Annotated in this window: 48 protein-coding genes and 2 pseudogenes; 31 read left to right on the top strand and 19 right to left on the bottom strand. The window is 62.8% G+C overall.

Features of this window, described 5'->3' with window-relative positions; genetic code table 11:
- Nucleotides 1-103: 103 nt before the first annotated feature.
- Both AC3WLT_RS32375 and AC3WLT_RS32370 read right to left on the bottom strand, forming a co-directional pair.
- On the bottom strand, nucleotides 104-751 hold the full coding sequence (locus AC3WLT_RS32375) for a response regulator (RefSeq protein WP_492595697.1): 648 nt from the start codon (nucleotides 749-751) through the stop codon (nucleotides 104-106).
- Entirely contained in the window at nucleotides 748-2904 is a 2157-nt protein-coding gene (locus AC3WLT_RS32370) for a sensor histidine kinase (RefSeq protein WP_492595696.1), read from the bottom strand. Before AC3WLT_RS32370 ends, AC3WLT_RS32375 begins: the two co-directional genes overlap by 4 nt.
- Nucleotides 2905-3227: 323 nt before the next feature.
- On the opposite strand from AC3WLT_RS32370, the gene AC3WLT_RS32365 reads away from it, so the two are divergent.
- Nucleotides 3228-3704 carry a universal stress protein gene (locus tag AC3WLT_RS32365; RefSeq protein ID WP_492595695.1) on the top strand — a complete coding sequence of 159 codons (477 nt, stop codon included), beginning with the start codon at nucleotides 3228-3230 and terminating at the stop codon, nucleotides 3702-3704.
- 112 nt (nucleotides 3705-3816) lie between these two features.
- On the opposite strand, the gene AC3WLT_RS32360 is transcribed toward AC3WLT_RS32365, so the two are convergent.
- The 5 genes and pseudogenes from AC3WLT_RS32360 to AC3WLT_RS32340 all read right to left on the bottom strand — a co-directional run.
- Nucleotides 3817-4653, bottom strand: coding sequence for a universal stress protein (locus AC3WLT_RS32360; protein WP_492595694.1), 837 nt, complete (start codon nucleotides 4651-4653; stop codon nucleotides 3817-3819).
- 218 nt (nucleotides 4654-4871) lie between these two features.
- Nucleotides 4872-6065, bottom strand: coding sequence for an acetate/propionate family kinase (locus AC3WLT_RS32355; protein WP_492595693.1), 1194 nt, complete (start codon nucleotides 6063-6065; stop codon nucleotides 4872-4874).
- Entirely contained in the window at nucleotides 6062-7465 is a 1404-nt protein-coding gene (locus tag AC3WLT_RS32350; protein WP_492595692.1) for a bifunctional enoyl-CoA hydratase/phosphate acetyltransferase, read from the bottom strand. Before AC3WLT_RS32350 ends, AC3WLT_RS32355 begins: the two co-directional genes overlap by 4 nt.
- 9 nt (nucleotides 7466-7474) lie before the next feature.
- Nucleotides 7475-9265: a PHA/PHB synthase family protein gene (locus tag AC3WLT_RS32345; RefSeq protein ID WP_492595691.1), complete on the bottom strand. Its 1791-nt coding sequence runs from the start codon at nucleotides 9263-9265 to the stop codon at nucleotides 7475-7477.
- Between the two features lie 276 nt (nucleotides 9266-9541).
- Nucleotides 9542-9693: pseudogene (locus AC3WLT_RS32340) on the bottom strand (carbamate kinase); the annotation flags it as partial.
- A 117-nt stretch (nucleotides 9694-9810) separates the two neighbouring features.
- Between AC3WLT_RS32340 and AC3WLT_RS32335 the strand changes: the two are divergent.
- From AC3WLT_RS32335 to AC3WLT_RS32290, 10 genes are all read left to right on the top strand, one after another.
- A complete protein-coding gene (locus AC3WLT_RS32335; RefSeq protein WP_492595690.1) occupies nucleotides 9811-10251 on the top strand; it encodes a hypothetical protein in 441 nt (146 codons plus the stop codon).
- A gap of 136 nt (nucleotides 10252-10387) precedes the next feature.
- Nucleotides 10388-11863: a F0F1 ATP synthase subunit beta gene (gene atpD / locus AC3WLT_RS32330; protein ID WP_492595689.1), complete on the top strand. Its 1476-nt coding sequence runs from the start codon at nucleotides 10388-10390 to the stop codon at nucleotides 11861-11863.
- Nucleotides 11860-12318: a F0F1 ATP synthase subunit epsilon gene (locus tag AC3WLT_RS32325; RefSeq protein ID WP_492595688.1), complete on the top strand. Its 459-nt coding sequence runs from the start codon at nucleotides 11860-11862 to the stop codon at nucleotides 12316-12318. Before atpD ends, AC3WLT_RS32325 begins: the two co-directional genes overlap by 4 nt.
- Nucleotides 12315-12632, top strand: coding sequence for an AtpZ/AtpI family protein (locus AC3WLT_RS32320; protein ID WP_492595687.1), 318 nt, complete (start codon nucleotides 12315-12317; stop codon nucleotides 12630-12632). Before AC3WLT_RS32325 ends, AC3WLT_RS32320 begins: the two co-directional genes overlap by 4 nt.
- On the top strand, nucleotides 12625-12906 hold the full coding sequence (locus tag AC3WLT_RS32315; protein WP_492595686.1) for an N-ATPase subunit AtpR: 282 nt from the start codon (nucleotides 12625-12627) through the stop codon (nucleotides 12904-12906). Before AC3WLT_RS32320 ends, AC3WLT_RS32315 begins: the two co-directional genes overlap by 8 nt.
- Nucleotides 12903-13601 carry a F0F1 ATP synthase subunit A gene (locus AC3WLT_RS32310; protein ID WP_492595685.1) on the top strand — a complete coding sequence of 233 codons (699 nt, stop codon included), beginning with the start codon at nucleotides 12903-12905 and terminating at the stop codon, nucleotides 13599-13601. The genes AC3WLT_RS32315 and AC3WLT_RS32310 overlap by 4 nt, the downstream gene beginning before the upstream one ends.
- The gene (locus AC3WLT_RS32305) at nucleotides 13598-13846 is read left to right on the top strand and encodes a F0F1 ATP synthase subunit C (protein ID WP_492595684.1); all 249 of its coding nucleotides are present in this window, start codon (nucleotides 13598-13600) and stop codon (nucleotides 13844-13846) included. The genes AC3WLT_RS32310 and AC3WLT_RS32305 overlap by 4 nt, the downstream gene beginning before the upstream one ends.
- 9 nt (nucleotides 13847-13855) lie before the next feature.
- Nucleotides 13856-14605, top strand: a complete 750-nt coding sequence (locus tag AC3WLT_RS32300; RefSeq protein WP_492595683.1) for a F0F1 ATP synthase subunit delta — start codon at nucleotides 13856-13858, stop codon at nucleotides 14603-14605.
- Nucleotides 14592-16304 (top strand): F0F1 ATP synthase subunit alpha, encoded by a 1713-nt coding sequence (locus AC3WLT_RS32295; RefSeq protein WP_492595682.1) that lies wholly within the window; start codon nucleotides 14592-14594, stop codon nucleotides 16302-16304. Before AC3WLT_RS32300 ends, AC3WLT_RS32295 begins: the two co-directional genes overlap by 14 nt.
- On the top strand, nucleotides 16301-17146 hold the full coding sequence (locus AC3WLT_RS32290; RefSeq protein ID WP_492595681.1) for a F0F1 ATP synthase subunit gamma: 846 nt from the start codon (nucleotides 16301-16303) through the stop codon (nucleotides 17144-17146). Before AC3WLT_RS32295 ends, AC3WLT_RS32290 begins: the two co-directional genes overlap by 4 nt.
- A gap of 61 nt (nucleotides 17147-17207) precedes the next feature.
- On the opposite strand, the gene AC3WLT_RS32285 is transcribed toward AC3WLT_RS32290, so the two are convergent.
- The gene (locus AC3WLT_RS32285; RefSeq protein WP_492595680.1) at nucleotides 17208-18857 is read right to left on the bottom strand and encodes an oleate hydratase; all 1650 of its coding nucleotides are present in this window, start codon (nucleotides 18855-18857) and stop codon (nucleotides 17208-17210) included.
- A gap of 504 nt (nucleotides 18858-19361) precedes the next feature.
- Here AC3WLT_RS32285 and AC3WLT_RS32280 point away from each other — a divergent pair.
- The 7 genes from AC3WLT_RS32280 to AC3WLT_RS32250 all read left to right on the top strand — a co-directional run bounded on the left by AC3WLT_RS32280 (nucleotide 19362) and on the right by AC3WLT_RS32250 (nucleotide 23802).
- Nucleotides 19362-19715 (top strand): hypothetical protein, encoded by a 354-nt coding sequence (locus AC3WLT_RS32280; RefSeq protein WP_492595679.1) that lies wholly within the window; start codon nucleotides 19362-19364, stop codon nucleotides 19713-19715.
- Nucleotides 19716-19788: 73 nt separating this feature from the next.
- Nucleotides 19789-20247, top strand: coding sequence for a universal stress protein (locus tag AC3WLT_RS32275; RefSeq protein ID WP_492595678.1), 459 nt, complete (start codon nucleotides 19789-19791; stop codon nucleotides 20245-20247).
- A gap of 269 nt (nucleotides 20248-20516) precedes the next feature.
- Nucleotides 20517-21263, top strand: a complete 747-nt coding sequence (locus AC3WLT_RS32270; protein WP_492595677.1) for a beta-ketoacyl-ACP reductase — start codon at nucleotides 20517-20519, stop codon at nucleotides 21261-21263.
- 183 nt (nucleotides 21264-21446) lie between these two features.
- On the top strand, nucleotides 21447-21875 hold the full coding sequence (locus AC3WLT_RS32265; RefSeq protein WP_492595676.1) for an Hsp20/alpha crystallin family protein: 429 nt from the start codon (nucleotides 21447-21449) through the stop codon (nucleotides 21873-21875).
- 73 nt (nucleotides 21876-21948) lie between these two features.
- Nucleotides 21949-22599: a BON domain-containing protein gene (locus AC3WLT_RS32260; RefSeq protein ID WP_492595675.1), complete on the top strand. Its 651-nt coding sequence runs from the start codon at nucleotides 21949-21951 to the stop codon at nucleotides 22597-22599.
- 75 nt (nucleotides 22600-22674) lie between these two features.
- The gene (locus AC3WLT_RS32255) at nucleotides 22675-22911 is read left to right on the top strand and encodes a UDP-glucose 4-epimerase (RefSeq protein WP_492595674.1); all 237 of its coding nucleotides are present in this window, start codon (nucleotides 22675-22677) and stop codon (nucleotides 22909-22911) included.
- Nucleotides 22912-23112: 201 nt separating this feature from the next.
- Nucleotides 23113-23802 carry a CBS domain-containing protein gene (locus AC3WLT_RS32250; protein WP_492595673.1) on the top strand — a complete coding sequence of 230 codons (690 nt, stop codon included), beginning with the start codon at nucleotides 23113-23115 and terminating at the stop codon, nucleotides 23800-23802.
- Between the two features lie 122 nt (nucleotides 23803-23924).
- Here AC3WLT_RS32250 and AC3WLT_RS32245 read toward each other — a convergent pair whose 3' ends face one another.
- Nucleotides 23925-24257, bottom strand: coding sequence for a hypothetical protein (locus AC3WLT_RS32245; RefSeq protein WP_492595700.1), 333 nt, complete (start codon nucleotides 24255-24257; stop codon nucleotides 23925-23927).
- A gap of 186 nt (nucleotides 24258-24443) precedes the next feature.
- Between AC3WLT_RS32245 and AC3WLT_RS32240 the strand changes: the two genes are divergently transcribed.
- Nucleotides 24444-24992 (top strand): universal stress protein, encoded by a 549-nt coding sequence (locus AC3WLT_RS32240; RefSeq protein WP_492595672.1) that lies wholly within the window; start codon nucleotides 24444-24446, stop codon nucleotides 24990-24992.
- Here the strand turns inward: AC3WLT_RS32240 and AC3WLT_RS32235 are convergent.
- Genes AC3WLT_RS32235 through hyfB form a run of 6 tightly spaced genes read right to left on the bottom strand, consistent with a single transcriptional unit; the run spans nucleotide 24977 to nucleotide 32151 of the window.
- Nucleotides 24977-25522, bottom strand: coding sequence for an NADH-quinone oxidoreductase subunit B family protein (locus AC3WLT_RS32235; protein WP_492595671.1), 546 nt, complete (start codon nucleotides 25520-25522; stop codon nucleotides 24977-24979). The genes AC3WLT_RS32240 and AC3WLT_RS32235 overlap by 16 nt on opposite strands.
- Entirely contained in the window at nucleotides 25522-27078 is a 1557-nt protein-coding gene (locus tag AC3WLT_RS32230) for a hydrogenase large subunit (protein ID WP_492595670.1), read from the bottom strand. The genes AC3WLT_RS32235 and AC3WLT_RS32230 overlap by 1 nt, the downstream gene beginning before the upstream one ends.
- Nucleotides 27079-27081: 3 nt before the next feature.
- Nucleotides 27082-28542, bottom strand: coding sequence for a hydrogenase 4 subunit F (locus AC3WLT_RS32225; protein ID WP_492595669.1), 1461 nt, complete (start codon nucleotides 28540-28542; stop codon nucleotides 27082-27084).
- Nucleotides 28535-29194 (bottom strand): formate hydrogenlyase, encoded by a 660-nt coding sequence (locus tag AC3WLT_RS32220; protein ID WP_492595668.1) that lies wholly within the window; start codon nucleotides 29192-29194, stop codon nucleotides 28535-28537. Before AC3WLT_RS32220 ends, AC3WLT_RS32225 begins: the two co-directional genes overlap by 8 nt.
- Nucleotides 29195-30145 carry a respiratory chain complex I subunit 1 family protein gene (locus AC3WLT_RS32215; protein WP_492595667.1) on the bottom strand — a complete coding sequence of 317 codons (951 nt, stop codon included), beginning with the start codon at nucleotides 30143-30145 and terminating at the stop codon, nucleotides 29195-29197. It abuts the gene before it with no gap.
- Entirely contained in the window at nucleotides 30142-32151 is a 2010-nt protein-coding gene (gene hyfB, locus AC3WLT_RS32210; RefSeq protein ID WP_492595666.1) for a hydrogenase 4 subunit B, read from the bottom strand. Before hyfB ends, AC3WLT_RS32215 begins: the two co-directional genes overlap by 4 nt.
- A gap of 365 nt (nucleotides 32152-32516) precedes the next feature.
- On the opposite strand from hyfB, the gene AC3WLT_RS32205 reads away from it, so the two are divergent.
- The 6 genes from AC3WLT_RS32205 (at nucleotide 32517) to AC3WLT_RS32180 (ending at nucleotide 35739) form a co-directional block, all read left to right on the top strand.
- The gene (locus AC3WLT_RS32205) at nucleotides 32517-33278 is read left to right on the top strand and encodes a YoaK family protein (protein ID WP_492595665.1); all 762 of its coding nucleotides are present in this window, start codon (nucleotides 32517-32519) and stop codon (nucleotides 33276-33278) included.
- Between the two features lie 192 nt (nucleotides 33279-33470).
- Nucleotides 33471-33917 carry a hypothetical protein gene (locus tag AC3WLT_RS32200; RefSeq protein WP_492595699.1) on the top strand — a complete coding sequence of 149 codons (447 nt, stop codon included), beginning with the start codon at nucleotides 33471-33473 and terminating at the stop codon, nucleotides 33915-33917.
- A 54-nt stretch (nucleotides 33918-33971) separates the two neighbouring features.
- On the top strand, nucleotides 33972-34298 hold the full coding sequence (locus tag AC3WLT_RS32195; RefSeq protein ID WP_492595664.1) for an HPr family phosphocarrier protein: 327 nt from the start codon (nucleotides 33972-33974) through the stop codon (nucleotides 34296-34298).
- Nucleotides 34295-35062, top strand: a complete 768-nt coding sequence (locus AC3WLT_RS32190; RefSeq protein ID WP_492595663.1) for a fused MFS/spermidine synthase — start codon at nucleotides 34295-34297, stop codon at nucleotides 35060-35062. Before AC3WLT_RS32195 ends, AC3WLT_RS32190 begins: the two co-directional genes overlap by 4 nt.
- Before the next feature lie 81 nt (nucleotides 35063-35143).
- Nucleotides 35144-35371 carry a hypothetical protein gene (locus tag AC3WLT_RS32185; RefSeq protein ID WP_492595662.1) on the top strand — a complete coding sequence of 76 codons (228 nt, stop codon included), beginning with the start codon at nucleotides 35144-35146 and terminating at the stop codon, nucleotides 35369-35371.
- Nucleotides 35372-35541: 170 nt separating this feature from the next.
- Nucleotides 35542-35739, top strand: a complete 198-nt coding sequence (locus AC3WLT_RS32180) for a ribbon-helix-helix protein, CopG family (RefSeq protein WP_492577797.1) — start codon at nucleotides 35542-35544, stop codon at nucleotides 35737-35739.
- A 250-nt stretch (nucleotides 35740-35989) separates the two neighbouring features.
- Here the strand turns inward: AC3WLT_RS32180 and AC3WLT_RS32175 are convergent, their stop codons facing one another.
- On the bottom strand, nucleotides 35990-36805 hold the full coding sequence (locus AC3WLT_RS32175) for a fused MFS/spermidine synthase (RefSeq protein WP_492595661.1): 816 nt from the start codon (nucleotides 36803-36805) through the stop codon (nucleotides 35990-35992).
- A 345-nt stretch (nucleotides 36806-37150) separates the two neighbouring features.
- Between AC3WLT_RS32175 and rpoD the strand changes: the two genes are divergently transcribed.
- Both rpoD and fabZ read left to right on the top strand, forming a co-directional pair.
- Nucleotides 37151-39157, top strand: a complete 2007-nt coding sequence (gene rpoD / locus AC3WLT_RS32170) for an RNA polymerase sigma factor RpoD (RefSeq protein ID WP_492595698.1) — start codon at nucleotides 37151-37153, stop codon at nucleotides 39155-39157.
- Nucleotides 39158-39429: 272 nt separating this feature from the next.
- Nucleotides 39430-39930 carry a 3-hydroxyacyl-ACP dehydratase FabZ gene (gene fabZ, locus AC3WLT_RS32165; RefSeq protein ID WP_492595660.1) on the top strand — a complete coding sequence of 167 codons (501 nt, stop codon included), beginning with the start codon at nucleotides 39430-39432 and terminating at the stop codon, nucleotides 39928-39930.
- Between the two features lie 75 nt (nucleotides 39931-40005).
- Here the strand turns inward: fabZ and AC3WLT_RS32160 are convergent, their stop codons facing one another.
- The 3 genes from AC3WLT_RS32160 to acs all read right to left on the bottom strand — a co-directional run bounded on the left by AC3WLT_RS32160 (nucleotide 40006) and on the right by acs (nucleotide 44805).
- Nucleotides 40006-40275 (bottom strand): YbdD/YjiX family protein, encoded by a 270-nt coding sequence (locus AC3WLT_RS32160; RefSeq protein ID WP_492595659.1) that lies wholly within the window; start codon nucleotides 40273-40275, stop codon nucleotides 40006-40008.
- A gap of 12 nt (nucleotides 40276-40287) precedes the next feature.
- Complete coding sequence (locus tag AC3WLT_RS32155; protein ID WP_492595658.1) at nucleotides 40288-42342, bottom strand: carbon starvation CstA family protein; 2055 nt, start codon at nucleotides 42340-42342, stop codon at nucleotides 40288-40290.
- A gap of 405 nt (nucleotides 42343-42747) precedes the next feature.
- A complete protein-coding gene (gene acs, locus AC3WLT_RS32150) occupies nucleotides 42748-44805 on the bottom strand; it encodes an acetate--CoA ligase (protein WP_492595657.1) in 2058 nt (685 codons plus the stop codon).
- Between the two features lie 374 nt (nucleotides 44806-45179).
- On the opposite strand from acs, the gene AC3WLT_RS32145 reads away from it, so the two are divergent.
- The 4 genes and pseudogenes from AC3WLT_RS32145 to AC3WLT_RS32130 all read left to right on the top strand — a co-directional run.
- On the top strand, nucleotides 45180-45602 hold the full coding sequence (locus AC3WLT_RS32145; RefSeq protein ID WP_492595656.1) for an ACT domain-containing protein: 423 nt from the start codon (nucleotides 45180-45182) through the stop codon (nucleotides 45600-45602).
- A gap of 603 nt (nucleotides 45603-46205) precedes the next feature.
- Nucleotides 46206-47939, top strand: a complete 1734-nt coding sequence (locus AC3WLT_RS32140) for a methyl-accepting chemotaxis protein (RefSeq protein ID WP_492595655.1) — start codon at nucleotides 46206-46208, stop codon at nucleotides 47937-47939.
- Between the two features lie 12 nt (nucleotides 47940-47951).
- On the top strand, nucleotides 47952-48248 hold the full coding sequence (locus AC3WLT_RS32135; protein ID WP_492595654.1) for a hypothetical protein: 297 nt from the start codon (nucleotides 47952-47954) through the stop codon (nucleotides 48246-48248).
- A 182-nt stretch (nucleotides 48249-48430) separates the two neighbouring features.
- Nucleotides 48431-48639: pseudogene (locus AC3WLT_RS32130) on the top strand (hypothetical protein); the annotation flags it as partial.

The raw sequence follows: 48639 nt of genomic DNA, 5'->3' as shown, positions 1-48639 counted from the left end.
GGAGGCGGAGGAGGCGGAGGAAGCAGCGGATAAGGAGGCTGCGCTGCCAGCGAATTGATGTGAGGATTGACGCTGCCGAGGCGGCCGTCGCGCCGCCTTGGAGTCAGATTTCATCGTCTTCGCCGAGCAGCTTGTGGCGCAGCGCGTAACGCACCAGCGCGGCTTCGTGCGGCATCTGCATTTTTTCGAGGATGCGCGTTTTATAGGTGCTCACCGTTTTGCTGCTGACGCACAGTTCCGCGGCGATTTCGGTGATGGTTTGCCCCGCGGCGATGCGGCGGAACACATCGAACTCACGGTCGGACAGGCGTTGATGGGGCAGTGTGTCGGCCGGCTCGTTCAGGCTCTGCGCAAAACGCTCGGCCATCGCGAGACTCACGTAGACGCCCCCGGATGCGACTTTGGTGAGCGCCGCGACCAGTTCCGCACTGGCGCTTTCCTTGGTGAGATACCCTGAGGCGCCCGCTTTGAAAGCGCGTACCGCATACTGCTGCTCCGCATGCATGGTGAGCACGAGAATCCGCAGTGCCGGCTTCTCGTCCTTGATCTGTTTGATCAGCTCAACGCCGTTTCGTCCCGGCATCGACAGATCCAGCACGAGCACGTCGGCCGCGTTCGCGCGGATCAGCGCAATCGTGCTGGCGCCGTCATTGGCCTCGCCGACCACCTCGAAGCCGCTCGCACCTTGCAGGATATGCCGCAGGCCATCACGCACCAATGCGTGATCGTCGGCTATCAGCACTCGCATCATGTTTGCATCTCCTGCTGTTGCACTGCCGAGACTGGAAAGTTAACGGTCAGCGCAAAGCCCTTACCACTGGAAGTGTGGATCTCGACCGTGCCGCCCAGCATGTGCGCACGCTCGCGGATACCGAGCAAACCAAACGATTTCTCGGCGGCGGGGGCGGTGTGGCTCGCGCCCTGGCCGTTGTCCGCAATTCGCACCACGCACACGCCGCCCTCGACCTGCACCGTCAGCGTGACGAGCGTAGCATCCGCATGCCGGGCAACATTGGTCAGCGCTTCCTGCACGATGCGAAATAGCGTCGTCGCGCCCGCCGGCGTAAAGCTGGTGTCGCCGACTTCGATCCGGTGCTCCACATCGATCCCGTAGCGGTTGGTAAAGTCGCTGGCGAGCCATTCGATCGCGGGAATCAGGCCGAGATCGTCGAGCATGACCGGACGCAGGTCGGCAGCGATACGGCGCACGGAGGCGACCGTCGCATCGATCAGCCGGCGCATCCCCCGCAGTTGCTGAAGCAGGCGCGGTTCGGCGGTGGTTTCAAGCTCCTGCTCGACCGAAGAAATGTCCATCTTGAGGGCGGTCAATTGCTGCCCGAGGTCGTCGTGGAGTTCGCGGGCAATGCGGGTTTTTTCTTCCTCACGAACGTTTTGCAGATTCGCAGAAAGTTCGCGCAACTCCTCGCGCGATTGCCGCAGCGCATTTTCCGCTTTGACCCGCTCGGTAATGTCGCGCAGCATGACCGTGTACAGCCTGCCGTCGCCGTCGCGGATCTGCGAGATCGACGCCTCCATAGGAAACTCTTCGCCGTTGCTCCGCAAGCCGAACAGCACACGCTGCTTGCCCATTTGCCGGTCGGAAACGCCGGTCACGCCGAACTGTTCGACATGCCGTTCGTGCCCCGCGCGAAAGCGCTCGGGAATGAAGCGCGAGAGCGGGGTGCCGACCGCTTCCATCGCGGTGCATCCAAAAACCTGTTCAGCCATTGGATTGAAGATGACGATGTTCTGCCGTTCGTCGACGGTGATGATGGCTTCCATCGATGACCGGATGATCCCCATCATGCGTGCCTCGTTCAGGTTCAACTGGCTGCGCGCCTCGCTCGTCGCGGCGGATCCCCCGCCGCGTCCGCCTGCGATCAGGAAGGCAATGGCGCCGAACAGGCACGCCGTCGCGACGCCGGCGATCAGCACCGCGGTTTCTGCAAATGCGTCCTCGGCTCGCAGAGCGCGGCCGCTCGCCGTATAGGACAGCGTGAGAGGCTCACCGCCGACGCGCAGGGTAGCGGTTTTGCGCATGACAGGCGAGGCGGGGCCGTCGTCCCCGGCGCTGGACGAATAAAGCAGCGTAGCGGGGGTTCCGCTCAATACCTGCAGGTCGATGCTGCGTCGCCGGGCGAGGGCGTTATCGAATACACGGCTGGTGTCCAGCGCCGCCACCAGCAGTCGCTTGATGTCCGCGCGCCGCGCCTGTGGCGTAGGCGGCAATCCGGCGTTCGCGGCGTTCGCGGCGTTCGAATACACAGGAAAATAGACGTAAAGACGTGGGCGGGTGTTCGAACCAACGTCGCCGAATGGCGCGGCGCCGGCGTTGAGCGCGCTTGCTCCTGTGTCGATGGCGCGCAGCAACGCCTTACGGCTCGCGGGGGCGCCAGCCAGGTCGTAGCCGACCGGCATCGCATCCGCGGTGCCCGGCGCCATCAGCGTCACCGGCGCGACCGGTTGCGGCGTGGCGGCCTGTCCGGCCACGCTACCGGTGTCGTCCGTCAGGCGGGCGATGCCGGCGGCGTCCACGTCGGCGTAGCCAAGCGCGCGCACGACGGACGGCGTTTCATTCAGATCGAGCTGCGCGACATATCGGTACCAGGCATCGGCATTGACCGCCGGCGCGACGGAGAGCAAGCCGCGCGCGCCGAGCAGCAGTGATTCGCTGGTGGCGAACTCGCGCTGCAGATCAGCGGTGATCTGCGCAGTACGCTGATCGAAGCGGCTGTTGGCGGCGTGCAATGACTGCTCGCTCACCCAGCGCCACGCGGCGAGCGCTGCCACCAGGACGAGAGCAAATGTGACCGCCGCAATAAGCTTGGGGCGGCGCTCAGGGGGCACGACCCGCCCGTGCGAAGGCGATTTTCTAGCGAAGGGCGTCTTACCGCGAAAGGGCATGTGCGCCTCATTGGATGGTGGGCAATCCGCAACGCTGGCTGATGGCGCAGTCGCGACGCGGATCGGGAGAAGTCACCGTGATTTTCTTTGAATGCAATCGGAACAACGGGTGCGCCGCCTATTGTGCGCGGTTCGCACGGATCGTGCCAGTATGCCCGGATTCACCATGTGAGCCGCACCGCGCGAGAATGCAGGCGGAACGCAAGCCATCAGCGCTTGATCCTTGTCAAGCGTATTCCGAGCTGCGAACCGCAGACTGAAAGCGCGTCGCCGCCCAAATAGCCGTGGCCGTTCAGGACGGCGGCGAACTCAAGGAGAAGGTCATGTACAAACGGATTCTCGTAGCAATCGACGGCAGCCAGGCCGCGCAGCGCGCGCTCGAAGAAGCGCTAAAAATCGCCGAGGCCGCGCAGGCGATGGTGACGGCCGTATTTGTCGCCGAACATGTTGCACAAATGGTCGATATCGGAACCGGGTTGATCGACGAACAGACGCGCGATGCAGCGGTGACTGAAGCCGCGATGGCGACGCTCGAAGATGCCCGCGCGCTGTTCGAACAGCGCAACGTGTGCGGATTGACCCGGACGATTGACGCTTACGGCGAAGACGTCGTCACCGTCCTCTGCCGTGTGGCGCAAGAGTGCGAAGCCGATCTCGTGGTAATGGGCACGCATGGTCGGCATGGCATCGGCCGGCTGTTGCTCGGCAGTATCGCCGAGGCGTTTGTGCGGCGCGCCGAGATGCCCGTTCTGCTGGTTCGGCGCGAACGGGACATGGACGAGATCCCGTCGAGCCTGTAATAGCGCGGTGGCGAACCGGCGGAACCGGCGGAACCCAAAAAAGAAGCGCCTCGAAAACCGGGCGCTTTAATTTGCGCGAGGGCTTTTTTCGCGCAATGGCTGAATTGTTCGGTCAATGCGACATCAGTACCGGTACGGTCATCGATTGGAGGATCGTGCGGGTCGCTCCGCCCATCACCAGTTCCTGCCATCGGGCATGACCATAGGCGCCCATCACGAGCAGATCCGCGCCGCTCGCGCACGCCTGCGACAGCAGCGTGTCGCCGATCGACGCGCCGGCGTCAACGTCGATGTCTTTGACCTCGACGTTGACGCCGTGCCGGGCGATGAGCGTCGCGATGTCCGCGCCCGGAATGCGTGGGCGCGGTTCCGCCCTTGCGCCGCTGACGGTGACGACTGTGGTGGTTTGCGCCGCGCGCATGAACGGCAGCGCATCGTGGACCGCGCGGGTGGCTTCGCGGCTGCCGTCCCAGCAGACCATCACGTGTGCGCCGGGTGACGTGACAGTGCTGGCGTAAGGCATCAGCAACACCGGACGGCCCGAGGACATGATCAGGTTTTCAGGAAAATAGTCGCCGACATACGACTCCGGATCGCGCGGGTCGTGCTGGCCGGCGACGATCAGATCGGCGCACCGGCCGCGATGCGGCACGGCGAGGTTTGCCGGGGCGTCGACGGCGATCCACTCGCCGGCCACCTCCGCGCGGCTCAACTCCGCGTGAAAGAGCCGCTCGAGCGCGCCGCGGCGTTCCGCGCGCAGATGTTCGTGCGTGCCGTAGTATTCGGCCGTTCCGGCCAGCACGTAGAGCGAACGCGGATCGGGCGAGAACACCGCAAACACGCCGGTCAGATGGGCGCCGAACTGCCTGGCGAGGCGCAGCGCGAGTTCGAGCCGGGGATGCGCGCGCTGGCTCGTATCCAGATGAACGACGATGGTCTTGTAGGTCATTGCAACGCTCCTGAAGTGGATGGTTGGCGCATGAACGCGTGATCTGAGTCTATGAGCCGGGTGGTCGCCGGCGTTGATCAAGATCAACGGTGCGGTAGCGCGCGACGCCGGATCGGCGGTGTGCCGACCGCGTTCCGCTGTCAGGCGGTGATATGAAAGCCGCTCGTTGGCGATGCCGACAACGAGTCCGCGCTGGCCCGAAAGATCGATGACTGGCTTTATGACTTGATCTCCGCGCGGTAGTGCACGGCGACAGCCTCGTCGGCGATGATCTGCTCCTCGTCGGTGGGCAGCACCAGAACGGTGACCCGGCTGCGCCCGCTGCTGATGACGCGGGCGTTGACGCCGTTGGCGTGCGGATCGAGCTCGACGCCGAGCCATGCGAGCCGTGCGCATATAGCGGCGCGCACTTCAGGCTGGTGTTCGCCGATGCCGGCCGTGAACACGAAACTGTCCAGACCGCCCAGCGTGGCGGCAAGCCGCGCCGTCTCGCCGGCAATGCGGAACGCAAAGAGATCAAGTGCTTCGCGAGCCTCGGGATGCTCGCTTGCCAGCAGTTCACGACTGTCCGCACTGATGCCGGAAACGCCGAGCAGGCCGGAATGCTCGTACAGCATCGTCTCGACTTCCTTGACATCGAGGGCCTTCTGGTCGAGCAGATGGAGCACGACGCCGGCATCGAGCGCGCCGCAGCGGGTCGACATCGGAATGCCGTCGAGTGTCGAAAAGCCCATGCTGGAGTCGCGACTCATGCCCGCCTCCAACGCACACAGACTTGCGCCGCTGCCCAGGTGCGCGGCGATGACCTTGCCGCGCGCGCGGCACGGGAACTGACGCGCGAACTGGCCAATGACGAACTGATAGGAGAGGCCGTGAAAGCCGTAACGCTTGATGCCCTCGTCGAAGAGCTGGCGCGGAATCGCAAAGCGCCGCACGAGATCGGTCTGGGTGCGGTGAAATGCCGTGTCGAACGATGCCGTCTGCAGGAGATGCGGCCGCAGATGCCGGATGGCCCGGATGAGCCGCACGCTCTGCGGTTGGTGCAAGGGCGCTAGCGGCACGAGCGCGGTGATGGCCGCGAGCGTTGCGTCGTCGATCGCCACGGGCCCGCCGAAACGATCGCCGCCATGCACCACGCGGTGGCCGACGCAAACCAGATCGTCGAGGGGAAAGTGCGCGGCGAACCATCCGAGCGTCTCGTCGAGGATTTCGTGAAGCTCGTCGGTGACGGCCGCTTTGAGCGGAATATCGTTCGTTCCGCCGCCGTGGACGAGATGAAGGCGCAACGGCTGATGCCGTACATCGATTAAGCCATGGCCGATTCTCGACGCCTCGTTATCCAGCACGCTGTATAAGCCGATCTTGATGGTCGAGGAGCCGGGATTGAACGTCAGCAGGAGTGGAGCGCTCATGATCGGATCGGGCCCCCCGGCGTGCGTTCGGCTGCCAGCTTGGCGAGCGCCGCGGAAGCGAGGCGCACGCGCGCGCTGTCGGCGCGGCTCGTCACGATGACCGGCAGGCGCGCACCGAGCACAAGGCCCGCCGCATCGGCGCCGGCGAAGTACACGAGCTGTTTGGCAAGCATGTTGCCGGCCTCCAGGTCCGGGACCAGCAGAATGTCCGCCTGACCCGCGACGGGCGAATTGATTTGCTTGGTTTTCGCGGCGGCGAAGCTGATGGCGTTGTCGAACGCGAGCGGGCCGTCGACCAGCGCCCCTGTGATCTGGCCACGTGCGGCCATCACGGTGAGCGCAGCCGCGTCGAGCGTGGTCGGCATTCTGGGGTTGACCGTTTCCACTGCGGCGAGCACTGCGACCCGCGGCAGTTCGACGCCCATGACATGCAGCAGGTCGATCGCGTTCTGGCAGATGTCACGCTTGTGCTCGAGCGACGGCGTGATATTGACCGCCGCATCGGTGACAACCAGCGGCTTCGGATAGGCCGGCACGTCCATCGCATAGACATGGCTGATGCGCCGCGCGGTGCGCAGGCCGGATGCCGGCGCAACGACCGCGGCGAGCAACTCGTCCGTATGAAGGCTGCCTTTCATTAACGCGGCAACTTGACCGGCCGCCCCCAGTTCGACTGCACGGGCCGCCGCCGCGTGACTGTGCTCGACCGCCTCGATCGGCATGCCGTCGAGACTCACGCCGGCCGCCTCCGCAGCGGCGCGGATTTTTGCCTCCGGGCCGATCAGCAGGGGCTCGAGCAAACCCTCGTCGCGGGCCTCGAGCGCCGCCATGATGGCTTCCACGGAGCACGGATGGACGATCGCGGTACGCAACGCGGGACGGGCGCGCGCCTCGCGGATGAACGCCTCGTAGCGGTCGTGCCGCCGGACAGTGACGTCGGGGCGCGGCGCGGATGGCCACGCGACCGGTGTTGCAGGGGCGATCACGGTCGCAGTGCCCCGCAGCACCACATCGCCCGCCTGGTTCGTGCAACAGGTGTCGAGCCGGACAATGCGCTTGTCCGGGCGTTTTTCCTTCACCGTCACGGTCGCGGTAACGGTGTCGCCCGGCGCGACCGGATGGCGGAACTGCAAGGTCTGGTCGAGATAGATGGTGCCCGGGCCGGGCAGCCTCGTGCCGAGCAGGGCGGAGATCAGCGCGGCGGTCCACATGCCGTGGACCACCACGTGCCCGAACAGGTCGCCCGATGCGAAAGCCGCGTCCACATGCGCGGGGTTGATATCGCCGGACACGGCGGCGAACAGGTCGATGTCGTTCTGCACGGCTACCCGCACGAGCGACGCCGATTCGCCGATGGCAAGTTCGTCGAAAGTCCGGTTGCGCAACAGGTTGTCGTTCACCAGCGCCTCCTAAGCCTGAAACACGTAAGTGCCGGGCGCGTCCGCCAGCGGATGACCGTTCGCGCCGGCCGGCATTGACGGCGGCGCCACGCGCTGCGGACTCGAATGTGCTTTGAGCCACTCGCTCCACGCGGGCCACCATGAGCCGTCCTGTGCCGTGACGGCGGCCATCCATTCATCGGGCCCGATACGCAGGTCGTTGGCCGCGCTGAGTTTCATCCTGAAGTGCCGGTGCGGATGACCGGGCTCACTGACAATGCCCGCGTTGTGACCGCCGCTCGTCAGCACGAATGTGATATCGGTATCGGAGAGGTTGTGGATCTTGTAGACGGATTGCCACGGCGCGATGTGATCGCCCTCAGTCGCCACCGCGAACATCGGCGCGCGGATGTTGCGAATCGAGACAGGCCGCGCGTCGACCACGTATCGGCCAGAAGCCAGCTCGTTATCGAGAAAGAGGCGCCGCAGATATTCCGAATGCATCCGGTACGGCATGCGGGTCGCGTCGGCATTCCAGGCCATCAGGTCGTTCGCCGGTGCGCGCTCGCCGAGCAGATAGTCGTGTATCACGCGCGACCAGATCAGATCGTTCGACTGGAGCAATTGAAACGCGCCGGACATCTGACTGGCGGCAAGATAGCCTTGCGACCACATCATGCTTTCGAGGAAATAGACTTCGCTGTCGTCGATGAAAAGTTGCAGCTCGCCGGGCTCGGTGAAGTCCGTCTGCGCGGCAAACAGCGTGACGGAGGCGAGCCGTTCATCGCCGGCCTCGGCCATCGCCGCGGCGGCGATCGACAGCAGCGTGCCGCCGAGGCAATAGCCGGTTGCATGAATGCGCCGGTCCGGCACGATCCGCGAGACGGCGCCGAGTGCTGCCATCACGCCTGATTGCCGGTAATCGTCGAGACCGAGATTGCGGTCTTCGGTATCTACGTTGCGCCACGAAACGCAGAACACCGTGTGGCCTTGCTCGACCAGGTAGCGAATCAGCGAGTGATGCGGCGACAGATCCATGATGTAGTACTTCATGATCCACGCCGTCACGATCAGGACAGGTTCGGCGAGAACCGCGTCGCTTGCGGGGCTGTACTGGATGAGCTCGATCAGGTGGTTGCGGAACACGACCTTGCCTGGCGTGGCCGCGAGGGTCACGCCGACCTTGAACTGCTCCATCCCGGCTGCGGGCTTGCCGGAGGCGGCGCGGCTCGCGTCTTCGAACGCATTGCGGGCGCCTTGGGCGAGGCTCAGGCCAAGGGTTGCCGCTGCTCGTTGGAGGACTTCGGGGTTAGTGACAGGACAATTTGCCGGCGCCAGCACATCGAGCAACTGGCGCGCAACGAACGCCGCGACGTCCTCGTGATGACGCGTGGTGCCCGGCACGTCGCGGGTGGCCGTATTCCACCACTGCTCGGCGAGCAGGAAACTCTGCTGCCACAGGCGGTATGGTTCGATCTGCCACGCGTCGGCGCGAAACCGGTGGTCGGCGGGCGACGGCTCTGTCAAAAGAGCCGCTTGCTGTCCGAGTGCAAGTTGCACGAGATAGTCGGATAGCCGTCTCGCATTCGACGCGCACAGCGACGCCAGTTCGAGCTGCTTGCCCGGCGCCACCGCGAGATGGATGAGCCAGTCGGACAGCGCCGCGCCCAGCGCCGCAGGCGAGAGACCGAAGGTCATGCGGGCGATTAGCGCCTCCTTGGCGTGGTCCAGGTCGCGAAACGTTTTGCTATCAAGGCAGGCCGCAGCGCTGCCCGCTGCGGCGGGGAATTCGGCGCTCACTGCTCGGGTGCGGGTGTCCATTGAGATTCCTTTGCGTTCGACTGCGCTTTGTTCGACGGCATCGCTGGTTCAATGCGAAGCCGCTGGGAGACGACGGTCACGCCGGGAACGGTGTTCCGGACGCGGGACATGTCTGGAAACAAATGCACTGCGCTGACACAGCAATCGGCGCGCTCATGTTGTGCGACGCACCAATTGCGGATGTTTGGACTTTAGTCGCCCGCAGGCCCTGGCTTTTGATCTCGGTCAATGGAAGTGGGAGCGGGGAAGACTGGGTAACCGATCGCTGAATGCTGCCTACGCGCGCGTGACGCGCGTGCCCGCCGTACCGCTTGTCATCTCCTCGATGCGGTCGAGCGAGCCGATGACTGCCGGCCGGTGCGCGAGACGAACTCGCACGCTGCCTCGACCTTCGGCCCCATTGAGCCGGCCGGAAACGACATCGACCGGTGATGACGGGCAAGTCCGCCGCTTGACATGGATCATAAGAACGCTCTGATGCGCACCTATGCTCGTGGCATGCGCTGCGAATTGGATGTGCTGATGTGTCGAAGGATCGAGCGGACATGAACAACAGGCTGTTTCTCGTGCTTGCCGTCGCGGGGCTTGCGGCATGCACCACCCAGGCACGCGATGCTGCGCTTCGCGATACCGAGGTCCAGCTCGAGGAGGCGCGTGCCCACGCATGGGTAGATTGTTCCGTGCGCGCGGACTGCGATCGTCTATGGAGCTTGACGAAGACGTACGTCGCGCAACACTCGATAACGCCGATCCGCCGCGCAGACGAAACGTCAATCGAAACGGCCGAGCCGCATACTTACGGCACCGTCTATGTATGGGCGACAAGGACAACCGACGATCACGGCGCCTCGACGATCAGACTGAAAGCGATGTGCCGGGGCATGTATCGCGCCGACGGCAATCCGGGCTGGCTATACAGGACTTGCGCCGAACAGATTCGCGCGGTCGAGATGAACTTCCGGCCATTCGTCGGCGCTTCATCGTGACGGACGACCGAGCTGTCGATCTCCCGCTCACGCCTGATTCAGCGTCATTTCCCACAGGTTTGACGAAGATCAGTTTTTCGACTGGCCGCGGCGGTATCTTGCGACTGTTCTACAGCGGCCGCATGGAGGCCCAACAATGTCGGCGCATCTGGCAACACCACCCTCGACAATTCCGTCGGCCGCTAGCGACGGGTATGTGGTCGCCGTGCGTGGCGCAGTTGTCGACGTCACGTTTGCCGACGACACACTTCCCGCCGTCAACGACGCGCTCCTCATCCTGTCTGACGACCTCGCACCGGTTCTCGCCGAGGTGCAAGCCCATCTGAGCGAAACAACGGTGCGGGCGCTAGCGCTGCAATCGACGGCGGGATTGCGGCGCGGCGCCCGCGTGAGCGTCGGCGGCGGCCCCATCGAAGCGCCTGTCGGCGAAACTGTTCTGGGCAGGCTGCTCGATGTGACTGGAGCGGCACGCGACGGCGGCGAAGCCTTATCCGCGCAGATCGAGCGTCGCCCGATTCATCGCGCAGCGCCGCCGCTCGCATCGCAGAAAGGCACCACCACGCTTTTCGCCACGGGCATCAAGGTGATCGATCTGCTCGCGCCGCTTGCCCAGGGCGGCAAGGCGGCAATGTTCGGCGGGGCAGGGGTCGGCAAGACTGTGCTGGTCATGGAATTGATCCATGCAATGGTGGAGCGTTATCAAGGGATCTCCGTATTCGCGGGGGTCGGCGAACGCTCACGTGAAGGTCACGAAATGCTGCTCGACATGCGCACGTCCGGCGTGCTGGCGCGCACCGCACTGGTTTATGGACAGATGAACGAGCCGCCCGGAGCCCGCTGGCGCGTGCCCTTTACGGCTCTGACGATCGCTGAGTATTTCCGCGACGAACACCGGCAAAACGTACTGCTGCTGATGGATAACGTGTTCCGTTTCGTGCAGGCGGGTGCGGAGGTGTCCGGCTTGCTGGGGCGTATGCCGTCCAGAGTCGGCTATCAGCCCACGCTCGCGAGCGAAGTCGCAAGCCTGCAGGAGCGCATCGTATCGGTCGGCGATGTTTCGGTCACAGCGATCGAAGCGGTGTACGTGCCGGCCGACGATTTCACCGACCCCGCGGTGACCGCGATCGCCGCGCACATCGACAGCATGGTCGTGCTGTCGCGGGCGATGGCCGCCGAAGGCATGTATCCAGCGATCGATCCGATCGCCTCGTCGTCGATCCTGCTCGATCCGCTCGTGGTCGGCGAGGAGCACGCGGCGGTCGCCACCGAGGTGCGCCGGATCATCGAGCATTACCGTGAGCTGCAGGACGTCATCTCATTGCTCGGTATCGAGGAACTGGGTGCCGAGGATCGCGCCCTCGTGGGGCGTGCCAGGCGCTTGCAGCGCTTCCTGACCCAGCCGTTCGCCGTGACCGAAGCCTTTACGGGCGAAGCGGGCCGTTCGGTGGCGCTCGCCGATACGATCGCCGGCTGCAAGGCGATTCTGGCCGGCGAGTGCGATGCGTGGCAGGAAAGCTCGCTTTACATGATCGGCACCCTTGACGAAGGCCGCCTTAAAGAGCAAACCGCCGCGCAAGACGGCGTGGCCCGCGTCACGGAGAACGCGAAATGAGCGGCGCACACCTGGCGCTGACGTTGGCGACGCCGTCGCATGTGTGGTTCGACGCTGTCGAGATCGTCTCCCTGCGCGCGGAAGATGAAAGCGGCTCGTTCGGCATCCGGGCTGGCCACGCCGATTTCGTTACGCTGCTGACGCCCTCGGTGGTCCGCTGGACGTGTGCGGATGGCTCGATCCACTTCTGTGCGATAGATCGCGGCGTGCTGCTGGTATCGCACGGAACGATGGTATCCATTGCTTGCCGCGAAGCCGTCCCCGGCGACTCCCTGGAAGGCCTCGAAGCCGGCGTTCGCAGCCGCCACGTCAGTGAGGCCGACGCGGCGCGGCGCGCCCGCGTCGATCAGTTGCGGCTGCATGCTCGCGCGGTGCGCCAGATGCTGCGCTATCTGCGGCCACGCGTAGGCGCCGACGGCGCGGGCGCTGAGCGCATGGGAGGCACCCTGCGATGAACGGGCGCCACAAAGACGAGCGCAAGCTGCGGGACGAGCGGATCGCCGACGCTGCCCGGCAGGCCGCCGAGCGCGATTCGCGCGGGCGCGAGGAGCCGGAGCCGTCGCTCGGCAGCCGGCTTGGCCAGATCGGCATCCTCGGCTGGGCCATCGTCCTGCCGACGTTAATGGGCCTCGCGCTGGGACATTGGCTGGACCGGACCTTCGGCACGCGCGTGTTCTTCTCGGCGCCGCTGCTGATGATCGGCGCGGCGGTGGGCTTCTGGTCGGCATGGAAATGGATGCACCGCCAGCAACGGAACCATCATGAATAATCCACTACCATCGATAGCGACCCAATTCGCGCTGGGACTTGCAGTCGGAACCCTGGCCGGCGCATGGCACTTCATGTCGCTGCGCTGGAACTGGCCGTTGTTCGCAGCGGGCAAAGCGATGGCGGCATTAGCGCTGCAGCTTGCCAGGTTCGCGCTTACCGGCGCACTGCTGCTGATGCTCGCGCGTTACGGCGCTCTGGCGCTGCTCGCGGGCATGATGGGGTTTCTGCTTGCGCGTGCTGTCGCGGTGCGCCGCCACGGAGGTGCCCGATGACCACCTCACCGCTGGCGACCGCGCCGCTGCTGCATATCGGTCCGCTATCCATTACGGAGCCGGTACTCGTCACCTGGGCGATCATGATTCTGGTGACCGCGGGGGCGGCCTTGCTGAGCCGAAGGTTGTCGATCGCGCCGAGCCGGCTGCAAACCGCTCTTGAACTGCTGGTCGTCACGATCGACCAGCAGATTCGCGACACCATGCAAACCGGGCCCGCCACTTACCGCGCGTTGATCGGCACGCTCTTCATCTTCGTGCTGATCGCCAACTGGTCCGCACTCGTACCCGGCGTGACGCCGCCGACCGCGCATATCGAGACCGATGCCGCGCTGGCGCTGATCGTGCTGGGCGCCACGGTTTTCTACGGCATCCGCACGCGCGGCACGGCCGGCTACCTTGCGGCGTTCGCCGAGCCGAGCTGGATCATGATTCCGCTGAACGTCGTCGAGCAGATCACGCGGACGTTTTCACTCGTCGTGCGCCTGTTCGGCAATGTGATGAGCGGCGTGTTCGTGATCGGCATCATCCTGTCGCTCGCAGGTCTGCTCGTCCCCATTCCGCTGATGGCGCTGGACCTGCTCACCGGCGCCGTGCAAGCCTATATTTTTTCCGTGCTGGCGATGGTTTTCATCGGTGCGGCGATCAGCGATACCCATCACCCGGTCAGCATAAAAAAGGGCGAAATCTCATGAATAACCTTATCGAAGTTGTCAGCATCGCCGCCGCGGCGCTTGCTGTGTCGTTCGGCGCGATCGGGCCGGCCCTTGCCGAAGGCCGCGCAGTCGCCGCCGCGATGGATGCGATCGCGAGGCAGCCGGACTCGTCAGGAACCGTGTCGCGCACGCTCTTCGTCGGGCTTGCAATGATCGAAACGATGGCGATCTATTGCCTGGTGGTCGCCTTGTTGCTCCTCTTCGCCAACCCGTTCGTCAAATAGGCGGCGGCCATGCGAATCGACTGGTCCACGCTCGCGCTGCAGACGATCAATGCGCTGGTGCTCATATGGCTGCTGGCGCGCTTCCTGTTCCGTCCGGTCGCGGACATCATCGCCAAGCGTCAGAAGGCGGCGCGGGCGCTGATCGCGGACGCCGACGCAGCGAAACTCGCAGCGGTCCTCGAGCGCGATGCGGCGGTGCGCGAGACGCAGCGCCTTGTCGCGGCTCGCGCTGACGCCATGAAAACGATCGCTGTGGAAGCTGAGGGCGAGAAGGCCGCACTGCTGGCCGCGGCGCATGCGGACGCGGACCGGCTGCGTGCGACAGCCGCCGCCGAAGCCGAGGCCGCGCGCCTTGAACAGGAAAAACTTCTCGCAGCCCGGGCGACGCAGCTCGCCGTCGATATCGCGGCAAAGCTGCTTGACCGGCTGCCTGAAAGTGCGCGGGTGAGCGGTTTTGTCGACGGTCTCGTCGACGGGATCGCGCAACTGCCCGCCGAGGTTCGCACAGAATTCGGCGCAACTGGCGTGGCGCTTTCGCTCGCCGCGCCACGCGCTCTGAGCCTGCAGGAGCAGGAGCGTTGCCGCGCCGCGCTCGCGGCCTGTCTGGGCGTGCCGGTTTCCCTTCAGATAGAAGTCGATCCTTCGCTGATCGCCGGATTGGAATTGACGGCAGCTCACGCGATAGTGCGCAACAGTTTCAAGGCAGATCTTGCGCAGATCAAAGCGGCGCTACTGAGTGGCGATCATGGGCTCCGCTGACATGACCGGCGATTCCCGGGATCCCTGGCTCACGGACCAGCGCGACGCACTCGCTCGAACCGTCATGAAGCCGCACGCGCAGACGCTCGGCCGCGTTGAACGTTTTGGCGACGGCATCGCATTTGTCTCAGGACTCCCGGATGCGGCCCTCAACGAACTGCTCCGCTTCGAAAGCGGCGCGACCGGCTTCGCGCACACGCTGGATGCGGATGTCATCAGTGTCGTGTTGCTCGACGACGGCACCGCCGTCGAAGCGGGCTCTTGCGTGACCCGTACCGGCGCCGTGCTGGAAGTGCCGGTCGGAGAAGGGCTGCTGGGGCGGGTGATCGACCCGCTCGGACGGCCGCTCGACCGCGACGACCCCATCGTCGCCGAATTGCGCATGCCGGTCGAACGGCCGGCGCCGGCGATCATCGAACGGGATCTGGTCAGCGAGCCGGTCGAAACGGGGGTGCTTCTCGTCGATGCACTGTTCGCGATCGGCCGCGGGCAGCGCGAGCTCATCATCGGCGACCGTGCCACGGGCAAGACCGCTTTGGCCGTCGACACGATCGTCAACCAGAAGCATTCGGACATGATCTGCGTCTATGTCGCGATTGGCCAGCGCACGACGGCTGTGCAGCGTGTGATCGAATCGGTGCGCCAGTACGGTGCGCCCGAGCGCTGCATCTTCGTGGTCGCGCCCGCGGCTTCAGCGCCGGGGCTGCAATGGATCGCGCCGTTCGCGGGCTTCACGATCGCCGAGTATTTTCGCGATCGTCGACAGCACGTGCTGGTCGTGGTCGACGACCTGACAAAACACGCCGCGACGCATCGCGAGCTGGCGCTGCTGACGCGCGAGCCGCCGGGGCGCGAGGCCTATCCCGGCGACATCTTCTATGTCCACGCCCGCCTGCTCGAGCGCGCGGCGAAGCTGTCGGCAGCACTGGGCGGCGGCTCGCTGACCGCATTGCCGATCGCGGAAACCGATATGGGCAACCTGTCCGCCTATATCCCGACCAACCTCATTTCGATTACGGATGGTCAGATCGTGCTCGATGCGGCGCTGTTCGCGGCGAACCAGCGCCCGGCGGTCGATGTGGGCTTAAGCGTGAGCCGTGTCGGCGGCAAGGCGCAGCATCCGGCTTTGCGAGGTGTGTCGGGACGCTTGCGCCTCGATTACGCGCAGTTCCTGGAACTGGAGATGTTCAGCCGGTTCGGGGGCCTGACGGATGCGCATGTCGCCGGCAAGATCGCCCGTGGGGAACGCATCCGCGCGCTGATCGCGCAGCCGCGTTTCAGCGCTTTGCGCACGCTCGACGAGATCGCGCTGCTGTCAGCACTGGCGGAGGGCGTGTTCGATTCGGCGCCGACTGGGATCGTCGCGCAGGTGCGCACGCAGCTGGCTGCGCATCTGGAGACCCAGCGCCTGCAAACCCAAATTGCGCAAGGCTTCTCGCGGTCGTCGCCCGCACCGTTGAGCGCCGACGTTCAAGCGGTGCTCGTCGGCGCGGTTCGTGAACTGGTGCAGCAGGTCGCGCCAACGGCCGGCAGCGGCACGGCGAGCAGCGGTACGGCAAGCAGCGGCACGGCAAGCAGCGGCACGGCAAGCAGCGGCACGGCAAGCAGCGGCACGGCAAGCAGCGGCACGGCAAGCAGTGGTATGGCAAGCAGTGGCGCGGCCGGCAGCGGCACGGCGAGCAGCGGGAACGAATCATGAGCGGAAAACTCGCCGAAATCGAATCGCGCAGCGCTACCGCCCGGCAACTGGACGCTGTGATCGGGGCGATGCGCGGCATTGCGGCCGCCCGTTCGCGCGAAGCGCAACGGCGGCTGCCCGGTATCCGTTCCTCGGCCTCGACCGTTGGCGCGGCGATCGGCGCCGCGCTGGCCCACGCTTCGGGTGAACCTGCGCGCGTGCTGGAACGCGGCGCGCGGATCGTCATCGCGCTTTGCGCGGAGCAGGGTTTCGTCGGCTCGTTCAACGAGCAGATCCTTGACCGCGCGCGGCCTCGTCTGGCGTCGGCGCAGTGCGAACTCCTGCTCGTGGGTACGCGCGGCGAAATGGTGGCAAACGAACGCCGGCTGCCGTTTGCATGGCGTTCCCCCGCGCCGTCCCATGCCGACGACGTGCCGGCGCTCGCCAGCCGGATCACCGATGCGCTTTATACCCGTCTTGGCGATCGAAGCGTGACCCATGTCTCGGTCGTTCACGCCATCCCGGGCATCGCCGCGCATAGCGAGATCGTCGAACACAGCCTGATTCCGTTCGATTTTTCTCGGTTTTCCGTTGTGCGGGGCGCCCAACCGCCGTTACTCACGTTACCCGTCGACCATCTGCTTGCCGGATTGGTCGAAGCCTATGTGTATGTCGAGTTGTGCGAGGCGTTGATGCTGTCGTTCGCCGCCGAGAACGAAGCGCGAATGCGCGCGATGCTGGCCGCGCGCGCCAATGTGAAGGAAACGCTTGCCGAACTCACGCAAACCTACCGGCAGGTCCGTCAGGAAGAGATCACAGCCGATATCGTGGAACTCGCGGCGGGGGCCTCGGCCGGCGTCTGAACGGTGCAACCGTGCCGCGCGGTTCCATCACGACGCGGCACAGTCAGAGCCACAGTGAGCGCTAGCGATCCCCGAACGTCGAAAACGCCTTGTACACGATCCGCGGATCATGCTGGCCTTTGTAGACCTCGGGTGCTGCAAGATCGAGTCCAAGCAGTGCGTACACCGCACTCTGCGCCGAGCGTACCGAGTATTCGACGGTGAAGACGACATCGTTGGGCAACTCGCAGAACTGTCCCGTGAATGCCAGATTTTGCCAGCCGTCCGGCACCACGTCCGGCCGGTCGCCTTTGCTGCGCCGCAGGAACTGGCTCGTGATGAACGGCATCATGCACGGAATGCAGTTGGCGCGCTCGAGAATGCGGGATGCTTCTGATTCGATCCGCAGATGGCCGAGGATTTCGGTCAGAATTTCGCGGCCGGTGCAGGCCGACATCGGCTTCCTGACGAAATCGCCGGGCTGGTCGACCCGCAAGCCGTAGCCCCACAACACCTGCACGTCCGCGGGTTGGCCGATGAAATGCGGCTGATGCGGCACCACGATGGAGGCAAGCCAGCTCGACTCCGCAAAGGTAATCAGCCCGCCTTCACCTGGCGTATTTCCCGTCATGTCGCGGATCAGCCGGAACAGCGTCGGGTCGCGCAACGTCACCGTGAACGACAGCCACTTCGACTCGTCGATATGATCCGCGAAAACGGCAGGGTGGCCAAATTCGGACCGGCCCGCGGCGATCGTCTTCCAAAGGGCCCAGGCGCCCGTGCTGTCGACGGTATTCAAAGGCGCAGGGTGATCCATGCCGCCCAGGCTGGAACCGGCTGTCATCGATCCGAGCGTGACGATGACCTTGTCTGCCGCTCCAACCGGTATCTCCAGGCGCTGATGGGCGGTTTCGCAGACGATGCCGCGAACCCGGTTCTCCAGGCAGGTTTCGTCGAACAACAGGTCGATCACCCGGGTGTTCGGCTGGAACGCAACGCCGTGGTCGTCCAGCCAGCGGCGCAGCGGCCGGACCATCGAGTCGTATTGGTTATAGACCGTGCGCATGATGCCGTGCAACTGGTTGAATCCGGAGGACATATGCGCGAAGCGCAGCAGATAGCGGCGGAATTCGACCACGCTATGCCAGGGCTGGAACGCGAACGTCGTGCACCACATCACCCAGAAATTGGTCTCGAAGAAAGACGAATCGAAGTGATCGGAAATCCGGCTGTTGCCGAGCATGATTTCGGGCTCGATCGACAGGCGGCCCAGCGTCAGCAGGTGCTGTTCATCCAGTCCGTAAGCGGGTGAATCTTCGCGTTTGCCATTCCTGACGAGCCGCGACCTCGACGAGGTTCTGATGGTTTCGTTCCAGTCGAATATTTCCTGTGTCACGCTTTTGCGGCCGTCCAGCGCCGGTATCGACGAGAACAGGTCATAGGTGCACAGATACTTGCTTTCGAGCATGCGGCCGCCGCGCACGACGTAGCCGCTTTCCGCCGAACCCGAGCCGTCGAGGCTGCCGCCTGGCTTGCCGAGCGCTTCCAGAATGGTGATGTCGCAACCGCGCACGTGCCCGTCGCGGATCAGGAAGGCCGCTGCCGCCAGCGAAGCGATGCCGCCGCCGACGAGGTAGAACCTGGCGTCCTCTGCGCGGTAGCTGTCGACTTCAGCGGTAGGGGCTCGTTCGGGAATCTGATCAGAGTTTTGCACGTCGATATTCCTTTTCATGTTCGTCGCCGTCCGGATGCAGGCGGGGCGCCCGGAGGCGCGCGGCGGATGTTAGTCCAACATACCCGCGGCGCCGGCGGTCCGATTGAGTTGGATCAAGCACCGATCACGAACGCGCGCTTGATTGCCCCGCGCTTGATTGCCCCGATATCGCGCGTATAGAAAATCTAAAAAATGGCAGCCGACGCTTTCATCGGCGGAATACCCCTTGATTTTCCGTGTGTATCAGGCCAGCGCGCAGCTAGCCAATGCGTTGACACAAGTCAATTGCCCCGCGCCGTTCGCGCCGATTATTCAATCATGCCGCCAGTCATACGTCGCTACCGCGACGGCCTGACTGCGCAGGGAGGCACGCCCGACCGCTCACGCACACCCGGCGAATGAATCTGAAGTTCCGCAAAAAAGCGATGGAATCGGCAGCGTCGTCGGACCCTGCCGGCAACGATGTACCGCCGATCTTCCTGGAGTCGCGAAAGAAGCCGGCCTCACCAGAGAAATCGCGGCATGTCTGGGAGAACAGTGATGGGTGTCGGCATGCAAATCGTCTATCTCGGCTTTGCCGGGACCTCGCAGATCGAAGGCGAGGCGGCTACGCAACTGATGCGCCTCGAACGGTTCAGCAAGTCTATCGCGGGCTGTCACCTGGCAATCGAAGCTATTCGTGAACGGCCGGGAGGTGCCGGAACAGGCGCGCCTGCCACCGACATCCGCTGTCCGGTTTTCGACGCGCGGCTCGACCTGATCATGCGCAACGGGGAGTTCGTGCCGATCGAGCATTGCCTGAACGCCGATCCGAACATAGCGGTACGGGCCGCATTCGATGTCGCCGAGCGCAAACTCGACCGACGCCCGGGTTGAACGCGATGCCGGACAAGCTTGCCTCCGCTGCGGCGCCGTGGCCGTTTTTCCAACGCTCCTTGAGGAGGGCGTCATGTACGCAAATATTCTGGTGGCAGTGGACGGCAGTGAAGCGTCGAAGCGCGCGGTGGACGAGGGCATCCGGATGGCCAAACTGTCGGGCGGCAAGCTGACGGCGGTCTATGTGCTGGACCAGTCTGGGGCGTTCACGTATGCGGGTGCCTGCGATCCGCATCTGCTGACCGACACGGAGCGCCAGGTCGGGCGCGGCTTCCTCGACGAGGCTTGCGCGAAGATGCAGGCGCTCGGCGTGGCGGGTGATTCGGAGATCGTCGAAACGCAAGGCATCGCCGAGGACATCGCCGGTTGCCTCGCTCGCTGCGCCGAGCGGCGCGGCGCGGAGCTTGTCGTGATGGGCACGCACGGGCGGCGCGGCATGCGGCGCATGGTGATCGGCAGTGTCGCGGAGCATTTCGTGCGGCACGCCCCATGTCCCGTGTTGTTGATTCGGGAAACGCCTGCCGAGGCTTGAGTGTTCTTCAGCGGCGCGGCCGATCACATTTTGCCGCGGCGCGCTGCACGCTTGATACACATCAATCGGCCTCTGACGGCGGCGCCTACATTGAACGGACTGCTGCCGCGAACTCGACCGCGAGATGAGCGCGGTACGAGTGCGGTACCTAGGCAAATCATCTGGCCACGACCGGAGGAGCACCATGGCATCTGAATTCACCACGCCGCTTGATGCGTATCGAGCGAACCTGGAGTTCGCACTCAACGGTTCAGCGCAAGGAGAACACCATGTCGGCTAAGCGAGTTGCTTTCATCACCGGCGGCATGGGCGGGCTCGGCGCCGCCATCAGCCGGCGTCTGCACGACGCCGGCATGGTCGTCGCCATGTCGCATTCCGAGCGCAACGACCATGTCGCCACCTGGCTCATGCACGAACGCGATGCCGGCCGCCGTTTTCATGCGTACGAGGCGGACGTGACCAGCTTCGAATCGTGCGCGCATTGCGCAGAACGCGTGCTTAAGGAGTTTGGCTCAGTCGACGTGCTCGTCAACAATGCGGGCATCACGCGCGATTCGACCTTGGCCAGGATGAACAAAGACGATTGGGATGCGGTGCTGCGCACCGATCTCGATTCACTGTTCAATATGACCAAACCGTTGCTGAAAGGGATGGTCGAGCAACGGTTCGGGCGCATCGTCAACATCGGCTCGGTGAACGGCGCTCGCGGCGCGTTCGGTCAGACCAACTATGCGGCGGCCAAGGCCGGCATTCACGGCTTCACGATGTCGCTGGCGCTGGAGGTCGCGAAACATGGCGTGACGGTCAACACGGTGTCGCCCGGTTATCTGGCGACAGCGCTGACCGCCGCGATTCCCAAGGACGTGATGGACGCCAGAATCCTGCCGCAAATACCGGTCGGCCGGCTCGGTCAACCTGACGAGGTCGCGGCGCTCGTCGCGTTTCTCTGTTCGGACGACGCGGGTTTCGTCACTGGCGCGGACTTCGCCATCAACGGCGGCATGCATATGCGATGACGGCCGTGCGGCCGAGACGCATGCGCTAAAGGTCATCATCGAGGTCGCGTAGACAGCGCCGCTTGCGCGGAGAGATTCGACGGGCTGTTCAGGAGAGCGGCGAGGCCGGGCGAGCAATGCGGCCGAGCCACTCAATGCAGTCCAATGTCCATGACGTTCATGGATGAATCAAGGAGGTACACGATGAGCAACTTGACCCGTTTTGACCCGTTTCAGCTTGAACCCATGTCGGAACTCTTTCAGGGCTTGTTCCGCCCGCTGCGTGGCGCGGGCGGCGATGCACCGCTGGCCGACATCAAGGTCGACGTGACGGAAAGCGATACCGCATACGCAGTGAAGGCCGAACTGCCGGGTGTCGAAAAGGACGATATCGACGTGAAAATCGACGGCAACCTCGTATCGATCAGCGCCAAGGTGGAACGCAATCAGGAACTGAAGGAGGGCGAGCGCGTGATTCGGCGCGAGCGGTATTCGGGCGCGGTCAGCCGGTCGTTTTCGCTCGCGAGCGAGATCGACGAAGCCACGGCGGCTGCGGAGTACAAGGACGGCGTCCTCTCGTTGACGCTGCCCAAGAAGGCGGCTTCCGAGCGCAAGCGTCTGCCGATCGCGTGATTGACGCCGCGCCGGGCTGGTAGCTGCACGTCCCGGCGCGGTTGCATCTTTACAGGCCATCAAGGAGCGGACAATGAAATCGGACATGGAACTGAAAGGGCAGGTCGAGGACGAGCTGGCGTGGGATCCGGCGGTCGACATCACGGACATCGGTGTCGAAGTGCGCGACCGTGTGGTGACGCTGTCCGGACACCCAACCAGCTACGCGGAGAAACTCGCGGCTGAAAAGGCCGCGCAGCGGGTGGCCGGCGTGAAGGCGGTCGTCGTGGAAATGGACGTTCGCCTCCTGCACACAGACGTACGGACCGATGAAGATATCGCCAACGCCGTTCGCACGATCCTGCGATGGACCGTCGGTCTGTCCGAGGAGACCGTCAAGGTGCAGGTCGAGAAAGGCTGGGTGACGTTGAGCGGCGAGGTGGATTGGGCTTATCGGAGCCATGTTGCAATGCGCACCGTCGCGCACATGCGGGGCGTCACGGGTGTGTCGAACCTGATCCGGATAGGCGGCGACGCCGCCGCCCAGGATATCGGCGATCAGATTAGCCAGGCATTGCAACGGCACGCCGAGCGTGAAGCGAAACACATCGAGATCAAGGTGCACGAAGGCACCGTCACGTTGACCGGCAAGGTCGACTCCGCCGCCGAGCGATCGGCCGTACGCGGAGCGGCATGGTCGGCGCCGGGCGTGCACACGGTCGTCGACTATCTGACGATAGGCTAACTTGCGGCGCGGGGCCGGGCGCGCTTCTTTGGGGCGGCATCGGCTTTGCGCGGCCGAAAAAATCAGGAGTCACTCATGGCACTTTCGGGGAGCGTCTGCGACAACGACTGGTCGGTGTCGGTGGTGACGCATCAGACGGCTGACGGCTTCTGTTGCTCGATCCAGCTCAACCACAATGCGCCGGAAGGCGTTTTCCATCACGAGTTCACACACAGCGGTATTTTCCCCACCGAACGCGAAGCGGTGCTCGCCGGTTTGCGCGAAGGCATGGTATGGGTGCAGCTCAAGATGGCGAAGACGCTCTCGCTTTAGGCGCGTGAAAGGGCGTGCGGGGCGCGCGGCAACTGGCGCGGGTAGGGGCGTCGAGCGTGGAAGCGGTTCGCCCGATGGCCTCATCTCGCTGTACGCAACCGGCTTATATCGGTGTCAGCGCTGATCCACATCAAAAAATACCGGCCGTTATGGACGTAGTGTGAACAAAGACACCAACCGAAACAGCGAAGGAGTCTCGCCATGCGTGCATCAGATGTAATGACCAGTAACGTCGTATCCGCCAAACCTGACATGACCGTGAGCGAGGTTGCCAGGATGCTGGTGGACAAGGGAATCAGCGGCGCGCCGGTAATCGACGCGGCAGAACATGTCGTAGGCATGATCAGCGAAGGCGATCTGCTGCGCCGGGAAGAGCTCGGCACCGATCAACGCCGGCGCTCCTGGTGGCTCGATCTTTTTTCGTCAAGCAATGACGCCAGGGATTACATCAAGACGCATGCACTAAAAGTTCAAGACGTGATGACCACCCCGGTCATCTCTGTAGACGAAGACACGCCGCTGAGCGAAGTAGCCAACATCCTGGAGAGGCGGCGTATCAAACGTGTTCCTGTGACAAGGGCGGGTCATCTTGTGGGCATCGTCAGCCGCGCGAATCTTGTGCAGGCATTGGCCAGCATTCCCGAAGAGCGGGCGCCGGAGGTGGCCCTCTCGGATCGGGAGATTCGTGCGACGCTGATGGGTGAAATGACTGGCCACAATTGGGCATTTGCCGGGCGCAACATCGTCGTGATCGATGGTGTTGTCCACCTATGGGGCATCTTTCATTCGATGGAGGCGGTCCAGGCCGTTCGCGTGGCGGCAGAAAGCATTCCCGGAGTGAAGCGGGTGGAAGACCATACTGAACCTTACCCAGTGTTGCCGGGCATATAAAAGGTCAAGCGCGAAACTCCTGGGCCGGGGAGTCTCGTGATCGAGGCGTTCGATCTTCGGGGGGGCGGGCCGCAATGCTGACCTCGGCGCGCTTATCCCGGAACCTCGGTGAGCCGCACGGCTCAGAGTCGGTCTGCCCTGACGAGTGCGGTCAGCTTTTCCCGTTCGGTAGCAACGTCTTCCTTATCGGCCGACGGCCAGTCGAGAACAACGCCGTCGTCGAGCGATTCCCGTACCAGCGACGAGTAATCCCACTTGCTCAGCTTCCCCGATTGCAGCGCTTGCCCGATATCACGCCGGAGATCCACCGGGAAGCTGGCATAGGCGCCTGATAGTGCCGCGTACTGTCGGGCGTCGATTTCGGCGGACGAGTGAAGTGAGGCCCAGGATACGACGGCGACAATTGCCATGAACGGCACTGCCGTGTAGCGGAGAATGAACTTGATGGGTGTCATTGCACGTTTTCGGGAAGATTCGATAAGGTCGGCACGCGGCACTTTGTCATAGAAATAGCCGGCCCGCCACGCTTCATAAAGCTGACTATACTGAAAGAAGTTGTCTTGATTCCGGTGTGATTGGCTCAAGCGGCGGGCGCTGGTCAGGACATCAAGACGAACAGGTCTGGCCGCAGGGAGAAACGTATGTTCAAGCATCTGCTGGTGCCGACTGACGGGTCGGCCCTCTCCGAAGCCGCGATCCAGATGGCGGTGACGCTCGCGAGAGAAAATGAAGCCAAACTCACGGGGCTCCACGTCATCCCGGAATTCCATGTCCTGGCGTATGGCACCGAAATGATCGCGGACACCGAGGAACGGTTCATTGAGGTTACCCGACAGCATGCGGATGACTACCTCATGGTCGTCACAAAAGCGGCCACCCAGGCTGGCGTCGAGTGCGATACGGAGACCAGGAACCACGCTCACCCTTACGAGGCGATTATCAGCGTTGCAGCGCAACGAAACTGTGATCTCATCGTCATGGCGTCCCACGGCCGAGGCGGTATGCGCGCCTTGTTGCTCGGCAGCGAGACCCTGAAGGTGCTGACGCACTGCCAGATCCCGGTTCTCGTCGTCCGGGAGCCGACGCAGACCGGTGCGGGCCGTGTTGCGGAAGCCAGCACGCCATCGACTGAATCAAAGCCTTCTCCGCCCCAGACGTACATCGTCGCGCGCGCTCATCCCGGGTCGTGATCATCGCGCGGAGAGGTTGCGTGTTTCGCACGAAGCGCGACAAGAATACCCCTCAGGATATCGATGGGGGGCGGCGGACAACCCGGGATCGTGACGTCGACAGGCAGCAGACTCGACAGTGGCCCGCACACGGCGTAACTCTCCTTGAAGATACCGCCCGTGCAGGCGCACTCGCCGACCGCGACCACCAGCTTCGGATGCGGCGTTGCCTCGTAGGCCCGCCATACCGCTTCCTTCATGTTCAGTGTGAGCGGGCCCGTGACCAGCAGCATGTCGGCATGGCGAGGGCTCGCGACGAACCGGATACCCAGACCCTCGACGTTGTAGTACGGATTGTTGAGCGCATGGATTTCCAGCTCGCAGCCATTGCAGGAGCCCGCATCGATCTCGCGAATGCACAGCGCCCGGCCGAGCACGTCGAGTATGTCCTGCTGGATCCGGTGGCTTTCGGTCCGCCATGCGTCATCGCCTTCGGGCACGCGCTGAACCGGCGTGCCGGTTGTCGCGATCTGTTTGAGAAGTTGCCACATTACAGGTCGTGTCCCGCGTAGTTCAGATTGAACGACTTATTGATCAGCGGGAAATCGGGAACGATATTGCCGATGATCGCGTGTTCCAGGGCCGGCCAGTTCTGCCACGACGGGTCATGACAGTGGCAGCGCGCAAGGGTCCCGTCGGCTCCCGTCTCGATGGCGACCAGCACATCGCCCCGCCAGCTCTCGATCCAGCCCACGCCACAGGATGACGGGCTCCCGTGTTCAATCCCGGAGACAATCGCTCCGCCCGGCAGATCCGTAAGCAGGGTGCGGATCAGCCGGATGGACTCATAGATCTCGCCGAAACGGACCGCGACGCGGGCCGCCACGTCGCCGCGCTCGTCGCTGACCATCTGCACCTGAACCTCATGATAGGGTGCGTAAGGATGATCGACACGTACGTCGATTTTCCGCCCGCTGGCACGCCCGGCCAGTCCGCATACATCGAAGTGCTCTGCCACGCTGGCGGAGAGTACCCCTGAGCCCGCGAAGCGATCCTGCAGTCCCGATTGATCGTCGTAGATGCGTTGCATCACGCGGACCTGCGCATCGATCTGATCGCACTGCGTCTCTATTGCAGTGATGAAACGCGGATCGATCTCCGTTGCCACGCCACCAGGAACGATCTGATCCATCAGACAGCGGTGTCCGAAGACCCGGTCGTTCAGGCGCAGCCAGTCTTCCTTCAGGCGAGAAAACGCGGCCAGCCCGTACGTGAAGCCGGCATCGTTGCCGAGCGCACCCAGATCGCCGAGGTGGTTGGCAATGCGCTCACGCTCGAGCAACAGCGCACGTAGCCACTGCGCGCGTGGCGGAATCTGGACCTCGAGTGCCCGTTCGGCCGCCATGCAGTACGCCCACGAGAACGCGACAGTAGAATCCCCGGCGATTCTTCCCGCCAGACGATGCCCGAGCAACAGAGGCGTTTGCTCGAACAGCTTTTCGATGCCCCGGTGCGCGTAACCGAGCCGCTCCTCGAGCCGCAGCACTTTTTCACCGACGACCGAGAAGCGGAAGTGTCCCGGCTCGATCACGCCTGCGTGGATCGGGCCCACCGCGATCTCGTGGACGCCGTCCCCGGCGACCGGCACGAACGGATAGTCCGCCTCCTGCGATTCGAACCGTTCGGCCCTGGAAGACAGCTTCTGCAGCGGATGGTAGTCGGCAGGCCAGTTACCATGGTTCAGCCATGGCCTCGTATCTTCGGCGCCGATCGCGCGCAGTCCCAGCAGATCGTAGACGGCGCGTTGCATACGGGCCGCACAGGCAAAGACGGTCGACAGATCCGGGTATCCGTTCTCATGCGCATCGCCTGCAGGCGACTGAAGCCACAGGATGCCGTCTTCCAGCGCATAAGCCGCCGAGATGACGAATGTGCCTGCCGTTTCGTCGGCCCCCCACAGGGAGATCAGACGGCCACCCGCCTCGCGCACGGTGCCGGCGGTGCGGGTCCACGTATCATGATCGACCCGTGCGAGAAAAGCCGAGGACCTGCCCGCAAACGCGGACAGGCGAATCAGTTTGGGAAGCCCGAGTGCCTCGATGCGCATGTGTCACCCCGCGATCATGGCCGCCGCCTGCCGATACCACGTAGCAAGATAGGGCGGAATGTAGAGTCCCAGCATCAACCCGACGCCGAGATGGACGAACACGGGCAGCAACGCCGGCGGGTGTTCGAGAACTTTGGCCGTCGTGTCGCCGAACACCATGCCCTGCACACGCACGAAGATGGCCGCGAACGCCACAGCAAGCGCGAGCAACAGGAAGGGCGTGGCCCACGGGAGTTTGCTCATCGCGGTGGTCAGGATCAGGAACTCGCTCGCGAAGACGCCGAATGGCGGCATGCCCAGGATCGCGAGCGCGCCTAGCATCATGCCCCACCCAACGGTTGGGCTCACGCGCAACAGGCCGCGGATGTCGTCGATCGCCTGGGTGCCGGCCTTTTGGGCCGCATGCCCGACGGTGAAGAAGATGGCCGACTTCACGAGCGAATGCACCGTCATGTGCAGCAGACCTGCAAAGGTCGCAATGGGACCGCCGAGCCCGAAGGCGAACGTCATCAGACCCATGTGTTCGATCGACGAATACGAAAAGAGCCGCTTGACGTCTTTCTGCCGGAACAGCGAAAAGGTCGCGACCAGCACCGAGAGCAGCCCGAAGCCGACCAGCAGGTTGCCCGGCAGGCCGTTCCGGAGTGCGCCGTCGGCCAGCACCTTGCAGCGCAGCACGGCATACAGCGCGACGTTGAGCAGCAGCCCGGACAGCACCGCTGAAATCGGCGTCGGGCCTTCGGCATGTGCATCGGGCAGCCAGTTGTGCATCGGCACGAGGCCGACCTTGGTGCCGTAGCCGATCAGCAGAAACACGAACGCGAGCGAAATGATGGTCGGGTCGAGGCTCCCCTTGACTGCGTTCAGGCTGGTCCAGAGCAGCGCATCGCCGCCGCCGAGCTGCCGGCTCGCGGCGAGATAGAGGAGGATCGTGCCGAACAGCGCCTGCGCGATGCCGACGCCGCACAGGATGAAATACTTCCACGCGGCTTCGAGACTCGCCGCGGTGCGATAGACGCTGACCAGCAGCACCGTCGCGAGCGTGGCGGCTTCCATGGCCACCCAGAGGATGCCCATGTTGTTGGTGAGCAGCGCGAGCAGCATCGCGAAGATGAACAACTGGTACATGCTGTGGTAGAGGCGCATGCGAGGCGCGGTCATCTTGCCGCGGTTACGCTCGATGCGCATGTACGGCCTTGAAAAGATCGACGTGGTCCAGCCGACGAAGGCCGTCAGTGCGACCAGAAACACGTTCAGCGGATCGACGAAGAACAGCTTGCCCAGCGCGAACGCGGGCCCGTGCGCCACGGTTTGCACGGCGAGCAGCATGGCGGCGGCAAAGGTCAGGAAACTGAAGCCGACGTTGAGCTCCGCGGCGACATGATGCTGGCCCACGAGCGCCAGACAGGCGCCCGCGAAAAGCGGAATTCCGAAAACGAGCAGCAGTACCCAGGCTTCAGTCATCTTTTAGTTTTTCAAGGTGATGAATGTCCAGACTGTCGAACTGCTCGCGGATCTGGAACATGAACACGCCGAGGATCAGGATGCCTACCAGTACATCGAGTCCGACGCCGAGTTCGACGATCATCGGCATGCCGTTCGTTGCAGCGGCAGCGGCAAAAAACAGGCCGTTTTCCATCGACAGAAAGCCGATCACCTGAGGGATCGCCTTGGCGCGTGTGATCATCATCATGAACGACAGCAGCACGCAGGCGAGTGCGATGCCGAGCGTGCCGCGCGCGACCGACGAGGCGAGCTGGCTGATCGGCGACGCGACATTGAACGCGACGACCACGAGCACGATGCCGATCAGAAGGGTGGCGGGAATATTGAGGAGGGACTCCACATCCGTCTTGACGTTCAGCCGCAGCACGAGCCGGTGAAGGATCCAGGGAATCAGGCCGACCTTGAGCACGAGCGTCAGCAGTGCGGAGATATAGAGGTGCGTGTCGGCGGTGACGAATCCCAGAATCAGATTGGCCGACACGAGCGTCAGTCCCTGCAGCGTGTAGAGATGAATCAGCGACAGGATACGCCGCTGGCTGAGCATCGCGAACGACAGCAACAGCAGGATGGCGGCCAGGAAGTTGATGATCTGCGTCGCGAAGCCGTGCATTCACGCCCCCAGCAGAAAGTGAACGAGCATCCCGATGACGGCCAGCAGGAACGCTGTCGCGAGAAACTCCGGCACGCGGAAAATGCGCATCTTCGCGTTGGTCGTCTCGACCACCGCGAGCGCCGCGCCCCCCACCAGCAACTTGACGAAGAGCGCGGGTATGGCGAGCAGCAGCGCCATCGGATTGCCGGCCTCCGCGATGCCCCACGGAATGAACAAGGCGAGGCCGATGCAGGAGTACGCGAACAGTTTGAGGCTCGCGGCCCATTCCATCAGCGCGAGATGCCGGCCGGAATACTCGAGGATCAGCGCCTCGTGGATCATCGTCAGTTCGAGGTGCGTGGTCGGGTTGTCGACCGGCAGGCGCGCGTTTTCTGCGAGCGACACCATCGTGAATGCGATCCCCGCGAACGCGAGGCTCGGATAGATTGCCAGTTCGCGATGGCTGAGCGTGGCGACGATGGTGGTCAGCAAGGTCGACCGCGTGATCAGCGACGCCGAAAACAGCACCATCAGCAACGCAGGCTCCGCGAGGAAGCCCACCAGCATTTCGCGGCGCGCGCCGAGCGTGCCGAACGCGGTGCCGACATCCATCGCGGCCAGCGAGATGGCCACGCGCGCCAGCGCGAAGAGACCCACCAGCGCGATTGCGTCGGCCGCCGGCGACAGCGGCAGGTCGGTCGAAAGCGTCGGCACGATCGCGCACGCGAGCGTCATGCACGCCCAGACAACATACGGCGCCCCGCGGAATATCGGACTGGCGTGGTCGGCGACGACCGACTCCTTGTTGAACAGCTTGTGAAGCATCCGGTAGGGCTGCCAGATGCTCGGCGCCCGGCGGTTCTGCAACCTGGCGCGGCACATGTTGACCCAGCCCGTCAACAAGGGCGCCGCCGCCAGTGCGAGCAGGATTTCCAGCCCCTGGGAGAGCAATCCGGAGAGCGTGATCATCGTCTCACCAGCATCAGCAGCACGATCAGCACGAGAAAGCTGTGCATCAGATAGACCGCGATGCGGCCTGTCTGGAGCAACCCGGCCAGTGCCGCGAGGCGCTTGGCCAGCCGCTCGATCGGCTCATAAATCAGGGTCCACGCGCGATCCGTCACGGTGACGCTGTACGCAGGTTGTGGGTCGAATGGAGAGGGCAGCCGCCGGTCGATCCTGAACAGAGGCGCGAAGATTTCGCGGATCGGCTGCCCGAACCCTTCTGCCGTGTCCTGCATGCGCGCGTTCACGAACGGAAAGCCACAGGCCCAGGGGGCCGCACGCCGCAGGCGCCCATGATAAAGACGGCGTACCAGCAGCCACGCGAGCCCACAACAGGCAAAGAAGAACAGCAGGAAAACCGCCGGCATGTAGCTGGCCCGATCTACGCTCGTGGGCGCGAGCAGCAGCCAGCCATTCCTTGCGACGGCCTGGCCGATGCCCGCACCGACCAGCATCTGCGTGACGCGGTCCAGAACGATCACAAACTGCACCGGCAGCAACCCGAGCAGCACGCAGATCGCCGCCAGCCACACGAAGCCGACGCGCTCCCACGGACTTGCATCCCGTGCATCGCGTAACTTCGCCTCGCGAGGCTGGCCGAGAAAGATGATGCCGAAGAACTTGACCATCGTGTAGCCCGCGAGCGCGGCCACGAGAGCGATCAGCGCGGCGACGACCGGAACCACCATGTTCAGGAACGGGTCCGGCAAACCGGGTGTGAACAGAAAGCTCTGCAGCAGCAGCCATTCGGAGACGAAGCCGCTCAACGGCGGCAGGCCCGCACTGGCAAACGCGCCCACGAGAGTGGCCCACGCTGTCCACGGCATGAATCGGATCAGGCCGCCCAGACGCCCGAGATTGCGCTCGCCCGTCGCATGGAGCACGGAACCCGTCCCGAGAAACAGCAGGCTCTTGAATGTCGCGTGGCTGGCGATCTGGTAGAGCAGCGCCGTCAACGACAAGGCGGCCAGCGCGCTCATTCCGTACGCGCGAAACAGGATCGCCAGTCCCATGCTTACGAACATCAGGCCGATGTTGTCGATCGACGAGTACGCGAGCAGCCGCTTCATGTCCGTCTGGATGGCGCTGAACACAACGCCGAACAGGGCAGTGAAGAGTCCGAGTATCAGCATGAGCACGCCCCACCACGCAATCTGCACGTGCAGCAGATCGAACACCGTGCGCAGCACGCCGTAGAGGCCCGCCTTCAGGACGAACCCGCTCATGAGGGCCGATACCGGCGACGGCGCGGCGGGATGAGCCTCAGGCAGCCAGACGTGCAGCGGGAAAATGCCGGCTTTGGTGCCGAAACCGAACAGCACCAGCAGAAACGCGATGGATGCCCAGAACACGTCCAGATGCTGCTGACGCATGTTGGCGAACGTGTAGTTGCCGGTATTGGCCTGCAACAGGCCGAAGCACAGCAGGAGCGCCAGCGCGCCGACGTGGGAGATCAGGAAGTAGAGCCAGGCTGCCCGGCGGATTTCGGCGATGCGGTGATTGGTCATCACGAGGAAGGTCGCCGACAGCGTCATCGTCTCCCACGCAACCATGAAACAGTACGCGTCGTCTGCGACGAGCAGCACCGCCATGCTCGCGAGGCACACGTGATACTCGAAGCACAGCAGGCCGGGCGGCGTGCCCTCGCCCTTGCGGAAATAGCCGGCGGAGAACGCGCTTACGCCCGTGCTCACCACGCCGAGCACGGTGAGGAAATACGCCGACAGGCCGTCGAGCCTCAGATGGAACGGCAGGTCCGGCAACCCGAGCGGCAGGACGGTTTGCTGGGGATTCGAGAAAACGCCGGCCAGGCCCAGTCCGCACAGAAGCAGACCGAATACGGCACCGAGTGGAAACAGGCCATGCGCCACCACGCGCGTGCGGTGCAGGTTCGCGAGTCCCAGGACCCCAACGGCCAACCAGCCCGCAACCACCAGCAGCACGAAATGGACGACCAGCAAATGTTCCATCGGTGTTGTCTCCGGCGCAGTCAGATGTCTTGTTCAACGGCTAGTACGTCGGATGAAGGATATCCCGAAACGGGTTCCATAACCGGGGCGTTCCTGCGCATCGCCCTCTTCCGGAACGGAGTTATCTGGCGAGGAACATCTGGTTACCAATTGATGATAATGACGTTATCATACTAGCAGCTTTATTGATCCGGTTCCATACGTGATGATCCGCCGACAGGCGCGCAGGGCGCGCCGTGTTCGTTCAAGGCGTCGGGAATACGGGGTTTCGTCTGCGTGCGGAATCTCAGAAGCCAGCTTGCTGCGCCGGTCCCCGCTTACGCCGAAGCGCGGTTCGGATACGCGAACCTATGACTCGATACCTGATGCCAGCAGACTATTTCCGGAGCCTGACGGGAAAGAACCGGAGTACCGGGGCCGACAGGCAGCTTGGTTTTTCGCTGGCGTTCGTGGCCGGTGCGATCAACGCCGGCGGTTTTCTGGCCGTCAGGCAGTACACGTCCCATATGAGCGGCGTGGTCTCCGCGATTGCCGACCAGGCCGCGCTGGGCGACCTCTCACTGGTCCTCGCAGGTATCGGATCGCTGATCTCGTTCCTGCTGGGTGCCGCCAGTTCCGCTGTGCTCGTCAACTGGGGGCGACGCCGCCGACTGCATAGTCAGTACGCTTCGCCGTTGCTGATCGAGGCCGTCCTGCTGCTCTGTTTTGGTCTGCTCGGCAGTCATCTCGCCTTGTGGGAGACATTGTTCGTGCCGGCGACCGTCGTGCTCCTGTGTTTCATCATGGGTTTGCAGAACGCGATGATCACAAAACTGTCGGGTGCGGAAATCCGTACCACACACATGACGGGAATTGTCACGGATATCGGCATCGAGCTTGGCAAGCTCACTTACTGGAACTCCTCCAGGGTCGAGTCCAGCGCGCCGTTTGTGCAGGCCAATCGGGCAAAGCTGAAAGTGCACGGGACAATGCTGGCCATGTTCTTTGTCGGCGGCTTCACGGGAGCGATGGGATTCAAGCACATTGGATACGCCTCGACGGTGCCGCTGGCGGCCGTGCTGATCGTGCTGGCCATCGTGCCCCTCCTCGACGATCTGCGTGCGCGGGTCTATCGCCTCGATCGTTAGGCTGCAAACGCGGAAAACGAAGGGGGAGGGACTGTTCCCGGCTGAAAGCTGTCAACTATGATAATGAAATTATCATTGACTTATGTTGAAATGGTAATAATATTGCATCCTTGGGCGAGAAGCCTGCTGGTCGCGTCGCGTTGAGTTTGCGCGAAGACGGGGGGTATGCCGGCGCTCGGCAGGGAGGTCGAGGTGATTGACGCGAGTGTTCCGCTGCTGTCCCATGACTACACACATCTGTTTTTGCGGGACGTGATGGGCCGTCACGGGCTGATCGTCGTCGGTGTGGGCAAGGCGGGCGAACGCGGATTCCAGATGCTGTACCGGTTTTCCGACATCTGCGACCGCCTGGAAGAAAGCGGGGTCAACGTCATCTTCGTCTACCAGAAGGAATCGGCGCGCCACGTTCAGGACGCGGTCTCGTTATCTGGCGCGCGATACAGGCAAAGGCCGTGTCTGTTTCTGGACGATGACGGTCAGTTCTTTGTTGGCCCACCGCGTCCAAAATCGCTTCGCGCGGTGTATCTGGATCGGGAAATGAGGCGGCTCGGTACGATCGAAATTGCGTTGCGGGATGAAACGTGGGATCCACTGCTGCGCGCTTTCTTTGCGAAGGCCATCGCAAGTTCGATGCACTGAGCGCAACCGGACGGGGGCGTAGTCCCGAGTTACGAATTACGCCCAAAGGGGAGCGTGTTGGTCGAGGTATTGATTCAGGTTGGCGGGCGGTGGGGCTTGAACGGGCACGAGTCTGCAAGGCTTGCGGTCGGTGCCGCCCGGTTTGCCAGCGATATCATCTGCATGGCGAACGGCCGGTCCGTCAACGCCAAGGATGTCATGTCTGTCATGTCGCTTCGGGCGAGACCAGGCACGCCCGTGCGCATTCTGGCGGCCGGTCCTGACGAAATCGTGGCGCTTGAGGCGCTTTCGGCCATCCTGCGTGCGCAGGAATCCTGTCGGCCGCCCGATGTCAAAGACACGATTGGCCAAGCATCGGCTCGTTTTCGACCAGGCACATGAAAAGAAAGAGGAAGGCAAGCAAGCCGCTGGTCATACAGAATGACCAGGTGGTTTCACTGTACTTTGATGCACGCGGGGTCCAGAGCACGATGTTGCGGCACGATCCCTACGCCCTTGCACTGGGTTACACGCGGACCATGATGGGTTTTCTGCTGTTCCGGCCGTCCCCGCGCCGCATTTCGATGATCGGCCTGGGTGGCGGGTCGCTGGCGAAATACTGCTACCGTCATTTGCCGAATACCGCTATTACCGCGGTCGAAATCAATCCGGAGGTGATCGCGCTGCGTGACCGGTTTCACGTGCCGCGCGACAACGAGCGGTTCCGCGTGGTTTGCGCGGATGGCGCGCAGTTTGTCACTACTCAGGATCACCGGCCCGACGTATTGCTGGTAGACGGCTTCAATGCCGATGGCCTGCCCGCCGAGCTGGGCAGCAGGACGTTCTATGAAGCCTGTCGTCGCCGGTTGAGCGATGACGGTGTACTGGTGGCCAATCTGGTGACGGACGAACCGGACTTTCATCGCTACCTGCGCTCGCTCAGGGAAGTCTTCGCGACCGCGGTGACTCTGGCGCCATCGGAAGGTAGTGAGCACAACGTCACCGTCTTTGCGTGGAAAGGAGTCGCAGAGGCTCCATCCTTTGCGGCGATGCTCGACCGGGCGCGCGTGCTCGCGCCCGGACACGCAGTGAATCTTCATGCGACGGCCACGCGTATCGAGTACGGCAAGAAATTTAACTGGAATCGATATGAGCAGGCGTGTTAAGCGAATTTGTCCGCCTTGTGCAGACGGCGCCACGCGCACGTTCCGTGCCTTTTCAAACAGGCGCATTCTCAAGGAAGGACGATGACAGTACGAGGCGACACCGAAAGCGGTACCTTGACCCATGCGGCCATCTGGGCGCTTGAAGGTCTGGCCCGGCAGTGGTACGGCCGCGACGCGCCCGCCCTGAACTGGTCGGTCGCGCAGGAACTGCGTAACGCAGGGTTTGTATCGGTCCCAGCGAACGGGCGGGGCGCCGTTTCGATTACCCAGGCCGGCCAGAACTACCTGCGTGCGAGGGCGGCAGGTTAACCTCGAGGCGTCGCCTGCCCCTCGAAGTGCTTCTCAACCGCTCATCGGCCGCATAGGGGTGAGCGATTCAGGAATCGACGGCGCGTGGTGCGCCCGTGGCGTCACGAGGATGACTTGGGCTACGCGATGTATTATAATTCAATTAACATACTCCGATTTTTGCCCACGTCATGGAAACGAAAAGCGCTCGACTCACAATTCTGATTGATCCTGTGAAGAAGGAGGCGTTCGAAAAGCTGTGCGCAGCACAGGATTTGACACCCTCACAGGTAGTGCGGCAACTGATTCGCGAATACCTTGAGCAGCATGGCGTCACCTACAGGACAAAGAGCGCCATTGGTGCCCGGGCACGTCGGAAAACTGCGTGAACCAGACCTGCTTCAGGTCAACGAAGTGCTCCTCCGGGGAGGTCGCCGCCGGCTTGCACCCAGGTAATCTTTCACGCTAGCTCCCTTGCAGCGTGCCGGTAGATCACCAATCTTCGGGTGCGCGCGACGATGTATCGTCGCCGAGGTTGAAACGGCAATGCGGGTTGTGAAATGCGCCGCCTGGCGCTGAAAGCAGATCTGCTCTGCGCGACGCGGCGCTTGCAGTCAGGCCGCACAAATCAGGCGTACGTCAGCCGGTCAGTTTCTGCCTGGATGTCCAGTCCAAAGCGAGCCCCGTGCCTTTCTTCAGGCGACGCGCCGTCGCGAGCAAGTTCAGGGGATGTACCGTAGCCAGGGCGCGTGCACGCGCGAGCAACGTGTCCCGGGAGGGAAGCCTTGGCGAGCCCTTCCAGGCAAACAGCGTGTAGTTGCAACTGTCCTCGGCCATGAAAATGGAAAGCGACTCACCGAACGCCGAACGGACCTCTTCCAGGTAGTAAGGAATATGGGGATCGTCTTCAATGAAGTTGGCGACCAGCACGCCATTGTCTGCAAGCCGCGCATGGCAAGCCGAGTAGAAGACGGCGTTGCCTAGTTGCACAGGCATGCCGTGCGCCAGAAAACCATCGACCAGAATCACGTCCGGGTGTGCATCGTTGTCCTTGACGTATTCGACCCCGTCCGCGCAGATCACTTCGAGTCGCTCGTCATCGGGCGGAATGTGAAAAGTGTTGCGCAACGCGATTACCTCGGGATCAATTTCGATGGCCACTATCCTTGTTTCCGGAAGATGCCGGTAACAGTACTTGGCCAGCGACCCGCCGCCCAGGCCGATCATGGAAATCCTGGCGGGCGCCGGCTGCAGCAGAAGGAATCCCATCATCGTCCGGGTATAGCCGAGCACCAGCCTGTCGGGGTCGCGCCGCGACATGAAGCTCTGCGTGGCCAGCAGATCGAAGTGCAGCGACAGCGCATGCTCGGTTTCCAGCACCAGGGGCGCACCGTCTGCGGATGGTCCGGCAAGAAATTTCATGTAAGCGTCGAAGGACGCGTGAGAGTGATCCATGCGGCAGTCTGGACGATGTTTGTGTGCGGTTCTTCGGTTCTTCGGTTCTTCGGCCCGTCGGCCGCGTTGCAATGATCTTCATCGCGGCGCCTTCGCGCCTGACCGGCGGCCTTGGTATGTCCCCGGCTTCCGGTCGGACAGGAACGTCCGGTCACCGGGACCATCGACCTGCGGCAGGACGACCAGCCATCCGGGACATACACATCAGGCAAGTAGTAGCAAATGATAATGATATTATCACGTCAACAGCATGCGAAGTCCTGACGTCATATTCAAAGGAGCGACCGCGTGACGAAGAAGGCCGTGAAGAAGCAGACACTGTCCGTGGTGCCGGACAACGTCAATGTGAATAATGAACACGCCGACATTGCCGTTACGGGTCGCGCACGTACGGCCGACGCAGTCGGAACAGTTTTACCGGGGACCGGTTCACGCCGGACGAGCGCACACGCACGTGCGCTCGGCGCGATCGCCGCACGACCGGATGAGTCCGCCGGAGAAAACGACGATGGCCGCTCGGGCCTGCGCACGCTGATCAAGCTGGGACATGAGCGCGGGTTCGTCATTCGTGGGGAAATTAGCGACTGCCTGCCCGAGCGGCTCGCTCAACCGGACGCGATCGAGAACGTGATCGGAGCCTTCAGCGACATGGGCATCGCCGTATTCGAGCAGGCTCCGGACGCCGAGTCCGTGCTGATGCACGATCATGCGATCGCAGTTTCGTCCGACGAGCAGGTCGAGGAAGAGGCCGCGGCGGCAATCTCAAGCGTGGATGCGGAATTCGGCCGCACTACCGATCCCGTGCGCATGTACATGCGCGAGATGGGCGCCACTGAACTCCTCACCCGTCACGGCGAGATCGCACTTGCGAAGCGCATTGAAGAGGGCCGCAACGACATGATCCGGGCCATCTCTTCGTGCCCGACAACGATTGCGGACATACTGACAATCGCTGACGCTGTTGCCAGTGGCGCCACTCCCATCGAAGAGTTCGTCGATGGCATGATTGATCCAGTTGCGGTGGAGACGGATGACATTGATGTGGTCGCGGAGGAAAGCAGCGACGGCGATGCGGTCTTCGGCGAGGATCAGGGTGACGAAGATGATGATGAAGCCGCCGCGGACAATCTGTACATCGAGACCCTGAAGCGCGACGCACTGGCGAAATTTTCGACGGTGGCTGACTGGTTCGAGCAATTGCGCGATGCATACGAAACGGAAGGTTACGGTTCCGTGGGTTATCGTGCCGCACAGGCCGCGATCGAGGCCGAACTGATGACGATCCGCTTCACAGCGCGCACCATCGAACGTTTGTGCGGCGCGTTGCGTCTATCCGCCGACGAGGTCCGAACCATCGAGCGCGAAATCGCGCGGATCGTGGTTGACCGGTGTGGGGTGCCTCGCGACACGTTCGTCGCACATTTCCGGGGCCACGAGACCAACCCGATGTGGCCGCAGCAACTTGTCGCAGCAGGGCAAACGTTCAGTTGTATGCTGGAACGAAATCTCCCGGCGATCCGGCTGGAGCAGGAAAAACTGCTTGCTGTGCAGGAGCGGGTCGTGCTGCCGCTTGGCGATTTCAGGGACGTCTGTCGCACAATGACCGCAAGCGAAGCGAAAACGCTACGCGCGAAAGGCGAAATGATCGAGGCGAATCTGCGGCTGGTGATCTCGATCGCGAAGCGGTATACGAACCGCGGCCTGCTGTTTCTCGATCTGATACAGGAAGGCAATATCGGCCTGATGCGGGCCGTTGACAAGTTTGAATACCGGCGCGGATACAAGTTCTCCACCTATGCGACCTGGTGGATCCGGCAGGCCGTCAGCCGGTCGGTTGCCGATCAGGCACGCACCATCCGGGTCCCGGTCCACATGATCGAGTCACTGAACAAACTGAAGCGGGTCTCGCGCCAGATCCTGCAGGAGACAGGACGGGAACCCGACGCTGCCGTGCTGGCGGAGCGGATGGAGATGCAGGAAAAAAAGGTTCGGGCAATGTTGAAAATCGTCAGGGAGCCGGTTTCCCTGGACGCGTCCGTTGGGGAAAACGACGACACGTCCGTTGGCGACCTGATTGAAGACCCGGCAGCCATTTTGCCTGACGATGCCGCGCTCCACGCGAGCATGCGCGATGCGGTGAGCGAGGCGCTCACGACGCTGACGCCGCGTGAAGCGAAGATTCTGCGCCTGCGTTTTGGCATCGAGAGCGGCACGGACCACACACTGGAGGAGCTCGGACAACAGTTCGAGGTGACGCGTGAGCGGATCCGCCAGATTGAAGCCAAGGCACTGCGCAAGCTTCGGCACCCGGCCCGGTCTCAGCGTTTGAAATCGTTTCTGCAGGACGAGTAGAAAACAGAGACGACACACTACCCTACGGGGACCCTGTACACCGGATGAGAACTGGGGCGTCGCGCTGATATGTAATCCGGACAACCAGCGGGAGTGCCTGAATGTGCCTGAAGCGGCCGCCGCCCAGTAGTAGCGCCTGGCGTCACGGATGACGTCGTCGACCACCGCCGGCTGACGGAGATCGACGCGAAATCGGCGGCGGCATGGATCACCCATTCCTGTCCCAGCGTCCGAAGTCGTGATCGCACGATAAATGCGTGAGAAGAAACACCATGAGCACTGAAAAAATAAATCTCGACATTCACAGGATTCTCACACTGCTGCCGCATCGCTATCCGATCCTGCTGGTCGATCGGGTGCTCGAACTCGAGCCGCACAAGAGTATCAAGGCGCTGAAGAACGTGTCGATCAACGAGCCGTACTTCATGGGCCACTTTCCGACGCGTCCGGTGATGCCGGGCGTGCTGATTCTGGAAGCGCTTGCCCAGACCGCGGCGTTGCTGACGTTCTCGGAAGAGCCGCACGATCCGGCCAATACGCTGTACCTGTTCGTCGGCATCGACAATGCCCGCTTCAAGCGGGTGGTCGAACCAGGTGACCAATTGATCCTGAACGCCAGGTTCGAGCGGCATATGCGCGGCATCTGGAAGTTCAAGGCGCGTGCGGAGGTGGATGGTGTGGTGGCGGCGGAGGCCGGTCTGATTTGCACGGTCCGGTCTACAGATGGGGACGGCCAGAAAGATACCCGCACTGCTGAAACGGCATCCAGATAACGCAACGGACCCGGAAGCACGAGGACGTCAGGATCGCGACACAGGTTCTGCGAAAGGCTTGGCTGGCACGGAACGCTAGCAGCACCTCGGCCCGTTGCGGGCATATTTGCGATCGATCGCCTGGGCGCAGAACTCGCGTCGCGACAGCAGCGGATCACCCGGATGATGCGACGACATGTGCGACATGTAGCGTTCATAGTCCGGGATTCCGAACACCTGCAGATAGGCACGGTGCAGCGTTTTCGCCATGTCTGACAGGCGCGTGGATCGCCCATCCGCATGTGTCTGGATCCCGGTTGCCTGAAGCGGGGACGGCACAGGTTTGTTGCTGAGAAACGTTTTCATGGCGAACCCTCCTTAAGCACGCGCGGCAACTGGCGGCGTCTCGTGGGTGGTGGGCTGCGTCTGGCGCAGCGCCTGCCAGCTCATCCTCACGGCGAAGACGCACATCGCGAGCACCAGCACGACAAAGAGACCGCAGACGACCGCATCCAGATAGTTGTTGAAGGCCACCCGCTGCATTTCCGCAATCGACCTGGCCGGTGCCAGCACGGTCCCGTGCGCGGCCGCATCGCTGAACCTGTTCGCCAGCGCAAGGAAGCCGATGTGCGGATCGCTGCTGAAGATTTTCTGGACGCCGGCCGTCAGTGTGGTAACCAGAAGCCAGGCTGTCGGCACCAGTGTCACCCAGACATAGCGCTCGCGCTTCATCTTCATCAGCACACTGGTGCACAGCAGCAGCGCGATGCCGGCGAGCATCTGGTTGCCGACGCCGAAGAGCTGCCAGAGCGTGTTGATGCCGCCTAGCGGGTCGACCACGCCCTGATAGAGGAAGTAGCCCCACGCTGCGACACACAGCCCGGTGCCCAGCAGGTTTGCGGGCAACAACTGGGTGTTGCCGAGCGGCCGGTACACGTGGCCCAGCATGTCCTGGATCATGAAGCGGCCGACGCGCGTGCCGGCATCGACCGCGGTGAGAATAAAGAGCGCCTCGAACAGGATCGCGAAGTGATACCAGAAGGCCTGCATGGCCGTGCCGCCGACCGCCTGGGCGAGGATCTGCGCCATGCCTACCGCGAGCGTCGGAGCGCCGCCGGCGCGCGACAGGATGGTGGTTTCGCCGATATTGGCGGACGCCTGGCTGATCATCTCCGGCGTCACGGTGAATCCCCAGCTGGAAATGACTTGCGCCGCATGCGCCGCGGTGGTGCCGATGACCGCGGCCGGTGCGTTCATCGCGAAATAGATGCCCGGCTGCAGCACGCAGGCGGCCGTCATCGCCATGACCGCAACGAACGATTCGGCGAGCATGCCACCGAAGCCGATCAGACGCATATGCGACTCGCGCTCGATCATCTTCGGCGTGGTGCCCGAGGAAATCAGCGCATGGAAGCCCGACACGGAGCCGCATGCAATCGTGATGAACAGGAACGGGAAGAGCTTGCCCGAGAAGACCGGTCCGGTGCCGTCGATGAAGCGCGTGGTCTGCGGCATCGAGAGCGTCGGCGCGACGACATAGATGCCGATTGCCAGCGCCACGACCGTGCCGATTTTCAGGAAGGTGCTCAGATAATCGCGTGGCGCGAGCATCAGCCAAACCGGCAGACTGGACGCAACGGCGCCGTACAGAATGAGAGCCCATGCGAGTTGCGTGCCGCTCAACGTGAACGCCGGCCCCCACACCGGATCGCTTGCGACCGTCTTGCCGATCATGAGTGCAGCGAGCAGCAGCACGACGCCGAGCGCAGACGCCTCGCCCACGCGCCCCGGACGAACGATCCGCATGTAGACGCCCATCAGCAGCGCGATCGGAATCGTTGCCGCGATCGTGAAGAGACCCCACGGGCTTGCCGTCAGTGCCTTGACGACCACGAGGCTCAGGACGGCCAGAATGATGATCATGATCGCAAGCACGCCGACCAGCGCGAGCGACCCGGGCACCGGGCCCAGCTCGACCTTGATCATCTCGCCGAGCGACTTGCCGTCGCGGCGCACCGACGCGAACAGCACAATGAAGTCCTGCACGGCACCAGCGACCACGACACCCGCGAGTATCCACAGCGTGCCGGGCAGGTAGCCCATCTGCGCCGCGAGCACGGGGCCGACCAGCGGACCTGCGCCGGCGATCGCCGCGAAGTGATGGCCAAACAGCACCCACCGGTTGGTCGGCACGTAATCCATGCCGTCGTTGTGGCGTTCGGCGGGCGTTTGCCGGGCATCGTCGAGTCGCAATACGCGCCCGGCGATGAATTTGCTGTAGAAACGGTAAGCGATGAAATAGACGATCAGGGCTGCGGTCACGAGCCACACCGCGTTCACGTTCTCACCGCGCCCGAGCGCGAGTGTCGCGAATGAGAAAGCGCCGACTGCGGTAAGCGCACCCCACAGAAGAATGGACGCGAGCTTGTTCATGGCACCTCCGTGCAGACGCGTTGCGCGTCGGCACCCGTTATGCCACGCCACGTGGAGACCGGCTGTTGCGCGGCATCTGGATCACGGCCGGCGATCGAGCCGACACTGGGGCCGACATGAAAGAGGCTACACCCGCCCCAGGGCCGCTGCAAGGTACGGTCCAGCACGCTTCGCTCAGACAAATGGGCCGCATTCTCCGCATTTTCCGCATTTTCCTGATACGCGCCGCACGCATGTGGCCGATCTCAGGGATTGCCCGAATCCGGGGCGCCAGCCTTGCGTTGATCGAACCCATTACCCCGGCCTGCTGGCGGCACTTCCGGTGCCGGGATGAACGGCTCCCCGCCCAAGGCTGTCGGCGACAGATTGATAGATTTGGGCAATCGTTCGACGCGCGCCGTCGCGCTACCTGGCGAGCTCCTTGATCTGTTCGACAATTTCCGGATTGGCGAGAGTGGACACGTCGCCGGGATCCTGACAATTGGAAATCGCCGCGAGCACTCGACGCATGATCTTTCCCGAGCGGGTCTTGGGCATATCGGGAACGATGACGACACGATGCGGCCTTGCTATGGAGCCGATCCGGGAAACCACCGATGCCGTGACCTTGTTCGCGATCTTCACGGAAGGCGCCAGTCCCGGCTTCAACGAGACGTAGAGATCAGGAACCTTGCCCTTGATCGGGTCGGCGACCGGCACCACTGCAGCCTCGGCGATCTCGGACACGAGGAGAGCAGCCGACTCGATTTCCTTGGTGCCGAGGCGATGGCCGGCGACGTTGATCACGTCGTCAATGCGGCCAAGGATCCGATAGTAACCGTCCGCTGCCTGCACCGCGCCGTCACCGGCCATATACGGCCAGTCGCGCCAGTCCTTACTCGCGCGGTCGCGGCAATAGCGCGAATAGTACTGGCTGACGTAGCGATCCGGATCCTTCCAGATGGTCTGGAAGGATCCGGGCCACGGGTTGCGGATGCAGATGTTGCCGGCCCGGCCCGAACCGCCTGGCAGCTCCTTTCCTTCGTCGTCGTAGATCACCGGATGAATGCCGGGAATCGCAGGTCCCGTGCTGCCGGGCTTCATCTTGTGGAGCGCGGGCACCGTGCTGCAAAGAAATCCGCCGTTTTCGGTCTGCCACCAGGTGTCCACGATGACCGCCTCGCCCTTGCCGACCACCTGGTGGTACCACTTCCAGACTTCGGGCTCGATCGGCTCGCCTACGGTGGTCATGTGCTTGAAATGGAAGTTGTATTTCGCGGGTTCGTCGGGTCCGTAGCGTCGTAGCGCCCGGATCGCCGTGGGCGACGTGTGAAAGATATTGACGTCGAGATTTTCAGCGATACGCCACGGCCGTCCTGCGTCTGGATACGTCGGCACACCTTCGTACACGACCGAGGAAGCGGCAAGCGCGAGCGGACCGTACACGATGTAGGAATGGCCGGTGATCCAGCCGATGTCGGCCATGCACCAATATACGTCTTCAGGATGGATGTCCTGGATGTACTTCGACGTCCATGTGACGTAGGCAAGGTAGCCGCCGGTGGAGTGCTGGCAGCCTTTGGGCCGCCCTGTGGTGCCACTCGTGTACATGAGGAAAAGCGGCGCTTCGGCGGCCATTTGAACGGGCTCGACACGTTTGCCGCGGAACTTCCCGAGGATGTCGTTGATGATGACGTCGCGTCCTTCCACGAGCTTCGTGGGACTCGAGTACTTGCCCGGGTAGCGTTGCCAGATCAGTACCTTGTCGACCTGATGACCGGTGCTTGCGGCCGCCATGACCGCAGCGTCTGCCTTTTCCTTGTGATCAAGAAGTTGGCCGGCGCGGTAATAGGCGTCCATCGTGATCAACAGGCGGCTCGCGGAATCCGAGACGCGATCGCCGCAAGCCTTTCCACTGAACCCGCTGAAGACCTGCGAGTGAATCACGCCGAGCCGCGCGCATGCGAGCATCGTGATGGGTAGCTCCGCCACCATCGGCATGTGCAGGGTCACCCGGTCGCCTGCCTTCAGGCCGCCGAAATCGCGCAACAGGGCCGCGAACTCGTTGACGCGCGTGAAAAGCTCCTGGTAGGTGAGATGCTGTACCGCCTCGCTCTCTGGCTCGGGCACGAAATGGATCGCCGTCTTGTTTTTGTAGCTGGGGAGGTGGCGATCCACGCAGTTGTAACACGCGTTGATCCTGCCGCCGACGAACCAGCGCCAGAAGGGAGGATGGCTGGCGTCGAACGTCGTCTCCCAGTATTTGTACCAATCGAGGAGGTCCGCGAACTCCTTGAAGTACTCGGGGAAGTTGTCGAGGGAAAAGCGCGCGAACACGCCGGGGTCCGCCAGATTCGCCTGCGCAATGAACTGGTTCGACGGCGAGAAATAGTCCTCCTCCGGCCAGTGCACCGCGATCTGCGCTTCGGAGACGTCCGCAGTCTGCTGCTCCGCGGCATGGCGTGACGATTTGTCTTCTGACATGACGGCCCCCATTGATTTGCACCCGCAGCAACGACGCCTGGCGCGCTGTTCTGTCGCCAGGGGTGCGCACAAAGCATGACTGGGCTGCGTAGGTAAATATTAAGTGCAGGGCTGGTGACTTGCCAGGAAAGCGCACAAAAGGGTTGACCCTGGGCGAACAGGAGCCGCACCCGCCTGAGGAGAAAAAGGGCAGCGCCCAAAGCGAGTCCAGGTGGTTCGGGCCGTATGCCGATCCGAAACTTTCGCTGCTGGAAGAGAAACAGGATCTCTGGCACGACTTCACTGGCACACAACCGCACTGAGATTTGCTTGCGGGCAAGTCATGAACTAGATTTTCAATAGGCCTAAATAGCAGGCCGGAAGGAGAACCAGCCATGGATCTTCTCGTGGAGCAGGTGGACGTTTGGGCGGCGACCATCCAGGACAGACCCGGCAGCCTGGCCGAGGCACTGGCCACCCTGCGGAACGCGGGGGCCGATCTGCAATTCATCATTGCCCGGCGCGCGCCGGAAGATCCCGGCAACGCAGTAGTGTTCGTCACGCCGCTGCAGAGCGACAGGGAAATCCGTGCGGCCGCACAAGTGGGGTTCAACGTTACCCGCAGCCTTCACGCCGTTCGGGTCATGGGTCCGGATCAGCCGGGCATCGCTGCGATGTTGACGCAAAAGCTTGCTGAAGGAGAAATCAACCTGCGCGGGTTCTCGGCCGCGGTAATCGGCACACAGTTTGTCGCTTACGTGGCGGTGGACTCGCTGGACGGTGTCAAGAAGACTGTAGATATCCTGACGAAAGCCTGAAATACGCTCGCGGGTGGTGAATTTCCCATGCCGCCGTGTTGTGGAATTGCTTCGGAACTTGAATGACACCGGGCCAATGCGTTGGCGACTCACAACTGGCGTTACCCGTGAATGACCTTGGACGCGTTCGTGCGCCTGACCGATTGCACCGACTGCGACTCGCAGTGCGCATCGTATCTTGCGCTTGCGAACCGTTGTTCCATCGCGAAGCGCCGAGCAGTCCGATGACTCCGTCCCGGAGCGAGCGCCTCCGGAATTGCTTGCTATCGAGGCAAAGCTTTCTGCACACATGTCCTATCGTCAGGTTATTCGGTCTTTATCGATTGAATTAAAAATGGATTCGTTTATAAGGATTTCCTTGCGAATAAATCAGTAAATCCCTATTGCAAGAGCCTCGATGGCGAAAATGGTACTGTAATTGTCGTCATTGATCTTTCACGGAAAGCCTGGCTATGCGAGGCAACTCTGTATCAGAGACTACGTTTGCGATCTTTTTGCCTGACGGCCGACAACTTCCCTTCAGTTGCGCGAGGCCATGCCGTATACCAATTATGGGATTGTGGCCATAGATCCTTCCCGCGCCATTTTTTACCAGGAAGCAATGTGAACCGCTTTGTACAAACAATCAGATTCAAGATCATTCTCGCATTCGCTGTATGCATAATAATCACGACTGCAATCGGGGTTTTTGGAATATTCGGTCTTTCCAGATTGAATTCCAATGTGAATGACGCTTATGCCGGTAATACTGTTCCGATTGGCACGCTATCCGACATTCGGGCTGCCAGCCTGGATGTTCGCCTTCAACTAAGGCGCATTCAGGTGTTTCGCGATCAGGTGAAAACGGCGACCTCAATCGAACAAATCCGTGCCGACCAGGACCGTATCAACAAGGCGTGGAATCGTTACTATCCGGACGGCATTTCAAGTGACAGGGCGCGTGAGATTGCGGGAAAGATCAAAAATGTCCTGCCTCAGTTCAAGGCGGCAACTGACGAAGCGGTAACCGCGTTGAGCGCTGGCAACTACGATGCGGCTGCGCCGCTGGTCGAGAAGATGGCTGCATTCGCTGACCCTTTGATCGATGCGCTGAATCAGGACGCAGCCCTCAATCTGGCTCAAGCAAAGCAGTTCGCCGACGACAGCGAGTCGACGTTCAGGACTATCCTCTGGATCGCGATAGCCTTGATCGCATTCGGCGTGCTGGTAGCCGCCGGTGCGTCGGCCTACCTGGTGCGGGCGATTTCGGGTCCGCTTAACAAGGCGGTTGACGTAGCGAACCATATCGCAGCCGGCAGGCTGGAAAATCAGATCACGGTGGATTCGCGGGGCGAGTTCGGCCAGCTTCTCGACGCGCTGAAGAAAATGGATCAGCAACTCAGCGATACGGTGCGCGGAATCAAGGCAACCACTGAATCGGTCACGGTGGCGTCGCGGGAAATCGCCAGCGGCAACACCGACCTGTCGGCACGCACAGAAGAACAGGCGGCGTCCCTTGAAGAGACGGCCGCCAGCATGACGCAGTTGACGGAAACAGTGAAGCAGAACGCCGACAATGCCCGTCAGGCGAACACGCTGGCAACAAGTGCCACTGACATGGCTGACACCGGCAATGAAGCGGTCCAGTCAATGGTCGCGACTATCGGTCAGATCAGCGGCAGCTCGTCCAGGATTTCGGAAATCACCGGGGTGATCGAAGGCATTGCCTTCCAGACGAACATTCTTGCGCTGAATGCCGCCGTCGAAGCGGCTCGCGCGGGTGAACAGGGACGCGGCTTCGCCGTCGTCGCCAGTGAAGTGCGCAGTCTGGCGCAACGCTCCGCCGCCGCGGCCAAGGAGATCAAGGAACTGATTGGCTCGTCTGTGGCCATGATTCAGGGAGGCGCGCAGCAGGCTTCCGAAGTGGGTGCGACCATGGGACAGGTGAAGCAGGCAATCAAGCAGGTCTCCGATATCGTCGGTGAGATCGCGGCAGCTTCTGAGGAACAGAGCCGCGGCATTGAGCAGGTGAATCAGGCCGTCAACCAGATGGACGAAGTGACCCAGCAGAACGCGGCGCTCGTCGAGCAGGCGGCGGCAGCAGCGCAGTCACTTGAAGAACAGGCCATGAGCCTGAAGGACGCCGTCTCGGTGTTCAGGGTCACTGAGACTGGAGTCACCGCGTCGCGTGTGGCCATTCTGGAGAGCAAGCCGCGCCCGTCCGTTCGCAAGACGCCAATCACCCGTCGCACCGCACCGGCCAAACCGAAAACAGTTCCTCAGGCCGCCAACGTCACGACCAGTGCGGGCATGACCGCCTCGGCGGACGCGAGTGGCGCCGACTGGCAAACGTTCTGAGGGGCGATGGTCTTGAACAACACAGACGCGCTTCCGGGTTCACTCACGAACCTCGTCTCGTCGAACGGCCAGGCCGTTTCCCGCTTCGGCGCACGGCTTGTCGTGATGTGCAAATTCGTTGATGCCACACTCCCACGCCTGACGCCGACCCAATGCAAGGAGATCATGACGTCATTCCGGCTCGGGATTGAAGACGCGATGTCGCTCACGGACGACCTATCCCTGCCTGCCGAATATCACTCAACGCTGCTGGAACAGACGAATAACTTACTGAAGGCGCTGGACAGGAAGAGCACGGCTCAAGGATAGCGTCGCTCGCCTGCATGCTGGTTGTCCAGCTAAACACCGGGGCTGCAATTGATCACGGGTTCTGGCATAACGCTCCGACGCTGGGACCTTTCGGCGTGGTGTTCGCACCACGCCTTTTTTATTCCGGGAGTCTCGCACGCGCAGCCTGCATCGCTGGGAACCGCGTCTGTGGCTACGCGACCATGCTACTTACAGTTGATTACAACTGTCCTGGGTTGCCGGCACGCATCGTTCGTACAATCGAAGCATTCGGGCAGACTTTGGAGAAAGCGAATATGAAAATAGTGCAATGGATTGCCGCCAGCCTCATGGCAATTGCGTCCGTGTCAGCCTTTGCAGCAGCGGGTGGCAATGGAGGCGGAAACGGTGGAAGCGGCGGAGGGGGAAGCAG

Source organism: Paraburkholderia sp. FW306-2-2C-D06C, from assembly GCF_058781505.1.
Note: the sequence above shows the minus strand (reverse complement) of the source record. Positions and strands in the feature narration are given on the sequence as shown.

Excerpts from the sequence above, each read along its gene's own strand:
- AC3WLT_RS32375 (WP_492595697.1), bottom strand. The coding sequence starts at position 751 with ATGATGCGAGTGCTGATAGCCGACGATCACGCATTGGTGCGTGATGGC.
- AC3WLT_RS32370 (WP_492595696.1), bottom strand. The coding sequence starts at position 2,904 with ATGCCCTTTCGCGGTAAGACGCCCTTCGCTAGAAAATCGCCTTCGCAC.
- AC3WLT_RS32365 (WP_492595695.1), top strand. The coding sequence starts at position 3,228 with ATGTACAAACGGATTCTCGTAGCAATCGACGGCAGCCAGGCCGCGCAG.
- AC3WLT_RS32360 (WP_492595694.1), bottom strand. The coding sequence starts at position 4,653 with ATGACCTACAAGACCATCGTCGTTCATCTGGATACGAGCCAGCGCGCG.
- AC3WLT_RS32355 (WP_492595693.1), bottom strand. The coding sequence starts at position 6,065 with ATGAGCGCTCCACTCCTGCTGACGTTCAATCCCGGCTCCTCGACCATC.
- AC3WLT_RS32345 (WP_492595691.1), bottom strand. The coding sequence starts at position 9,265 with ATGGACACCCGCACCCGAGCAGTGAGCGCCGAATTCCCCGCCGCAGCG.
- AC3WLT_RS32335 (WP_492595690.1), top strand. The coding sequence starts at position 9,811 with ATGAACAACAGGCTGTTTCTCGTGCTTGCCGTCGCGGGGCTTGCGGCA.
- atpD (WP_492595689.1), top strand. The coding sequence starts at position 10,388 with ATGTCGGCGCATCTGGCAACACCACCCTCGACAATTCCGTCGGCCGCT.
- AC3WLT_RS32325 (WP_492595688.1), top strand. The coding sequence starts at position 11,860 with ATGAGCGGCGCACACCTGGCGCTGACGTTGGCGACGCCGTCGCATGTG.
- AC3WLT_RS32320 (WP_492595687.1), top strand. The coding sequence starts at position 12,315 with ATGAACGGGCGCCACAAAGACGAGCGCAAGCTGCGGGACGAGCGGATC.
- AC3WLT_RS32315 (WP_492595686.1), top strand. The coding sequence starts at position 12,625 with ATGAATAATCCACTACCATCGATAGCGACCCAATTCGCGCTGGGACTT.
- AC3WLT_RS32310 (WP_492595685.1), top strand. The coding sequence starts at position 12,903 with ATGACCACCTCACCGCTGGCGACCGCGCCGCTGCTGCATATCGGTCCG.
- AC3WLT_RS32305 (WP_492595684.1), top strand. The coding sequence starts at position 13,598 with ATGAATAACCTTATCGAAGTTGTCAGCATCGCCGCCGCGGCGCTTGCT.
- AC3WLT_RS32300 (WP_492595683.1), top strand. The coding sequence starts at position 13,856 with ATGCGAATCGACTGGTCCACGCTCGCGCTGCAGACGATCAATGCGCTG.
- AC3WLT_RS32295 (WP_492595682.1), top strand. The coding sequence starts at position 14,592 with ATGGGCTCCGCTGACATGACCGGCGATTCCCGGGATCCCTGGCTCACG.
- AC3WLT_RS32290 (WP_492595681.1), top strand. The coding sequence starts at position 16,301 with ATGAGCGGAAAACTCGCCGAAATCGAATCGCGCAGCGCTACCGCCCGG.
- AC3WLT_RS32285 (WP_492595680.1), bottom strand. The coding sequence starts at position 18,857 with ATGAAAAGGAATATCGACGTGCAAAACTCTGATCAGATTCCCGAACGA.
- AC3WLT_RS32280 (WP_492595679.1), top strand. The coding sequence starts at position 19,362 with ATGTCTGGGAGAACAGTGATGGGTGTCGGCATGCAAATCGTCTATCTC.
- AC3WLT_RS32275 (WP_492595678.1), top strand. The coding sequence starts at position 19,789 with ATGTACGCAAATATTCTGGTGGCAGTGGACGGCAGTGAAGCGTCGAAG.
- AC3WLT_RS32270 (WP_492595677.1), top strand. The coding sequence starts at position 20,517 with ATGTCGGCTAAGCGAGTTGCTTTCATCACCGGCGGCATGGGCGGGCTC.
- AC3WLT_RS32265 (WP_492595676.1), top strand. The coding sequence starts at position 21,447 with ATGAGCAACTTGACCCGTTTTGACCCGTTTCAGCTTGAACCCATGTCG.
- AC3WLT_RS32260 (WP_492595675.1), top strand. The coding sequence starts at position 21,949 with ATGAAATCGGACATGGAACTGAAAGGGCAGGTCGAGGACGAGCTGGCG.
- AC3WLT_RS32255 (WP_492595674.1), top strand. The coding sequence starts at position 22,675 with ATGGCACTTTCGGGGAGCGTCTGCGACAACGACTGGTCGGTGTCGGTG.
- AC3WLT_RS32250 (WP_492595673.1), top strand. The coding sequence starts at position 23,113 with ATGCGTGCATCAGATGTAATGACCAGTAACGTCGTATCCGCCAAACCT.
- AC3WLT_RS32245 (WP_492595700.1), bottom strand. The coding sequence starts at position 24,257 with ATGACACCCATCAAGTTCATTCTCCGCTACACGGCAGTGCCGTTCATG.
- AC3WLT_RS32240 (WP_492595672.1), top strand. The coding sequence starts at position 24,444 with ATGTTCAAGCATCTGCTGGTGCCGACTGACGGGTCGGCCCTCTCCGAA.
- AC3WLT_RS32235 (WP_492595671.1), bottom strand. The coding sequence starts at position 25,522 with ATGTGGCAACTTCTCAAACAGATCGCGACAACCGGCACGCCGGTTCAG.
- AC3WLT_RS32230 (WP_492595670.1), bottom strand. The coding sequence starts at position 27,078 with ATGCGCATCGAGGCACTCGGGCTTCCCAAACTGATTCGCCTGTCCGCG.
- AC3WLT_RS32225 (WP_492595669.1), bottom strand. The coding sequence starts at position 28,542 with ATGACTGAAGCCTGGGTACTGCTGCTCGTTTTCGGAATTCCGCTTTTC.
- AC3WLT_RS32220 (WP_492595668.1), bottom strand. The coding sequence starts at position 29,194 with ATGCACGGCTTCGCGACGCAGATCATCAACTTCCTGGCCGCCATCCTG.
- AC3WLT_RS32215 (WP_492595667.1), bottom strand. The coding sequence starts at position 30,145 with ATGATCACGCTCTCCGGATTGCTCTCCCAGGGGCTGGAAATCCTGCTC.
- hyfB (WP_492595666.1), bottom strand. The coding sequence starts at position 32,151 with ATGGAACATTTGCTGGTCGTCCATTTCGTGCTGCTGGTGGTTGCGGGC.
- AC3WLT_RS32205 (WP_492595665.1), top strand. The coding sequence starts at position 32,517 with ATGCCAGCAGACTATTTCCGGAGCCTGACGGGAAAGAACCGGAGTACC.
- AC3WLT_RS32190 (WP_492595663.1), top strand. The coding sequence starts at position 34,295 with ATGAAAAGAAAGAGGAAGGCAAGCAAGCCGCTGGTCATACAGAATGAC.
- AC3WLT_RS32185 (WP_492595662.1), top strand. The coding sequence starts at position 35,144 with ATGACAGTACGAGGCGACACCGAAAGCGGTACCTTGACCCATGCGGCC.
- AC3WLT_RS32180 (WP_492577797.1), top strand. The coding sequence starts at position 35,542 with ATGGAAACGAAAAGCGCTCGACTCACAATTCTGATTGATCCTGTGAAG.
- AC3WLT_RS32175 (WP_492595661.1), bottom strand. The coding sequence starts at position 36,805 with ATGGATCACTCTCACGCGTCCTTCGACGCTTACATGAAATTTCTTGCC.
- fabZ (WP_492595660.1), top strand. The coding sequence starts at position 39,430 with ATGAGCACTGAAAAAATAAATCTCGACATTCACAGGATTCTCACACTG.
- AC3WLT_RS32160 (WP_492595659.1), bottom strand. The coding sequence starts at position 40,275 with ATGAAAACGTTTCTCAGCAACAAACCTGTGCCGTCCCCGCTTCAGGCA.
- AC3WLT_RS32155 (WP_492595658.1), bottom strand. The coding sequence starts at position 42,342 with ATGAACAAGCTCGCGTCCATTCTTCTGTGGGGTGCGCTTACCGCAGTC.
- acs (WP_492595657.1), bottom strand. The coding sequence starts at position 44,805 with ATGTCAGAAGACAAATCGTCACGCCATGCCGCGGAGCAGCAGACTGCG.
- AC3WLT_RS32145 (WP_492595656.1), top strand. The coding sequence starts at position 45,180 with ATGGATCTTCTCGTGGAGCAGGTGGACGTTTGGGCGGCGACCATCCAG.